Origin of the sequence: Citrobacter sp. MGH106, assembly GCF_001037495.1 — a bacterium.
GTDB classification, from domain to species: domain Bacteria; phylum Pseudomonadota; class Gammaproteobacteria; order Enterobacterales; family Enterobacteriaceae; genus Citrobacter; species Citrobacter murliniae.
The window spans coordinates 2,131,766-2,189,436 of the sequence record NZ_KQ089822.1 but is presented as its reverse complement, the minus strand read 5'-3'; the positions used below and the strand labels follow the sequence as shown (position 1 = coordinate 2,189,436).

Annotated in this window: 45 protein-coding genes (2 of these 45 running past the window's edge); 14 read left to right on the top strand and 31 right to left on the bottom strand. The window is 50.0% G+C overall.

The features are described from left to right. The 13 genes from SK36_RS10330 to cybB form a co-directional block, all read right to left on the bottom strand. Positions 1–162, bottom strand: the 5' portion of a protein-coding gene (locus tag SK36_RS10330) for a GFA family protein (protein WP_045442757.1). 216 nt of this gene lie to the left of the window's left edge; only the first 162 of its 378 coding nucleotides appear in the window; its start codon is at positions 160–162; its stop codon lies beyond the left edge, outside the window. 162 nt (positions 163–324) lie between these two features. Continuing rightward, entirely contained in the window at positions 325–1,083 is a 759-nt protein-coding gene (gene tam, locus SK36_RS10325; RefSeq protein WP_048221472.1) for a trans-aconitate 2-methyltransferase, read from the bottom strand. A gap of 145 nt (positions 1,084–1,228) precedes the next feature. Continuing rightward, entirely contained in the window at positions 1,229–1,501 is a 273-nt protein-coding gene (locus SK36_RS24365; RefSeq protein ID WP_045442764.1) for a hypothetical protein, read from the bottom strand. Between the two features lie 36 nt (positions 1,502–1,537). Continuing rightward, positions 1,538–1,714: a YnfU family zinc-binding protein gene (locus SK36_RS25240; protein WP_223306989.1), complete on the bottom strand. Its 177-nt coding sequence runs from the start codon at positions 1,712–1,714 to the stop codon at positions 1,538–1,540. A gap of 223 nt (positions 1,715–1,937) precedes the next feature. Then, positions 1,938–10,526: a glycoside hydrolase family 94 protein gene (locus SK36_RS10315; protein ID WP_048221471.1), complete on the bottom strand. Its 8,589-nt coding sequence runs from the start codon at positions 10,524–10,526 to the stop codon at positions 1,938–1,940. Between the two features lie 153 nt (positions 10,527–10,679). Beyond that, positions 10,680–10,844: a YnfU family zinc-binding protein gene (locus tag SK36_RS25025; RefSeq protein ID WP_223306990.1), complete on the bottom strand. Its 165-nt coding sequence runs from the start codon at positions 10,842–10,844 to the stop codon at positions 10,680–10,682. A gap of 432 nt (positions 10,845–11,276) precedes the next feature. Continuing rightward, on the bottom strand, positions 11,277–11,990 hold the full coding sequence (locus SK36_RS10310; protein WP_045442797.1) for a YnfC family lipoprotein: 714 nt from the start codon (positions 11,988–11,990) through the stop codon (positions 11,277–11,279). A gap of 146 nt (positions 11,991–12,136) precedes the next feature. Next, a complete protein-coding gene (locus SK36_RS10305; RefSeq protein WP_231593080.1) occupies positions 12,137–12,487 on the bottom strand; it encodes a hypothetical protein in 351 nt (116 codons plus the stop codon). After that, positions 12,487–13,722 carry a fimbrial protein gene (locus SK36_RS10300; RefSeq protein WP_156184443.1) on the bottom strand — a complete coding sequence of 412 codons (1,236 nt, stop codon included), beginning with the start codon at positions 13,720–13,722 and terminating at the stop codon, positions 12,487–12,489. The genes SK36_RS10305 and SK36_RS10300 overlap by 1 nt, the downstream gene beginning before the upstream one ends. Beyond that, positions 13,719–16,199 carry a fimbria/pilus outer membrane usher protein gene (locus tag SK36_RS10295; protein WP_048221470.1) on the bottom strand — a complete coding sequence of 827 codons (2,481 nt, stop codon included), beginning with the start codon at positions 16,197–16,199 and terminating at the stop codon, positions 13,719–13,721. Before SK36_RS10295 ends, SK36_RS10300 begins: the two co-directional genes overlap by 4 nt. Further along, the gene (locus tag SK36_RS10290; RefSeq protein WP_225760915.1) at positions 16,186–16,863 is read right to left on the bottom strand and encodes a fimbrial biogenesis chaperone; all 678 of its coding nucleotides are present in this window, start codon (positions 16,861–16,863) and stop codon (positions 16,186–16,188) included. Before SK36_RS10290 ends, SK36_RS10295 begins: the two co-directional genes overlap by 14 nt. Positions 16,864–16,913: 50 nt before the next feature. Then, the gene (locus tag SK36_RS10285; RefSeq protein ID WP_048221468.1) at positions 16,914–17,471 is read right to left on the bottom strand and encodes a fimbrial protein; all 558 of its coding nucleotides are present in this window, start codon (positions 17,469–17,471) and stop codon (positions 16,914–16,916) included. A 532-nt stretch (positions 17,472–18,003) separates the two neighbouring features. Then, complete coding sequence (gene cybB / locus SK36_RS10280) at positions 18,004–18,534, bottom strand: cytochrome b561 (protein ID WP_048221467.1); 531 nt, start codon at positions 18,532–18,534, stop codon at positions 18,004–18,006. A 189-nt stretch (positions 18,535–18,723) separates the two neighbouring features. Here cybB and gap point away from each other — a divergent pair, with 189 nt between their 5' ends. Beyond that, positions 18,724–19,725 carry a type I glyceraldehyde-3-phosphate dehydrogenase gene (gap, locus tag SK36_RS10275; RefSeq protein ID WP_045442819.1) on the top strand — a complete coding sequence of 334 codons (1,002 nt, stop codon included), beginning with the start codon at positions 18,724–18,726 and terminating at the stop codon, positions 19,723–19,725. Between the two features lie 47 nt (positions 19,726–19,772). Here gap and aldA read toward each other — a convergent pair whose 3' ends face one another. The 3 genes from aldA to hrpA form a co-directional block, all read right to left on the bottom strand. After that, positions 19,773–21,212 carry an aldehyde dehydrogenase gene (gene aldA / locus SK36_RS10270; protein ID WP_048221466.1) on the bottom strand — a complete coding sequence of 480 codons (1,440 nt, stop codon included), beginning with the start codon at positions 21,210–21,212 and terminating at the stop codon, positions 19,773–19,775. A 199-nt stretch (positions 21,213–21,411) separates the two neighbouring features. Next, positions 21,412–22,209, bottom strand: coding sequence for a YdcF family protein (locus SK36_RS10265; protein WP_167493959.1), 798 nt, complete (start codon positions 22,207–22,209; stop codon positions 21,412–21,414). Positions 22,210–22,272: 63 nt separating this feature from the next. Continuing rightward, positions 22,273–26,175: an ATP-dependent RNA helicase HrpA gene (hrpA, locus tag SK36_RS10260; protein ID WP_048221464.1), complete on the bottom strand. Its 3,903-nt coding sequence runs from the start codon at positions 26,173–26,175 to the stop codon at positions 22,273–22,275. Positions 26,176–26,376: 201 nt separating this feature from the next. Here hrpA and azoR point away from each other — a divergent pair, with 201 nt between their 5' ends. Continuing rightward, complete coding sequence (azoR, locus tag SK36_RS10255) at positions 26,377–26,982, top strand: FMN-dependent NADH-azoreductase (protein WP_045442827.1); 606 nt, start codon at positions 26,377–26,379, stop codon at positions 26,980–26,982. A 346-nt stretch (positions 26,983–27,328) separates the two neighbouring features. Here the strand turns inward: azoR and SK36_RS10245 are convergent, their stop codons facing one another. The 9 genes from SK36_RS10245 to SK36_RS10205 form a co-directional block, all read right to left on the bottom strand. Further along, on the bottom strand, positions 27,329–27,730 hold the full coding sequence (locus tag SK36_RS10245) for a hypothetical protein (RefSeq protein WP_045442831.1): 402 nt from the start codon (positions 27,728–27,730) through the stop codon (positions 27,329–27,331). After that, on the bottom strand, positions 27,706–29,010 hold the full coding sequence (locus tag SK36_RS10240; protein ID WP_048221463.1) for a phosphatase PAP2/dual specificity phosphatase family protein: 1,305 nt from the start codon (positions 29,008–29,010) through the stop codon (positions 27,706–27,708). The genes SK36_RS10245 and SK36_RS10240 overlap by 25 nt, the downstream gene beginning before the upstream one ends. Further along, positions 29,000–30,760, bottom strand: a complete 1,761-nt coding sequence (locus SK36_RS10235; RefSeq protein WP_048221462.1) for a bifunctional alpha/beta hydrolase/class I SAM-dependent methyltransferase — start codon at positions 30,758–30,760, stop codon at positions 29,000–29,002. Before SK36_RS10235 ends, SK36_RS10240 begins: the two co-directional genes overlap by 11 nt. Then, a complete protein-coding gene (locus SK36_RS10230) occupies positions 30,753–31,394 on the bottom strand; it encodes a lysophospholipid acyltransferase family protein (RefSeq protein WP_048221461.1) in 642 nt (213 codons plus the stop codon). The genes SK36_RS10235 and SK36_RS10230 overlap by 8 nt, the downstream gene beginning before the upstream one ends. Positions 31,395–31,397: 3 nt before the next feature. Continuing rightward, positions 31,398–32,315 (bottom strand): phosphatidate cytidylyltransferase, encoded by a 918-nt coding sequence (locus SK36_RS10225; protein ID WP_045442839.1) that lies wholly within the window; start codon positions 32,313–32,315, stop codon positions 31,398–31,400. Then, complete coding sequence (locus tag SK36_RS10220) at positions 32,312–32,917, bottom strand: CDP-alcohol phosphatidyltransferase family protein (protein ID WP_048221460.1); 606 nt, start codon at positions 32,915–32,917, stop codon at positions 32,312–32,314. Before SK36_RS10220 ends, SK36_RS10225 begins: the two co-directional genes overlap by 4 nt. A gap of 110 nt (positions 32,918–33,027) precedes the next feature. Further along, entirely contained in the window at positions 33,028–33,351 is a 324-nt protein-coding gene (locus SK36_RS10215) for a YdbL family probable chaperone protein (RefSeq protein WP_048221459.1), read from the bottom strand. Between the two features lie 7 nt (positions 33,352–33,358). Next, positions 33,359–33,550 (bottom strand): YnbE family lipoprotein, encoded by a 192-nt coding sequence (locus SK36_RS10210; RefSeq protein ID WP_045442846.1) that lies wholly within the window; start codon positions 33,548–33,550, stop codon positions 33,359–33,361. Continuing rightward, a complete protein-coding gene (locus SK36_RS10205) occupies positions 33,547–36,186 on the bottom strand; it encodes a YdbH family protein (RefSeq protein WP_048221458.1) in 2,640 nt (879 codons plus the stop codon). Before SK36_RS10205 ends, SK36_RS10210 begins: the two co-directional genes overlap by 4 nt. 496 nt (positions 36,187–36,682) lie before the next feature. Here SK36_RS10205 and SK36_RS10200 point away from each other — a divergent pair, with 496 nt between their 5' ends. Then, the gene (locus tag SK36_RS10200; protein WP_048221457.1) at positions 36,683–37,672 is read left to right on the top strand and encodes a 2-hydroxyacid dehydrogenase; all 990 of its coding nucleotides are present in this window, start codon (positions 36,683–36,685) and stop codon (positions 37,670–37,672) included. 112 nt (positions 37,673–37,784) lie between these two features. Beyond that, complete coding sequence (gene hslJ / locus SK36_RS10195) at positions 37,785–38,204, top strand: heat shock protein HslJ (RefSeq protein ID WP_045442852.1); 420 nt, start codon at positions 37,785–37,787, stop codon at positions 38,202–38,204. A 13-nt stretch (positions 38,205–38,217) separates the two neighbouring features. On the opposite strand, the gene SK36_RS10190 is transcribed toward hslJ, so the two are convergent. Then, positions 38,218–38,484 (bottom strand): putative hemolysin, encoded by a 267-nt coding sequence (locus tag SK36_RS10190; RefSeq protein ID WP_045442854.1) that lies wholly within the window; start codon positions 38,482–38,484, stop codon positions 38,218–38,220. Between the two features lie 274 nt (positions 38,485–38,758). Between SK36_RS10190 and nifJ the strand changes: the two genes are divergently transcribed. The 5 genes from nifJ to ttcA all read left to right on the top strand — a co-directional run bounded on the left by nifJ (position 38,759) and on the right by ttcA (position 45,771). Beyond that, positions 38,759–42,283, top strand: coding sequence for a pyruvate:ferredoxin (flavodoxin) oxidoreductase (gene nifJ, locus SK36_RS10185; protein ID WP_045442856.1), 3,525 nt, complete (start codon positions 38,759–38,761; stop codon positions 42,281–42,283). Between the two features lie 364 nt (positions 42,284–42,647). Further along, the gene (gene ompC / locus SK36_RS10180) at positions 42,648–43,763 is read left to right on the top strand and encodes a porin OmpC (protein ID WP_048221456.1); all 1,116 of its coding nucleotides are present in this window, start codon (positions 42,648–42,650) and stop codon (positions 43,761–43,763) included. Positions 43,764–43,907: 144 nt separating this feature from the next. Beyond that, on the top strand, positions 43,908–44,120 hold the full coding sequence (locus SK36_RS23610) for a KTSC domain-containing protein (protein ID WP_075261775.1): 213 nt from the start codon (positions 43,908–43,910) through the stop codon (positions 44,118–44,120). A gap of 81 nt (positions 44,121–44,201) precedes the next feature. Beyond that, positions 44,202–44,636, top strand: coding sequence for a universal stress protein UspF (uspF, locus tag SK36_RS10170; protein WP_048221454.1), 435 nt, complete (start codon positions 44,202–44,204; stop codon positions 44,634–44,636). 199 nt (positions 44,637–44,835) lie between these two features. Then, positions 44,836–45,771 carry a tRNA 2-thiocytidine(32) synthetase TtcA gene (gene ttcA, locus SK36_RS10165; protein WP_045442865.1) on the top strand — a complete coding sequence of 312 codons (936 nt, stop codon included), beginning with the start codon at positions 44,836–44,838 and terminating at the stop codon, positions 45,769–45,771. Positions 45,772–45,858: 87 nt separating this feature from the next. Here the strand turns inward: ttcA and dbpA are convergent, their stop codons facing one another. From dbpA to SK36_RS10150, 4 genes are all read right to left on the bottom strand, one after another. Further along, positions 45,859–47,232: an ATP-dependent RNA helicase DbpA gene (dbpA, locus tag SK36_RS10160; protein ID WP_045442869.1), complete on the bottom strand. Its 1,374-nt coding sequence runs from the start codon at positions 47,230–47,232 to the stop codon at positions 45,859–45,861. A 28-nt stretch (positions 47,233–47,260) separates the two neighbouring features. After that, the gene (ynaL, locus tag SK36_RS25135) at positions 47,261–47,443 is read right to left on the bottom strand and encodes a proline-rich small protein YnaL (protein WP_071828929.1); all 183 of its coding nucleotides are present in this window, start codon (positions 47,441–47,443) and stop codon (positions 47,261–47,263) included. Positions 47,444–47,718: 275 nt separating this feature from the next. Further along, positions 47,719–48,702, bottom strand: coding sequence for a zinc transporter ZntB (zntB, locus tag SK36_RS10155; RefSeq protein WP_048221453.1), 984 nt, complete (start codon positions 48,700–48,702; stop codon positions 47,719–47,721). A 149-nt stretch (positions 48,703–48,851) separates the two neighbouring features. Then, positions 48,852–50,018, bottom strand: a complete 1,167-nt coding sequence (locus SK36_RS10150; protein WP_048222680.1) for a methyl-accepting chemotaxis protein — start codon at positions 50,016–50,018, stop codon at positions 48,852–48,854. 406 nt (positions 50,019–50,424) lie between these two features. Here SK36_RS10150 and SK36_RS10145 point away from each other — a divergent pair, with 406 nt between their 5' ends. Together SK36_RS10145 and SK36_RS10140 are read left to right on the top strand one after the other, a co-directional pair. Beyond that, positions 50,425–52,539: a putative bifunctional diguanylate cyclase/phosphodiesterase gene (locus SK36_RS10145; RefSeq protein ID WP_048221452.1), complete on the top strand. Its 2,115-nt coding sequence runs from the start codon at positions 50,425–50,427 to the stop codon at positions 52,537–52,539. Positions 52,540–52,701: 162 nt separating this feature from the next. Beyond that, on the top strand, positions 52,702–53,934 hold the full coding sequence (locus SK36_RS10140) for a GGDEF domain-containing protein (RefSeq protein WP_048221451.1): 1,233 nt from the start codon (positions 52,702–52,704) through the stop codon (positions 53,932–53,934). Between the two features lie 11 nt (positions 53,935–53,945). Here SK36_RS10140 and smrA read toward each other — a convergent pair whose 3' ends face one another. Further along, complete coding sequence (gene smrA, locus SK36_RS10135) at positions 53,946–54,509, bottom strand: DNA endonuclease SmrA (protein ID WP_048221450.1); 564 nt, start codon at positions 54,507–54,509, stop codon at positions 53,946–53,948. Between the two features lie 200 nt (positions 54,510–54,709). On the opposite strand from smrA, the gene ogt reads away from it, so the two are divergent. From ogt to SK36_RS10120, 3 genes are all read left to right on the top strand, one after another. Beyond that, positions 54,710–55,225, top strand: a complete 516-nt coding sequence (gene ogt, locus SK36_RS10130) for a methylated-DNA--[protein]-cysteine S-methyltransferase (protein WP_045442884.1) — start codon at positions 54,710–54,712, stop codon at positions 55,223–55,225. 194 nt (positions 55,226–55,419) lie between these two features. Beyond that, entirely contained in the window at positions 55,420–56,172 is a 753-nt protein-coding gene (gene fnr, locus SK36_RS10125; protein ID WP_003020397.1) for a fumarate/nitrate reduction transcriptional regulator Fnr, read from the top strand. A gap of 625 nt (positions 56,173–56,797) precedes the next feature. Next, positions 56,798–57,671, top strand: partial view of a peroxidase family protein gene (locus SK36_RS10120; protein WP_048221449.1) — the start only. It continues 4,451 nt past the right edge of the window; 874 of the gene's 5,325 nt are visible here — the first part of the coding sequence; the start codon lies at positions 56,798–56,800; its stop codon lies beyond the right edge, outside the window.

Sequence of the window (57,671 nt, the reverse complement as noted above, 5' to 3'; positions counted from 1 at the left end):
TGTCCATTCCACATTCCCGGCATTAAACTCAATCCATACTACTGTGGGCGCACCCGTATGCTTGCGGCAAATGTCACAGGAGCAGGTATGTGAATTATTGGGGTTGGTGGCAGTAAAACGAATTGAACCGCACAGACAACCGCCAGTGTAGATTTTTGACATGACAACTCTCGCCAGTTAAACGTTTTCAGACACTAGCAGATGAAAGGCTTTACCACTAGATTCTGATCTTAAAAAGGCGAAGGCGCGCATAATCAATAATGAGATCTGGCCTTCTCTGTATTAGCCTCTGTAATAAAGAGGCCAATATCGAATTCAATGAGGTTAAAAATCGCGTCGGGCAACAATAAACAGGCGTGGAAATGCCAGCAGGATATTACCGTTTTCCTGAAGTGGATACTGTTCCTGTAGAAGTTCATGGTAGCGCGCCAGATAATTACGCTGTTCACTTTCACTCAGCTCCTGCAACCATGGGCGTAGCCCCGTCGAGCTGACCCAATCAATAATCGACTGATGTGACTCCATAATGTGGTAATAGGTTGTGCGCCAGATATCCACGTCGCATCCCGCTTCAGTCAAAATGTCATAATAGGCATGCACACCGGGGAGCGGCGTGCGTCCCCGATCGGGATAACCCTGCTCATAGGCCACTTCACGCATCAGGACATGTGTCGGTTCCTGCCAGTTATCTGGCATTTGCACGGCAAGTACTCCGTTGTAGTTCAACAGGGATACCAGTTGTGGGAACAATTCATAGTGGTCAGGAACCCACTGCAGGGAAGCATTCGCGTAAAGCAGATCAAATGACTGTTCCGGCCGAAACTTGCTGATATTGGCTTCAACAAAGTGGCAGTCTGGCAGCGCTTTACGCGCTTCATTAAGCATGTTAGGTGATGAATCCACCCCGATGATTCTGGCCGATGGCCAGCGCTGATGCAGCAACGTCGTGCTGTTTCCCGGACCACAGCCCAGATCGACGACTGTACGTGCATTTTCTAACGCCACTCTGCTCAGTAATTCTGCCGCAGGTCTTGTACGTTCGCTGGCGTATTGCAGATAGAGCGAGGGGTTCCAGTCGGCCATGTTTGATTCTCCTGTATGGGATGGAGTCGGTCTGAATCCAGAGCAGGCTGCTGCTCTTTAAGATTACGACATAATGGCCGATCATTACGTGTATTAACCGCAAATTTCTCGTAGAGCATCAATTATTCTTGTGCTAATGGATATATTAATAATATTCAAGCAATTGCCGTCCAGATTCGTCTTCTTCAAGATATTCAAAGGAGAGAAGACGAATTTTGGTATGGTTATAAAACCATTCGTTCTCGTTTCGTTGAATAATGTCCCCAGTTTTGAAACATATGCCGGATGCTGCCCGCACGATTGCATATTTCCCATTATTAAACATAACTCTGTGGATACAAAAGGGTTGGCTGGCTTCTCCTAACAGTCGGTTGGCAATGATATCACCTTCAATAAAAACAGCTTTTCTGGTTTTCATAAGCTTTACCTTTAACTTTCAGGATTGGAATGCCTGTTAACCACCAATGCACCAGCATTCTGACGGGCGAAATAGCAGCCCGCAGGCAGGGCACTCCAGAACAGCATCCTTGCGCATTTTCCCGGCTTTTTGATCTGCTATGTGGGCACATACCGGACAGGTTACGTGTACGGGTCTTTCTTTGAATTGTCTGAGTCCATCTGTGTAAGACATAAATTAATGCTCTGTAGAATGTATTATTAATTATACGCCTTTGTTTAATAATATTTGATTTATGTTGTGTATATTTAATCCAGTGCTTGAGTTTCTTCTGGCAATGCAATGCAATGCAAGCAAAAAAAGAAGAGAGGATAAATCGCGATGCAGACCGCGTTTGATGTTCTCAGAGATAGTCAGCGCATTAACGGCAGACGTTAATGCGCATATTTAACGAGCTTCAGTTTTGAAGGATATCAACAGTATGAGATTGTCCATCATCCCACAGCGAGATTCTGTCATCAGGTAGAAGAACGCCATCCAGTATGACCTGGTATTCGCCATCACCGCGCGAAACGGTGATGTAATACTCACTGTTGCCATGCTGGTAGGTCATGCTTAAAGATGGCCAACCATCCGGCAATTGAGAATGAATGGTCAAAACCGTACCGGAACGTTTTATCCCCAGCAGTTCCTCTGTTAGCAGGCGGTATGCCCAACCTGCAGAACCGGTATACCAACTCCATCCCGCACGCCCGGTATGGGGCGCGATGCTGTAAACATCCGCACTCATGACATACGGTTCGGCTTTATAGATTTCTACTCCGTTTGCACTCAACGTGTGGTTTATTGGATTTATCATTGACCACAACTGCCACGCACGCGATGTATTGCCCATTCGGGCAAATGCCATCACTGCCCAGATGGCACCATGTGTATACTGTCCACCGTTTTCTCGCACGCCTGGCAGATAACCCTGAATGTAACCCGGATTAGGCCCGTGACCATCGAAAGGGGGGGTTAACAGTTTAATCAACCCGGCATCGTTATCGACCAGGTGCTTATCCAGTGCCAGCATGGCCCGCGCACTATGGTCCGGGCTGGCTGCCCCGGACAATACGGACCAGCTTTGCGCAATCGCATCAATCCGGCAATCCTGAGAGGCTTTCGATCCCAGCGGAGTCCCATCGTCAAAATATCCTCGCCGGTACCATTCGCCATCCCAGGCTGAGGACTCGAGATTTTTTTGCAGGAGCAGGGCCTGCGTACGGCACATCGACGCGACAGTGGTATCCTGACGTTGTTCCGCCACTCCTGCGAAGCGCTGCAAAATATCGTACAGGAAGAATCCAAGCCAGACGCTTTCACCTTTGCCTTCAATGCCGACCCGGTTCATCCCGTCATTCCAGTCCCCGGCCCCGATGAGCGGCAGGCCATGCGGCCCAAACTGTAGCCCATGCTGAATGGCTTTTACGCAGTGTAACCACAGCGTTTCTTTTGTGTCACTGATGACAGGGGTATCGTAGACAGACTCTTCCCGGGGAGGGATCGGGCGGCCTTCCAGATACGGGATTGCCAGTTCCAGCACATTCATATCTCCCGTCGCTTCTACATAGTGGCAAACAGCGAGCGGGAGCCAGAGATAGTCATCCGAACAATGTGTACGCACACCATTGCCGTGAGGTGGATGCCACCAGTGTTGCACATCTCCCTCAGCAAACTGCCTTGAGGCACAAAGCACAATTTGTTCGCGCAGACGTTCTGGTTCAGCATGGCTCAGAGCCAGCGTATCCTGCAACTGGTCGCGAAAACCAAATGCGCCGCCGGACTGATAATAACCACTACGCGCCATCAGACGACAGGCGATTGTCTGGTATAGCAGCCAGCCATTTACCAGCAAGTTAACGGTGGTATCAGGTGTGTGAACCTCGATTTTGTCCAGCACGCTGTGCCAGTAACTGTGTACCTTGTTCAACTCCTGGCGGGCGACTTCTTCATCCAAATAACGGGCGATTGTCACCTGGGCCTGAGCCTGGGTTTCCTCTGCGCCAAGAACAAAAATAAAGGTTCGCTGGTCACCATCAATTAATGTGGTCGCAGACTGTACCGCGCCACATGGATCCAGCCCGGCACCTGTTTTTCCTGAGAGCCTGCGTAATTTTATGGCTGCCGGGTAATGCAGGGAACCATTGCGGCCAATAAACTCACGGCGATCGCCTGTCAGTGAACAATGAGGGCCGCTGACGGCGAAAAAGGCGGTACGTTCATTACCGTTGGCACCGTAAAAATTATTGGCCATCACGCCGCAGCCATCCGGGATATTCGCAGAATGCGTCACAATATGCAGGGCCGATCGGGTTCGCGATTCCCCCAAAGCCCATTCCACATAGCCGGTAACGGACAGTTTACGCGTGCGCCCCGAATTGTTGCTGAGCGTCAGGATCGCCAGTTTGACGGGCTCCAGTTCAGCGACAAGTATCGTCAACTCACTGTCTATACCACTTTCACGATGAGAAAATACGCTGTAGCCGAAGCCGTGACGGGTCAAATAATCACCCTGACCGCGTAGCGGTAACGTGGTCGGTGACCAGCAGGCACCGCTTTCTTCATCGCGCAGATAAAATGCTTCACCGCTGCGGTCGCTGACCTGATCGTTTTCCCACGGTGTTAACCGGTATTCATGCGCATTCTCATACCAGCTGTAGGCTTGTCCGGCTTCCGAGATTACGCTACCAAAACGGGCGTTTGCCAGTACGTTGGACCAGGGGGCTGGAGGGGGCGCATTTTCCCTGAGTACAATCTGATACTCACGACCGTCCTGAGAAAACCCGCCGTAACCGTTGAAGTGGCGTAACTGACTGGTATCCGGTGTCCAGTCACTGTGTTGATTGTTCCGAACCGTAGTGTGGGGAATCAGTGGCCTGGCCAGAATTTTGGTTGTATGGATCCGCTGGTTGAGCTGTTCACTAATTCCACCCGCGCGGTCATCAAGGTACAAACAGGCCACACTCATTAGAAGCTGTTTATCCTCGGCGCTCAGATGCTCACCATTACGCACAAAAATCCCGCCGGATTTATCTACCAGATTTGCTTCTGACCCGGCATAAATTAAATCCATGATCTTATTTTGCAGGGTCTGTTGGTAGCCTCCTGGGCTGTTATTCATAATAACCAGATCCACTTCCAGACCTTTCAGCCGCCAGTAGCGATGCGCCTGAATAAGCGTGGTCACCGTGTCGATACTCTCTTCGCTGACGATACTGAGCAGGACAATCGGCAGGTCGCCGGAAATCGCCCAACCCCACAGGCCAGACTGACCCCGACGGTTACGGCTGATTACCTGGCTGTCGGCGCGTAATTCCTGGCAGGGGTAAAGCACCGCACTGGCGAGGCGATTAAATAGCGAAGCATCATCTTCACTGGCGTTCATCTGGCGTAATACCACCAGGCTGTGAGACCAGGCGACTTCGAAGACGCGATCAGCGATGGGGCGATCGCGATATTTTTCCAGCAGGGCCAGGCTTTGCTGACGACTTGCGCTGATGCCATAGACGATATCAACTGTCACTGGTTGTCCAGGTTGTAACGTAATTGTATGGCGTATTGCCAGAATGGGATCCAGCACTGACCCTGAGGTATTACTGAGTGGTCCATTTAAGCCAGTGGCAAACGCATTGGCCGGATTTCTGCCGCGCCCAAGAAATTTCGCTCTGTCGGTTTCAAACGAAGCGCCTTTATGGTTATCACCACGCACGACCATCATGTGAAACAGGCAGGGACTCTGTTCGTCCGGCGAGCGCGGACGCCTGTGACAAAGGATGGCGTCACGGTCATTATCAAGCTCGGTCTGGATAAATAAATTACTGAATGCAGGATGCGCCAGATCGCTTGCATCAGGTGCCAGTACCACTTCGGCATAGGTGGTTAGTTCGAAGGTTCTTGGCTGGCGACCACGATGTACCAGCGTCAGTCTGCGAAGCTCAATATCATCCTCCGGAGAGACCACAACCTGTGTTCTGACGCTCACTGTGCCGAAATTGCGTCTGAATTCTGCGCCGGCATCGGTAAAAATAACTTCATCACGGCTATCACCATTACTGACAGTTGGCTGCCAGGTATTGCTCCATACTTCTTCGGTCTGCGGATCGCGGATATAGCAAAATGCCCCCCAGTTATCCCGGGTGCTATCGCTGCGCCAGCGGGTGAGGGCAATATCGTTCCAGCGACTGTACCCTCCGCCGCCAGCGGTTAACATCAGATGGTAATGGCTGTTAGACAACAGCTGGACCTCGGGTACCGGACTGTCCACGTCGGTGAAAACACGCGGTTCATAGCGAACCGGTTTAACTCTTCCTTCATGAGATTCAAAATGACGGCGCGGGCTATAGAGATCGACTGCATCCGGTACGCGCTCCTGTAACAGCAGGCTTGCTGACTGGAAAGCGGTACTCGACATGAACCGGTCTGCCATTGGAGCATTAAGCAACACGTGGGCCAGTGCCTGGAATGCCATTCCCTGATGGTGCGCCATCCAGGACTGCACGATGGCATACAGTTGTCCGGTGGCGAGGCGTGATGGCGTATAGTCCAGCGCTTCATAGAAACCGTATTCGCCGCGCGCACCGTTTTTTTCCAGTTCGAGCAGATTCTCACAGGCTTTCTGTGGCGCAATCATCAGAGCCAGTAATGTGGCATAGGGGGCAACGACCATATCGTCAGCCAGCCCGCGTCTCAGACCCAGGCCAGGTACGCCAAACGCCTGATACTGATAATTATGCTGAACATCAAAAGCATGATAACCCGACTCTGACACGCCCCATGGCACACCGCGCTCTTTACCCCAGTCTATCTGGCGCTTAACCGCAGACTGGCTCATCTCATCAAGCAGACAGCCGGGCCAGGCAGGCATAACCAGATTCGGCATAAGATATTCAAACATCGAGCCGCTCCATGACATCAATGCGGTTTCATTGTCGATGGTAGTAAACAGTCGTCCCAGGGCATACCAGCTTTTGAGCGGCAGTTGGTTAGTCGCAATGGCGAGAAAACTGGTCAGACGGATTTCAGAGGGCAGGAGGTCATAGTGACTTTTATCCAGCGTATTGGTATCGCCGTTGTAGCCGACGCTGAGCAGATTGGTTGTTTCACTATAAAGGAAGGTGAAATCCATTTGCGCATGGTCGTTCAGTCGTTGCTCCAGTTCAGTGATAATGTCCAGTCTCATGCGTGCCAGGGTGATAGCCGAAGCAGGAGGCGTGCCTTCCCCGGTATGCTTCGCACGGGCAATCCAGCTCAGTGTCGGCAGCGTAGTGGTGTCATACGATGGCGGTAACCAGCCGAGCAAATGTGACCATTCATGACATACCTGAACCAGTTGATGCTCCAGATGCTCTGCCCAGCGCACCACAAGATGACTCTCTTGCTGGCACTGAGCTGTCAGATGATTACACTGGGCGCGCATTTTTTTAAGTTCACTGAACAACTGTACCGGAGGCAATGACATCGCGCTGAGGCAATGTTTGCGCAGCAGTCGCATACCGGTTGGCGTATTCTGTCCCCAATGCATCTCCAGAATAGCCATTGTGTCGTTCAACCCGGCCAGTATCTGCTCGCAGTTTAAAACCGGCTGATGACGCATAGTGGTCAGACCTTCGCGCAGAGTCAGTAAATGGCCTGCCATATTGCCGCTGTCAACGCTGGAGATATAACGTGGGCTGAGAGGCGCCAGCGTTCGGGTGTCATACCAGTTGTACAAATGACCGCGGAAGTGCTCCATTTTATCCAGCGTATCGAGAGTGAGCGTCACACGTTGTAAGACTTCGCCACCAGGCAGATAACCAAAATCCCAGGCCGTCAGGTTGGCCAGCAGAGAAAGGCCAATGTTAGTGGGAGAAGTGCGATGCGCGATTGTCGGTTGCGGTATTTCCTGGTAATTATCAGGTGGAAGCCAGTTCTCCTGCTCTGTAGCAAACGTTTCAAAAAAGGCCCATATTTCGCGGCTCGTCTGGCGTAACAACTGTTTTTGTTCCTGATTCGGTGAGAATGTTTTACGTACAGGCTGTCGGCTTAACCAGCTTAACAGCAGGGGAGTCAGACACCACGCTACGCTGACGAGTAGCGCAACGGTCAGAAGCAGTGGAGCAAAATGTGCCGTCAGAGCTGCAAAGGTCACACCGCTTGCCACATTCATCCACATCGCCCGATAAAAACGAAAAACTGAGATATGGGATTGCTGATTATCCGGGCTGTGGCTGGTCCACTGGTTGAGATTTTGGTGACTGATACCGAGGCGCCAGAGCGTCACGCCAATCGCGTACAGCGAATATCCGGCTTCATGCGGTAATAACAAAAAGTTCAACCCGATGCTGGAAAGGCGCTTTAGTGCTCCGGCCGCGACCAGCAAGAGATGTTGTCTTAACGGACGGCGAAGAGGTTTATGCAGCAGATCGTAAGTGATGCTCAACATTGCAGGCAGCAGCCATACCAGTGCCAGCACGCCAAGCCAGTAAAACGGATTGGGTACCAAAAGCACGGAGGAAAACAGCAGTGCCAGCATAGAGGGGGCTACCAGGCTGCGACGCAAATTATCGAATAGTTTCCAGTATGATAGTGCGGATAACGGGTTTTTTCCCCGGCTTCCATCTGCCTTTCTGACGCGAAGTTTTAGCCAGTTCAGCAGTTGCCAGTCGCCACGGATCCAGCGGGTGCGGCGTGCAACGTCCGACAGATAGTTGTTCGGATACTGCTCATAGAGCAAAACCTCACTCAGTAGTCCGGAACGGGCATAGCATCCTTCCAGTAAATCATGGCTGAGGACCAGATTTTCCGGGCAGGTGTTGGTTGTGGCCTGGACAAAGGTATCGACATTATAAATGCCCTTGCCGACGAACGATCCTTCTCCAAAGAGATCCTGATAGATATCTGAAGACATCATTGAATAGGGGTTATTACCCGGAACGCTGCTGCGCATGGCGGCATAGCGTCCCTGGCCATTTCGTGGCATCTCTTCCGCCAGTCCGGGTTGTAAAATTCCGTATCCCTTAACGACTCTTTGACGCTGCGGATCATACTCTGGTCGATTCAGCGGGTGCGCCATCGTCGCGATCAGCTTATGTGCAGTATCGCGTGGCAGAACGGTATCGCTGTCCAGGGTAATGACATATTTAATGTGCCGTGGTAACAAATGGGCGGGCATGTCTGCCACGCTGGAAAATTGTGTTGTGGGATGGCGTAACCAGGAGTTCAGTGATGCCAGTTTGCCGCGCTTACGTTCATAACCCATCCACACACCTTGAGTGGGATTCCATTCAGGTTTTCGGTGCAGCAAATAAAAGCGCGGACGGCTGGCAGGATAGCGCTGGTTTAGCTCCTGCGTCTCTGCGATTGCCAGGTTTAACAGGTCGCTGTTACCTTCAGTATTTTCAAGTGTGGAGTCTGCAAAATCGGTAAGAAGGGCAAAGCAGAGGTTTTTATCCTGATTGCCGAGCCAGCACACTTCAAGACTGGTGAGCAGTTTGCTGATACTTTCATGGCGGGTCAGCATACAGGGAATAACCACCATTGTGGCGCAATCATCGGGGATCCCGGTTGAAAAATCCATCCGTGGCAGCGGGCGAGGGATTCGAAAACGTGTCGTCGCCTCGCTCAGCAGATCGCTCACTAACTGGCTGACAGCCACAATTAACGGCGATGCCATAGCGATTAGCAACCATCCCATTCCCTGCAGCGCCGTATCGTGCAATATAGCGGCTGTTGTTGCCGTGGTCAGCAGGCTCAGGCTACCCAGCCAGGACAGCAGGGGGATTTTATTGAAACTGTGCCGCAGGCGTATGAGTCCAGGTGTGTCAGCCGACAGTTGAATTTCCAGTTTCTGGCGTCCTTCACCTGCCAGATAATAGCCAATATGATGACCGGGCGTTTCGGGCTCCGCTTCCTGAGAAAGCAAGAGCACTCGGTTGGCCACTTCCAACTCACTGAAGTGACTGTCTCGCGCCAGAATTTCAATAACATGGCGGTAATGATCCCGTGTATCAAAGTGCATTCTGGAATAAATGGCAGCAGGATCAAGACGTAACGTCTGTTCAACCACGCTTATCGTCTCGACAAAATCTGCCCAGTTAGTTTCGCTCAGTAATCGTAAACCGGCGATGCTGTTACTGACAGAAAGCTGACTGGCAGCAAGCTGTTGATTGAAGCTATGAATTAGCTCATCGGTAGTGACACCCTGTTCAGCCAGGCGCTGCTCAACCCAGGTCAAAGGTAACGCCAGTGCATTACCATGTCCCTGCAGACGACGGACCAGTTCTGCGACAAATGCACTACTCAACGGTGGGCGTGAGCGCGCCATATCGGCAATCACCAGGATTAAATCTGCAGGGGCGTTCTCCGCACACTCGAAAATCCGTGTTATCCAGCTATCTGCCAGGCTACGTTCTTGCTGCGCCTTAACGACTTCCATACTGACGCGACGCAGGTTTTCAATCAGGGCCAGTCGCAACATACCCGGTAAAGCCCAGACTTCCCCTAATGTTAGCGGTGTCACCTGTTGGTAGGCTGAGATATAGCTGGTCATGCTGGCGGTATCCCAGCGTCCGTCGCCATGCGCAATTGCCTCTGACGCTACATCGTATATGCGCGGGCAATTATGGGGAGATGTCAGAGAAGGAAGGCCTTTGCCGAAGCTTTTCGGCAAGTGCTGGCGAACGATACGGATTTGTTCCTCAATCAGATAGTAGTTGTCCAGTAACCACTCTCCGGCGGGCATAATGCTGTTTTTTTTCCCTGCATTAAGCTCATAGCAGTTTTGCGTGATCACGGCTTCATTATCACCAAGACGTTTGAGCAAATAGTAAGGCAGTTTGTCCGGTGATAATTTATGTGTGCGTGCAAGCTTTTGACCGTATCGTTCCATCTGAGGCGTCGAAAACAGCTCTGAACGCAGGTTATTATTATTGTCAGCGGTAGGATCATTAGCCGGAAACGAAACATGTCCGGAGGTATTCGTCAGGATTCGGGAGCGGCTAAACCACGCCCTGGGGTTCATTTTCATAGCGTTGCTCTGATGCGACATAGCGCGCAAGAGCAGTTGCGAAATCAGTTCAGAAACGTTCTCTCAGGATGGGCGTAAGGCATCAGGGATTTAACAGCTGCTGGTGTATGTCTAAGTATAGAACATCGGGTTTGTGTTACCCGGTATCTGGAACTAGCGTTTGGGGACAAACAGAGCTTTACATCCAGGACAAAGCATTGCCTGTTTTAGACGGATTTTGGAGACAGGCTGAGATGATTTTAAGCCGCAAACAGGGCAGGTGATAGTGGTCGTCGATGCACCACTGAAGAACTTCATTGCGTAATCGATAAAGGACATGATGATTAACCTCTCAATGAATGTGTGTCACTCTACCACATCCGATTAAAATTTAATCTGTTTATTTCCCCATATGCACGTCATCATGCGTCATCATGGTTCGACAATACCTCCAGTTTTTCATCCATAAAAACGTCCATACGTTGTGAGCGTAGCGTTGCGGTTAGAAACACAGTAGATGCGGGTTCATATCAATTATCAGATGGCCAGTGTGATGGCATAAGTGCTGGAGAAAGCACTTTCAGATACTATTAGCGACTAGCACAATGATGACTACAAAACGGCGGATTCTGTCTGGTTACACATTGGTGCGCATAATGTATATTATGTTAAATGCAATATCACAGACCGCACGTATTAGTGCCTGCTCCAGTCCCTTGTCTTGTCTCTCCCGGAACAACTTATTTTTGGGCAAGTCAGATAAACTCTGGATCAGTAATATTCAGTCTGATGGTTCGTAAACATCACCGTGGCCCCGTCTCTATAGTCATCATCATATGCGGTGATGATTGAACAAAGCCGGGCATTTCCATCGGGCTGGTAGCTACAACTCTGTTTTAACCAGACGGTTGTTCCCCTAACCTTCAACGATGATTCAAAATCGAGAAACTGCGGATTTCCTGCTGGATAAGAGATAATTTTGTCGGTGTGCTTTTGATAATCGCGAATGCGTACCGGAAACTGACCATAACGGTATTCGAACCTTTTACTCACATCGCTGGTTTCCCGGTTAGTCATTGTCTCCAGTAATCCACGTGAATTGTAACTCAGCAAGAATTTGCCACGGTCATTCTCTAGCTCGGTGATCTGACAATCCTGGTTGACCTTGCCAGTGATTTGCTGACCATTGCGTGAGGTCAGGTTGCCATTATTGTTTTCGATATGAAACTCATTTCCACTTATCTTATCGACCATATTTACGCGAGTGAAACAACCATTACGGTCATACCAGACATCGGTCATGGCCTGTAACTCCCCTGCACTGTTTCTGATCCATTGCAGGCTGTGCTTGACCTTCCCGCTGCTCGGATCGTGACTAAATAACAGTGCGGCATTAAGCACTGCGGGATTGAATAACACCGGCGATGCCGCATATGCATTTATCGTCAGACAAAAGAACGTAGGGAATAGAAATTTTAATTTCATTGTTATCTGCTATGGAGGCTTAAGAAAGTGTGTTCACTCGTGCGTTTGTGATGGTTTAAAACCATGATGAATGTAGAAGTTTTCAACTTCATTAACAAGGGGTATGTATAGCAAATGTTATACATACCCAGCCCGAGATCATTACCTCACTTGCGACAAAAAACAGATGGTGAGCGGCTGGTATAAAAATGCCATGTGCTGTTATTGAGTCTTAATATGCTGAAATAAAAGGGTTCTTTTGGCTTGAGATAAAAATTAGGTAGCGTTCTTTCCAGCAATGGATGAATCGTTGTGCTGCCTGTGCTTGATGCTACATTTTCAGATTCAAGGAAATAATCGTCCTCTCTGCGGATGAAGTTGAACCAGACATTCTGATTCACTGCCAATATCTCCCCGTTATTATCGGTGATTTTTCCGCGTAAAATAGCAACGCCACGGGCGCCATTAAAAACGTATCTCACAGAAATATCACCACGAATATCGGGATACTCCATCATTAATTCCCCGGAACAATCGAAATTTGAGCGCTGCCAGTTCTGGAGCACATCCACCCACCTTCGGTGCCACTGCCTGCAGTTGTCACTGCCATAAAATTCACCGGATTACCTGCCCGGTAAACGCGTACACCAACACCTCTGGCACGTCCGGCGGCACCGTATTGCGTATCAAGCAACCAGGTTACCGTTTTGCCTGTGATCAAATTAAAGTTCCAGGCGCTATTGACGCTGCTTTCCGGCGCGAGCAGTCCCATCGCCACATTACTCTTTCCCTTTGCTATGCCCGAAACCACCGTTGATTCACAGGCAAAATCAATCTGGAATGGCGCAGAGGAATATTCCCCTCGTTTGAGCTGGGCCACGGAAATAACCGGCAGATGTACCACCGGAGTAAAGTCCGTCACCTGGCACATTGCCGCACGTTTAATTGTTATGCCGTTATTGTAAAGGCTTATAACCGATGGCCAGTCATAGGCCCAGCCCGCCCAGTTGCTGTTACGGTGAGGCTGCCCTATTTTAATACCCCAGGACGCTGTTCCTGGCCCCCGAAACACCACGTAAGCGTTGGGATTCACATAGCTGTCATAAGTCGCGGATTGCTGCTGATTGTAGAAGTAACGAATATCCAGAGTTTTAATTAGCTCCGCGCTTATCGTCGAGAAGTTTTTAGCTTTAATCAGGAAATTACCATTGGTGTCGAGATCCAAATTTTCCAGTGGGCGTTGTTGCCAGCTGTCGGTAAAGATGCTGCCGGTTGCGTCATGGGTCAGGCGCAGAGCCACATTTTTCATCAATGTTAAATAAGCACCCGGTACATCCGTCGCTTCATGCCACCCGCCGTAGTAATCATCGCCGTTAGTTGACCAGGCTTCATACAGCTGTCCGCCGGTATCCGGGGTACAGCGGAAAAAGACCTGTTCCGGATCGTACCCTCCCCCCTTGTGCGCATAGGTCGTAAACGGGATACCACCGCTTGATGTCAGGATCGTACCTGCAGGCTGAAAACCTGAATTGCTGGTGATATCAACAGACTTACTCAGGCCCGGTAGCAGGCCGTTCCAGGCATCGTTTCCGCCGCCAGATCGCCAGTCATTGGCGATACCATCCGTCGCGGCACTCAGGCGGTACGATCCAAGAGCACTGTTACTTCCTGATTTGTACGGGTAAATGATAGGTTCGCATGCGGCCTGCACTCCAGAGGAAAGCAGAGCTAACAGCAGGATAAATAGTTTCATAACTGTCCTTTTTCCTTGCAGGCCTGAGTTAATGCAATCAGCGGTTCGGTGCGCTGTTGCTCGTTAAGTATCCATGGCAGCGAGCAATCACTGCCTTCGATTGTCAGTAGTCCCTGTTCACCTTCCACACGGGCATACACCTGATTTCCCTGAGCCACCATACCCACGATGCGTCCCCGATCATCGGTCACGGATGCTCCCACCGGGAGTGTCTCTTTGCCGTTCACAGTAATGAGTAGTGGGTAACCAGAAAGCGTCGCAAAACGCAGTTTTACTGCCGCTCCGGCCATTGGAGCGATACGACGCTGGCTCTCCTGTAGCTCAACATGGTTATCCATTTCGCTACTGTCGATAGTCACATTGTTATAGCGGTAAGGTGTTAACGACGGCACCAGTGCGTAACCGCCACGATTGACTATCGCTCCCTGTCCTCCACCGACTCGGGCACCTGCCGCTCCCGGCGCTTCCACCAAAGCAAAGGTGTCGCCCACCCACGGCCCTGCGACGACGCCATGGCGATGCACGACTACCGCACCACGTACGCCAGCAGTCCACTGCTGATAGTTCTGTGCCTGTGAAACACTGCCATTCAGCGTGCCGAATGCGGTATTTTTTTGTAGCGATCCGCTCCAGTCGGTCACAGCGCTGGACTCATCTTTAGCCTGCTGCCAGCCCGTGGACAGCGCGTAATTGACCGTCTCCGCGCTATCGAGTGCACCGGACAGTGACACCTGCGCATTGCGCCCGGCCTGCTGACCCTGACTTGCGGACAATGCCACCGTGTGCTCGCGCTCTCCAAAGCTGAGTGGCATCGAGAATGTGAACGTTGCGACATTCTCTTTTTGCGCCTGTGTGCTGTCCCCGTTACGCCACCAGGTGTTTTGCCGACTGAAGGAGACGCCAAGCGCCACGCGCCCGAGGGTGGTGTTATACCCGGCCTGCAACTGAGTGCTGTTCCCTCGGTCGTCGTAGTAGTCCATCATCGATCCGGAACACCACAGATTTCCGTAACCACCCAGCGTCTGGTTTATGGTGGCGGTAAACTGGTTACGCTGGCGTAGTGTGTCCGAACGCCATGCTGTATCGCCTTCGGTAACGCTTCGTTCGCCCAGTACATCCCCGTAATCACGATAGCCTTCCGTGGAATAGCGATAACCTGCCAGCGCTACGTGCGTGCCCGTCGGACTAAATGTTTTGCTCCAGTTGGTTTGCAGACGCCAGCCGCTCAGGGACTGAGATGCCATGTGCGCCCGCGATCCAGTAATATCGACGCCAAAAGCGCCCATAGTGGTCGCCAGCACGCCGCCCATCAGCAACGCCTGATAATCATCACCGATACGCAAGGCAGCGTTCGCAGTCAGTAAATTGCTCATTCCACGTTCCAACGTAAAATCGGCAAACGGAGCGTCGGCTGTGCCGTAATCTCGGGTTTTGCCTGCTACCAGACCGTAGCGCCAGACTCCGGGCCGCAGCGACAAAGGCACACTGGCGTATGGTACGGTGTAGCCACTTTTTTTGCCGTCTGCGCCGGTGATTTCAACTTCTAAATCTCCATCCCAGGCCGTATTTGGCAAGTCGTCGAGCACAAATGGTCCCTGCGGCACGCTGGTTTCATAAAGCGTGCGACCATTTTGTTTGACTGCTACACGTGAAGGCGTCGATGCCGTACCGCGGATTTCTGGCGCGTAGCCGCGCCGCGACTGAGGCCACATCCGTTGATCGGTTTCCAGTTTGATTCCGGTAAACGCCATGCTGCCAAGTAAATTGCCTGACGTGTAGCTTTCACCTGCGGTAAGTACGCTTTCCAGTTTTGCGATCGGGTGCTGTAACCAGGTTTGCAGCGCATCCCAGCGTTGAGTTTCTCGATAGTCATCGCGCCGCCAGTTAGCGGAGGACTGCTGGCGAAACTGCCAGCTGCCAATATTGAAGCCACTGCTCAGTCCCAGCCAGCCGTAATCACTTTGCTGCCCGCCGCTTTTGTTGTGATAGACGTGCAGGTTATAGTTGCTGAACAACACACTTTCGCCACTCTGCCACTGCGAAGGAGGTACATAATCCAGCGGTGTTCGTTTAAGAGCTGCCTGTGGAACGCTGAGATTCAAACGCAGCAGGCCCTGGTCGAAATTCCACAGCCCACCGCTAATACGCGTTTCCGGCTCAAGACAAGCATCTGGCAATGCTTCCATCGACGCCGTAACGCCCTGCTCATCCCAGAATTTAACGGGTAAACAAGGCGCAATACGTCCTTCGGTGTTCGGGTGAAACAGCACATCATCCCGGCCTATGTACTTTCCGTTCAGCCAGATATCCACACTGTAACGCCCGGCGGCAACGGCATCCTGATCGTTGAACTGTGCCAGTCCTTTCTCGTAACCACTTCCGAGCAGTAGTGCCTCGTCGAAAGTGTAAACGTTCGCCAGAACGGGCGTGACGCCGGAAAGAAGCAGCCAACACCAATGTGGATTAATAGCGGACATTATCCGGATTCTCCACCGTCACACGTCCACTTAACGTTGCGCCCTGATCGTTAATCCAGCGCATCTGCGCCTCACTCAAAAGCGACACTTTCGCAGGCCATGATACGGTCGTCCACGGGGCTACCGTTTCGCTCTGAATACGCTGCTTTTTACCCGCCCCGTTGACGTCAAGCGAGGAAAGCGCAAGGTAATAACCACTGTTATTACGCAAAAACAGTTTGCCGTCCTGTAGCCAGACACGGCTAGTCATTGCCATCTCCAGCGGTGAGCCCACCAGCCCTTTTGGTCTCATCAGCACTTTTACGCGGCTGCGTACCAGTACCATCAGTTGATTGTCTGCTTGAGCGCCCTTTTCCGTTGGCGGGATCTGAATGAAGTTAAACCACCACAACGTCTCTCTGTCCTGTACCACCGGTTTTCCAACATATCGCAGTCGCACGGTTTGCCCAGCCTGAGCCGCCAGTCGGAAGACTGGCGGCGTGGTGATAAAAGGAGCATTGGCGGTTTGTGGGACTGATTGAGGGTTACCATCATCCAGCCAGACCTGTACCACGCTGGGGAAATCATCGCGGTTGGTCAGCTGTACGCTGGCTTCCCGGCTGTCAACCGGATAGATAATCCGACTGCCTGTCATGACGACGCTTGCCTGTGTGCTGGCGCACATCAGTATTCCGGCCAAAACTATAGCCAATCCTTTCATCACCCAGAGCTCTCTTACAGGTAAGAGACTGCGTACTGTACGGTACCGATGACCGTACCAGCGCTCGCATTGCCATTTGGGCTGTAATACTGCACGGCATAGTCGTGTTCACCGGTAGTATTACCTGCTGCAACGGTGATCCCGTCAACGGGTGTTGAATTTCGCAGATCAATGACCGCTGTACCCAAACTGTCGGTCATCAATTGCAGCTCAACACCTTGCGCTGTACCGGTATTGGCGAGGTTACCGTGCTGGGTCATATTATTGGCAACGAATACCGTCTTGATATTCAGTGCGTCGGTATCAGCGGTACACCCGGTCACTCCCAGAGTGAATGCTGTCAGACCCGCTACAGAGTCTAGGCTTGTCAGCTCGCTTTTAGCTACAGTAGGCAGTAACACCACCGGGCGTGCGTTCACACCGTTAACGGTGACTTCGCAAGTTTGCTCGGTCACTTCACCTTTAAAAGTGATGGTATTAGCTGAATCAGCATGAGCCGCCGTCTGAGCAAGTAACAATGCAAGGCTACCGGCAACAAATATATGGCTGGCATGGGAGGTATTGATTTTCATATTGTCTATCCTTAAATAAAAATACACTGACATCCTGACCATGCATGCAATATCCCCTGCAATTGAAAACAGGATATTTATTTGCGGCAGTAAAGAGGTCAGTAAGGTCTTATGGCACCATAGGAGTAGCCCTACGATAATTGGTAGTTTAAGAATTATCTTGGCAAATAAAACCTTTATTTTCTCAAATAACATAAAGAACGATCTTAAATAAGATATGTAATCTTAAAATTCATTGTAACGTATTGATTTTGTTTATTTAATCATGAAATCCTATCTCAAATATAATTTTTTCTTAAGGTTGTGATAAGTATATTAAATGCGTAATCGTCATAGATTTATAATGAAATGGATTATCGCGGATAGAGTGTGACTCTAAAAAATGCCTGGCCCCACTTCACTACGAGCATATGAAGCAAATTGGAGTGGTGTATGATTTTATTGATATATTTAGAATGAGAACAATAAAAGTATTTATATTGGCTGGTAGAAAGCAAACGTCCCGCATTATGCGGGACGAAGGAAATATGCGTTATGAGCGCTTACGCGGCATCATCCGCAATAGCGTGTTATCCTTCCAGAAATAGTGATGCATCAGGGCTGCTGCTGCATGCAGGCCTATAACAAAATAGCCCAACTTTGCCAGCGTCACGTGCCAGGACTTCAGCATATCGACCATATCGAAGTTGGCTTCTGCCGCATGCGGCATGACAATGCCGAACGCTATCCACGGATTCCCCCGGTTGTACATCATCACCAGACCAATAACTGGCAATACGATAAACAGCAAATAGATAATCAAATGTCCAAGATGCGCCATTCCGGTCATCATCGGTTTAGGCTTTGGCACAATTGGCGGTGCCGGGTACTTAAGCCTGACCAACAAACGCGCCACCATCAGCACTAAGATCGTGATACCACAGGAAACATGCACCATGTTGAACCAGGGACGATAGCTGCGAGGCACAAATCCACGCAGTTCCATCGCACAGTAGGTCGCGATCACCAACAAAAAGACCAGCCAGTGGATACCAATCTGTAGGCCAGAATACTTATTCCCCATAACACTTCCTGAGTAAAAACAATGATGCGTCAACATAACCAGCTTTTGTTAAAAATTCATTAACTTTTGTTCGCTCATTTTCAATCAGTTACGCTTAACCGCAAAAACAGGCATTGCCCCTGGTGGCTGACTGGTCTATGCCTGGTAGGGAAAATATGTGGTACCGCTTCACCCTGACAGGAGAAAACCATGAGTAAAATTGGCATTAACGGTTTTGGTCGTATCGGTCGTCTGGTATTGCGTCGGCTACTGGAAGTCAAAAGCAGCGTTGACGTCGTTGCCATTAACGATCTGACCTCACCGAAAATTCTCGCCTACCTGCTAAAACACGACTCAAACTACGGTCCGTTCCCCTGGAGCGTCGACTTTACTGAAGATGCGCTTATTGTAGATGGCAAAAAAATCGCCGTTTACGCAGAAAAAGAGGCCAAAAATATTCCGTGGAAAACCACAGGTGCGGAAATTGTCATCGAGTGTACTGGTTTTTATACTTCAACGGAAAAAGCCAACGCCCACCTGGATGCAGGTGCCAGGAAAGTATTGATCTCCGCCCCTGCTGGTGACATGAAGACTATTGTCTTTAACGTCAATGACGACACTCTGGATGCTAACGATCAGATTATCTCGGTCGCATCCTGTACCACTAACTGTCTGGCGCCTATGGCGAAAGCATTACACGATAACTTCGGTATTCAGCTTGGTACTATGACCACCATCCACGCGTATACGGGAACACAGTCGCTGGTTGACGGTCCGCGAGGCAAAGATTTACGCGCTTCACGGGCGGCGGCAGAGAACATCATTCCGCATACCACCGGTGCGGCGAAAGCGATTGGTCTGGTTATTCCAGCATTGAGCGGAAAATTGAAAGGACACGCCCAGCGCGTTCCGGTGAAGACCGGTTCTGTTACGGAGCTGGTTTCGGTGTTGGGCAAAAAAGTGACCACCGAAGATGTCAATAATGCGCTGAAGAAGGCGACGCTGAATAATGAGTCGTTCGGCTACACCGATGAAGAGATTGTCTCATCAGATGTCATTGGATCACATTTCGGTTCGGTATTTGATGCCACACAAACGGAGATTACTGAAGTTGGCGATCTGCAACTGGTCAAAACCGTCGCCTGGTACGACAACGAATACGGTTTTGTGACCCAACTGGTTCGCACGCTGGAAAAACTCATCAAGCTTTAATACGTTAGCAGATGCCGGGTGGCACCCCTGCTCACCCGGCATCGATATCAGGACTGCAGATAAACAACCTGAGTTTGCAGATATTCGTTCAGGCCATGTTTGCCGTCTGCCCCGCCAATTCCGGATTTGCGCCAGCCGGCATGGAAGCCCTGCATCGCCTCGAAGTTTTCACGATTAATATACGTCTCACCAAATTTCAGGCCTTTAATTGCCTTCATTGCCGTATTCAGATTTTGCGTATAAATCGATGAGGTCAGTCCGTAGTCGCTGTCGTTGGCCATCGTAAGCGCCTCTTCCAGCGAATTAAATGACACCACAGGCAATACCGGACCAAATGTCTCTTCGTGCATAATTGCCATCTCCTGGCGCACATCCAGCAGTAAGGTCGGCGGATAATAATATCCCTTTCCTGCCTCTGCTTTGCCACCAAGCACCACGCGTGCACCTTCTTGAACCGCGTGTGCAACTTTTTGTTCCACACGCGCCAGCGCCGCGGCGTTAATCAGCGGTCCCATGGCAATATCATTGCGCTCAGCAGGATTACCGTACTGAACCGCTTTCATCGCCTCACCCAGACGATTGACAAACTGGTCATAAACACCTTTTTGCACGTACACACGTTCAGCGCAGTTGCACACCTGTCCGGTGTTAATTACCCGTGAGTCAACAATGGCTTTCACCGCCAGTTCGAGATCGGCATCATCCATCACGATAGCCGGCGCCTTCCCGCCCAGCTCCAGACAAACTTTGGTAATGTTTTTCGCCGCCGCCGCCATGATTTTCTCACCAGCAACCACACTGCCGGTCATGCTCACCATTGCCACTTTCGGGTTTCCGGCAAGCTCCTGACCTACCGTTTCGCCACGTCCAAGTACCAGGTTAAATACCCCGCGTGGCAGGCCGATGTCATCCACGATTTTAGCGAATGCGATCGCATTATTTGGCGTAAACTCACTCGGTTTAATCACAATGGTATTACCCGTCAGCAATGCGGGTGCCAGCTTGCGAGCAATAAGGAAAAATGGGAAGTTCCACGGTAGGATGCCAGTCGTCACGCCGAGCGCACGCTTAAACAGCAGGATGTTTTCACCCGGGCGGTCACTTTGCAGGATCTCGCCTTCATAACGGCGCGCCCACTCCGCCATGTAATCGATATAGTCTGCGGTGAAAGAGACCTCAACATCAGCCAGTTGTTGGATTTTTCCGCCTTCAGCCACAATCAAAGCACTGATTTCGCTGGCACGCTCCCGAATACCGGCAGAAATTTTGCGTAACCAGTTTGCGCGTTCAATGGCAGGTAGCGCTTCCCATTCCGGCTGAGCGCGATGTGCGGCATCAATCGCTTTACGTGCATCTTCGGCACGACCATCGGGAATTCGGGAGATAACCTCTTCGGTTGCTGGATTGATAACATCAATCCAGGCGTCGTCGTGCCAGGTCACAAACTGCCCATCGATATACATAGGATGTTGTACGGGTACTGACATGCGTTTCTCCTGTGATTGATTTGTTTTTAACAAGTAAAACTATTGTTAATTAATATCAATCATGCATGGCACATTGCCGCTGTAATATTGGTTCTGTGAACCGCTTCATAAAAGTGTCAGGGAAAGTGGTCACGAAGAGAAAATACGGGCGGGATTTATGCCCGTTTGCGTAAAAGTTCCCACAAACGGGCAGCGGATATCACAGAGATCGACTCTCCAGTAAGTCAATCATAGCGGCGTCGTTTTGTAGATGTTGCCACGCGTCCTCAATATTCTGCGGAATTTCAACATGCTCAATAAAATCACGACCACGGGGACCATAGCCGGTTTCATCATCGCGCAGACGAGGAAGTTCACCGATAATCAGTGAAAGATAGCGTTCGACCGACCAGAGACCATCAGTGGCCTGAGCAAATCCCACACCACTCTCCTGCTGAGTCAATTCAGGCACAAAACCTGGAAAACTTAACCAGCTTGGTGCATGTGGATCATCTCGCGTTACACGATGAAACGTTGCCATTGTGCGGCGTTGCATGGTTGGGTCCTGTACTACGATGACAGAACGAACGGTTTCTGTGGCCTGACGCAGTAACGCACAGCTAAATCTGGCGTTCTCACCACTGTTTGTGGACTGGTCTTCTACCCAGATTTTTTCCCCCGGAATTTGCCAGAACTGGTGGGCGATATCGGCAAGAATTGCCGCTTCCGCGCGTCCGGTAGTGCGAATGATGTTGTAGCGTGGGTGTTGAATAATAGCGTTATACAAAAAAGTCGTGGAGTGTCCGATACCACCGCTGATCAGCAAGGGAACCTGCTGTTCTTTCGCTATACGACAAGCCGCGTCGATGGTTGGGATCACCGCGTTTCCCGCCAGAATTACGCAATCCGACTGAACAGCGATTGTTTCACCGAAATCATTCTGCGCCAGCCATTGTCCCACGGTGTTTATTGCCTTGAGGGTGGTAGCGGAAAGTGTCGGAAACTGTCTCATATTCATGGCTCCTGATCTTTGTTCCTGTAGGCCGGAGAAGACGCGTCAGCGTCGTCATCCGGCACTGCTTTAGCCTGTAATCTGATCCATGGCCTGCAGGATTCGTTTATCTGAAATTGGGTACGGCGTGCCAAGCTGCTGAGCAAAGTAGCTGACGCGCAACTCTTCAATCATCCAGCGGATCTCTTTGACATCATCATCTTCACGGCGCGCAGGTGGCAGTTTATTGAACCACTGCTGCCAGGCCTGCTGCACGCTGTCCACTTTCAGCATCTGCGCACGATCGCGGTGCGGATCGATGGCCAGTTTTTCCAGTCGTTTCTCTATTGCTTGTAAATAGCGCAGCGTATCGCCAAGACGTTTGAAGCCATTACCGGTGACAAATCCGCGATATACCAGTCCGCCCATTTGCGCTTTGATATCCGAAAGCCCCAACGCCATGGTCATATCCACGCGTCCTTTAAGACGTTTGTTGATATTGAAGACTGCTGTCAGGATCTGTTCGACCTGTTTGGCAATCTCCACCACGGTATCGTTCAGTTCAGCCCGCACTTTCTCATGCAGTGCTGTAAAGCCCTCTTCCGTCCACACCGGCCCGCCGTTGGCATCTATCAGTTTATCCACACCGCAGGAGATACAGTCATCTATCAAATCCAGTACTTTGCCGTACGGGTTAAAATACAGGCCCAGTTTGGCTTTGTTTGGTAGCTTCTCGTGCAGGTATTTGATTGGCGATGGAATATTCAGCAGCAACAGACGGCGTAAACCGCACCACATCGCCTGCTGTTGTTCCAGTGGATTATCAAACAGCTTAATAGCAACACTGTCCCGCTCGTCCACCAACGCCGGCCACGCTTTCACTTTGTAATTGCCGCGTTTTTGCTCGTAGCTTTCCGGGAGTTGACCGAAGCTCCAGATATGCAGCCCGCTCTGTTCGATACCATCATCTGCCACTGCGGACAGCGTTTCCTGAACTTTACCTTTCAGCGTATCTTTCAACGCCTGAAGCGAGCGCCCTTCCTGCAGTTTCTTGTTTTTATCATCCACCACGCGGAAGGTGATTTTCAGATGATCGGGGACCTGATCCCAGTGCCAGTCGTCACGGTCGACGGTGACGCCGGTCATCCGGCGCAGTTCACGTTCCAGTGAGTCCAGCAGTGGCAGTTCGAGCGGCGTGATGCGTCCTAAAAAAGCTTCAGCGTAATTTGGTGCAGGAACAAAATTACGGCGCACTGGTTTTGGCAACGATTTAATCAGTGCAATCACTAATTCACGGCGCAGCCCAGGGATTTGCCATTCAAAACCGCTTTCATCCACCTGGTTCAGCAACGGTAGCGGGATATGTACGGTCACACCGTCGGCGTCAGCTCCAGGTTCGAACTGATAGCTTAATCGCAGTTTGAGATTACCCTGATGCCAGAAATTCGGGTAATCCAGCTTGCTGATTTTTTCCGCCCCCTCTTTGATGAGCATGCTCTTTTCAAAGTTGAGCAGATCTGGCGTTTCACGGCTGACCTTTTTCCACCAGCTATCAAAATGACGGGCAGAAACCACATCATGGCTGATACGCTGGTCATAAAATTCAAACAGCGTTTCGTCATCGACCAGGATATCGCGGCGGCGCGATTTGTGTTCTAACTCTTCCACTTCTGCACGCAGTTTCAGGTTGTCCCTAAAAAACGCATGGCGTGTCTGCCAGTCACCTTCCACCAGCGCGTGACGGATAAACAGTTCACGCGACAGCGCGGGATCGATCTGGCTGTAGTTCACCTTACGGGCAGCAACAATTGGTAGGCCGTAAACGGTGACTTTTTCTGTCGCCATGACCGCACCCTGCGCGCGCTCCCAGTGTGGTTCACTGTACGAACGTTTGATCAGATGTTGAGCAACGGGTTCCACCCATTCCGGATCGATACGTGCGGCAATGCGTCCCCACAATCTGCTGGTTTCCACCAGCTCCGCCACCATTGTCCACTTCGGCGGCTTTTTAAATAAACCGGATCCAGGGAAGATTGAAAAACGGGCGTTACGCGCGCCAGTAAACTCTTGTTTATCGGCATCTTTCATCCCGATATGCGACAGTAACCCAGTCAACAATGCAACGTGGATCTCACGGTATTCTGCTGGCTCACTATTGACCGGGATCCCCAGCTCTTTCACCACCTGACGCAATTGAGTGTAAATATCCTGCCACTCGCGCACTCGCAGATAGTTAAGGAAATCAACCTTACACTGGCGACGGAACTGATTTGATGACAGCGCTTTTTGCTGCTCACCGATATAATTCCACAGATTCACAAAAGCGAGGAAATCGGACTCTTTATCGTGAAAGCGACGGTGTTTTTCGTCAGATGCCTGCTGTTTGTCCATCGGACGCTCTCGCGGATCCTGAATGGACAGCGCCGAGGTAATGATCATTGCTTCTCGCACGCAACCATGCTTCTGCGCTTCCAGCACCATACGTGCCAGACGCGGATCTACCGGTAGTTGTGATAACTGACGGCCTAAAGGCGTTAACTTGTAAGCAGTTTGCTGTTCATCGGTAGTGATCGCCCCCAGTTCTTCCAGCAGACGCACGCCGTCCTGAATATTGCGTTTATCCGGCGCTTCGACAAACGGGAATGCTGCAATATCACCAAGCCCAAGCGCAGTCATTTGCAGAATAACGGACGCCAGGTTAGTACGCAGAATTTCCGGGTCGGTAAATTCCGGGCGCGACAGGAAATCGTCTTCGGAATAGAGACGAATACAGATCCCTTCTGATACGCGACCACAGCGCCCTTTACGCTGGTTAGCAGAGGCCTGCGACACGGGTTCAATCGGCAAACGCTGGACTTTAGTACGGTAGCTATAGCGACTGATACGTGCGGTACCGGGATCTATAACATATTTAATCCCCGGAACGGTCAGCGAGGTCTCTGCCACGTTGGTTGCCAACACAATGCGACGTCCACTGTGCGACTGAAAAACACGGTTCTGTTCACTGTTAGACAAACGTGCATACAGCGGTAGCACCTCAGTATGGCGTAAATCCAGCTTATTCAGCGCATCAGCGGTGTCGCGAATTTCGCGCTCTCCGCTCATGAAGATCAAAATGTCGCCCTGACTTTCGCGTCCCAGTTCATCCACGGCGTCAAAAATCGCCTGCAGTTGATCGCGTTCTGTGTCATCCGCATCTTCCACAATCGGGCGATAGCGTACTTCCACCGGATATGTACGACCCGAAACTTCAATAATGGGCGCATTGTTAAAATGGCGTGAGAAGCGTTCAGGATCGATAGTCGCAGAAGTGATGATAATTTTCAGATCCGGACGACGTGGCAGCAACTCTTTCAGATAACCGAGTAGAAAGTCGATATTCAGGCTGCGTTCATGAGCTTCATCGATAATGATGGTGTCGTACTGCATCAGCATGCGGTCCTGCTGGATTTCCGCCAGCAGAATACCGTCCGTCATCAGCTTGACCATGGTGTTATCACTGACATGATCGCTGAAACGAACTTTATAGCCGATACAACCACCGGGCTCCGTCTGCAGTTCTTCTGCAATACGGTTAGCCACGGTACGCGCCGCCAGACGACGCGGTTGGGTATGACCGATCAACCCTTTAATTCCGCGTCCCAGTTCCATACAGATTTTCGGCAACTGAGTGGTTTTACCGGAACCCGTCTCCCCAGCAACAATCACCACCTGATGGTCGCGAATGGCTTCCAGGATATCCTGTTTTTTCTGGCTGACAGGCAGGTTTTCCGGGTAAGTAATATCCGGCCGTGCCGCTTCACGCAGCACAACCTTACCTGCTGCCAGCTCAATCTCTTTCGCCATCTCCTGGTAAATGGCCTGTTGTGCATCAGGATTTTTAACCTTCTTCACACCATGCAGACGGCGGGAAAAACGCTGTTTGTCACGCAGCATCAGTGGATCCAGCTGTTGCTGCAACATGTTGAAGGTTAATTTCTGTTGTTCTGTCATAGCATTGGAGGGCAGTGCTCTGCCGGGTTAAATCTCTTTTAGATGATAGGTATAGAGTACCACATCGGTGCTTTTCGTGTGTTGTTCAATAATTTCGAACATAGGATTCGATATATTGCGCTATCACTACGGCAGGATTGTGAATAAAGTGTCAACAAGCAACGGGGCACATCCCCTTCAAACACATATAAGGAATCACCCATGAGCAAGGTATTAGTTCTTAAATCCAGTATTCTGGCAGGGTACTCTCAGTCTGGTCAGTTGTCTGATTATTTTGTTGAACAGTGGCGTGAAAAACACCCTGCTGACGAGATCACGGTTCGTGACCTGGCTGCAAATCCTGTTCCGGTACTGGATGGCGAACTGGTGGGTGCTCTGCGCCCGAGCGATGCGCCGTTGACTCCACGTCAACAAGAAGCGCTGGCGCTGTCTGATGAGTTGATTGCTGAACTGAAAGCGCATGACGTCATTGTGATCGCCGCCCCGATGTATAACTTCAACATCCCGACGCAGTTGAAAAACTACTTCGACCTGATTGCCCGCGCCGGGGTAACTTTCCGTTATACCGAGAAAGGACCTGAAGGTCTGGTAACAGGTAAACGTGCTATCGTTCTGAGCAGCCGTGGCGGTATCCATAAAGATACACCAACCGATCTGATCACTCCGTACCTGAATGTTTTCCTGGGCTTTATCGGCATCACCGACGTGAACGTTGTCTTCGCTGAAGGTATTGCCTACGGCCCGGAAGTGGCATCGAAAGCACAATCTGATGCAAAAGCGGCGATTGATAGCGTGGTTGCCGCCTGATAATTTCCCCTCTCACCGTCCGGTGGGAGGGTTTTTAACCGGCACTCAGAGCCTGACGGGATAGACTCCTATCTCTTTGTCTGCTTTCCGTGAATACGATTGATGTCACGCCAGATGAGTGAGTAATCCCTGCACTTTGCCAGATTCTCTTCCCAGCAATGGAGTAAAAACTGCTCCGGCTCCGCAACATCCCTGCTTAAATGTTTGAATACCCAACGATTCCAGACATACCACTTGAAAAGCCACATAAGTTAACTCCAGGACGCAACCGGTGATGAAATATATCAGCATCAGTACAGTTCCGTTTGGCAACTATTGCGCTGTGGATGAATAGCTCCGGTGAAAACTAAATCAGTAGCATCAGCCAGAAAGCCCACAGAATGGCAACCATGTAAAACGTCTGGCGACACTGTTTTAGTGCGCCTGACTGACGTTCGGCCAGTGTGAGCGTCTTTAACCTTTCACGCCGCCATATAACACCAAGAACCTCTCCGGCCAGCTCGTTGTTCTGCGCATTAATGAGCGAAAAATAGCGACCATCAAGCCACACTCTCCAGCAACCAAACCAGACGATAGCGCACAACAGCGCAACGATGGCGCGAGAGATACCTGATGGAGCCGTGAAGATGACCCACACCATCGGCGGGAGGGAAAAAAGCAGGATAAAACGCCAGCTTGCCAGAGTGTGCCCCAGCAAATCACGCTGAATACCGTCGCTTTGTGTTACGTTGTCACTTTCTGTTGCCATTGTTCCAGCATCTCCAGATGTTTATCTGTCAGTACCACCTGTGGACGACGCTGACGAATATGTGCTACCGCCTGCTCTACTGTCGCCTGATGACCATAATGCAAAAGCCACGCCGCGACGGTCATCGCACTGCGCGACAGTCCCAATGCACAGTGAACCAGTACAGTCCCCTGCTCCTGACGCAGTATCTCCAGTCGTTCCACAGCCTGTTGCAGGTCTGCTTTGTTGGGAATAACCAGATCCAACATCGGTACACAAGCATAGGCTCGTGACGCGGTGGCGCGTCCACGCGGAAACTCAAAGGTCATGTCCAGCACTGCGTTTTGCGCGGGGATCCGGCGTGGAAAGCTGCCGAGATAGACCCCCTCAGCAATACAGCTCACCGCTGGCAGGCGGCGGGTAAACCAGCGCATCGACAGCCACATCCCTACGCGCCAAGGAAGTAACAGCCAGTACACGGGTGGCGACAGCCGTCCCAGTTGATCTTTACCTGCGGCTGCTGCGCCAAATCCGCCATAGCCATACCCGACTATCAACAACGATAATGCTGGCCACAGTAGCCAGGGCGTTATCAGCGCTCCGGCGATAAAACATATGGCTGTCCCCAACAAATAACGACGCATCAGCTTCAAACGCACCGTATCCGGTTTTTGCCAGCGCCAGCGGCGTTGTTCCGGCACCATCCAGTCAATTAGCATTCCTGCCGCCAGTCCGGTAATGATATCGATAAAATGGTGCTGCCAGGTGGTCAGTACGGAAATGGCAATCAGCAAAAACCAGCCGTCGCACAGCCTGCGCCAACCACCAGAAAGGTAGCGACTGAAATGCCGCCACAGCAGCCAGCAGAGGATAATGTGCAACGATGGAGACTGGTTGTAGGGCAAGTCGAACTGCTCGAGCTGAGAAAATAACCACCCTGCTGCACCGCTAACCTCGGGGCGGGTAAAGCTAAACTGGAGCGGAAACAGCAAAAAACCGCCGCAGGCGATAACCGATGCCAGTACCAGACGTAGTACCAGCCTTCGTTGTTCGAAACGTGTAGTACAGACAAACAGCGATAACCCGTAGAACAGATCCAGGCTCCAGTAAGGAAGAATAGTCCACGGAATAAAGGGAATAGCGGACTCCCAGCTAAACACGACACTTCCGACGTTATGGTACTGAGCATCCTGCCAGGCGGTAAACTGATTAACCTTACCGTAAGTGAGGAAGAAAAAAGGAGCCAGTAGCAATAACCAGCCTATCGCCTGGACTATAACCTTACGACGTTCAGGTACCACGGCGCACCGCCATGGAAACGGTGAAAATTCCCCACTCATCAATCAACTGCGCGCACTTATCAAACCCCGCATCACGCACCAGCGCATCCATTTCACCCTGTGTGCGCACGCGCATCACCCATGCTTTGCCATCTTTATGGCTGGTGAGTGACCAGGCGATGGTTTTTAGCTGTGGATGCCAGGGCTGTCCGGTGTAAATCAGTACGCCACCCGGCGCTATTGCATCAGCCAGTCCGGCCAGAGAATTCTGTACCAGCGAATTTTCGGGGAAAAGCTCGTACAGGCCAGAGACGATCCCCAGCGTAGGTCGGGGTTCGAGAGACGCCAGCTGTTGGCGATTGAAGGCATCGCCTTGCTCGAAACGGGCGATGTCAGCCATTCCTCTGCTGGCGATCATTTCCCTTCCTTTATTCACATTCAGATCGCTGTAATCACGCAATAAGATCGCGTTCACCGCCGTTTCACCTTCGAGCGCATCAAGTACATAGCGCCCGTGTCCGGCAGCGATATCGACCACATTAACGGGTGTGCCCTGCTCTGCGAGCCGCGCAACAGCCTGACGAATCAGCATCTGCAAATGGATCTTACGCTGGCGTATCCCTTTCCAGCCGACGCTATTCAGGTAGTTCTTATCAATTAAACGCCCCAGCGCACTGCTGCCCTGAGGCTGGTTACGATAGACATAATCAAGCGTACTGCCCGAGTCAAAACCGGTTTCAAATCCAAGGCGAACACCTGTCGATTGTGTTCCCAGTAGTTTCATCCCGTAGCGCAAACCACGATAGGCAATATCATCGAGAGAATAAGGAGCCGGTCCCCCGTTTAACATCCGCCAGCTATCGGCCCCAGGACTCCAGCGATCCTCATTGCTGTAATCAAAACGCTGGGGTGGTTTCGCGTATAACGTATCAATAAAATTACGTATTTTGTCGAACGCCAGATGTCGGTCTTTCTCCCCCAGCGTATCGTGATAAAACCCCGGCAACACGTGCAGTTCCTTAAGTGGGTTCCGCAGACGCTGGTAAAAATCGATCTGTGGCTGACGATGCACAACAAAATCGTCCCCTGAAACCAGCAACTGCACCGGTAACGTAATGGCGGCGGCATCGCTGACTATTCGCTCTGCCGTCCTGTAGAGATCCAGCAGAATGTTCACCGCGATTGCCCGGGTGATTTGCGTATCCTGATTGAAGCTTGCCACGCGTTCGGGATCGTGCGTCAGATACTTCCCTTTAACGTAGGAGTTAACAAAAAACAGGCCACGCAGGCGATGCATTAACGCCAGCCCTGGGCGGGCAAATGGCACATACAATTTGACTTTAAACGCCGGAGACGCCAATACCAGTCCACGAATGTCTGGCGCATAGTCATGAACCCAGGTTGCGGCTAATACCGCGCCAACGCTTTGTGCTACCACCACCACATCTTCCATTGCGGCCTGACTGTCCGCAGCGGCAAAACGCACGAACTCTTCGACATCCTGCACCGAACGTGCCAGCGACGGGCTATAGCCACGCTGTCCCGGAGAGTGTCCGTGACCTCGTGCGTCCCAGGCATAGAATGCGGTATCCGGCATCGCCAGCTCATCAACGATGTGCTGCAGACGCCCGGAATGTTCGTGTCCACGGTGAAACAGAACAATTACTTTTGAAACAGGGCCTGCCGATAATCCCGGCCAGTGGCGATAAAACAACCCGGTGTTGTCACTGGTCAAAAACCATCGTTCGTCTGGCGCTCGCATGTCAGTCATGAGGAGGCTTTCCTGTCGTTTGTTGCTGTAGCTGCAAAAGCTGCTGTTTGAGATCATCCATGAAGACGCGTTTGTCGCTCTGAAAGCGCAACGTCTCACCAATATTGACGTCAATAAATAGCGGCAGAGGAATGCGATTCCCCTTCGCCATGATGTGCTCCGTACCGCGCAGCCAGACGGGAGTAATTGGGACTTCCGGCGCACGCTGACTCAGATGCCACAACCCTGATTTTAGCGGTGAAAGCTTTCCTGGTTCGCCACGCGTACCTTCTGGAAAAAGGATCAGGATCTTACCTTCACGTAATGCCTGTTCGCACTGTGCCAGCGGGTTAGCTTCACCGCCCTTACGTGAAATGGGAATAATGTTGAGAATATTGAGAGCGAACCAGGCCATCGCTTTATTACGCAAAAAATAATCAGCGGCGGCCACCGGATGAACAGATGCCTGGCGGCGGAGCGGAAATAGTGAAAGCAGCGCGAAAACATCCATATGGCTGTTGTGATTTGCTACCACGATAGCCGGGCCACGAGTTGGCAAGCGCTCCCGGTGTCTGACGCGCAGCCCAAGCCATAGCCAAATAACCGGCCAGACGATACACAATGTAAACAGCGTTCGCAGAAATGAGCTCATCATAAGTTAGTAGCAAAAATAGCGAATGAAATGGAAAAACACGGGGGCGGTGAAGATCAGGGAATCGAGCCTGTCGAGGATGCCGCCGTGACCGGGTAACAGCGTGCCGCTGTCTTTCACCCCGATATCCCGCTTAATAGCCGACATCACAACGTCCCCACAAAAACCAGTGACACCGATAATGCACCCCGCCAGCAGCGATAAAGGCACGCTTAGCGGCGTCATTAACGGACCCAGTAGAGCTGCCGCGAGCGTAGTGGTTGCTACACCACCGATCAGTCCCGCCAGGGTTTTATTAGGGCTGACTTTAGGCATCACTTTGATGCGGCCAATCGATTTTCCCCACAGGTACTGCGCAATGTCGTTGAATTCCGTTAAGCCCACGAGGAAAAGCACCAGCAGTGCTCCTGTTTGCATACCGTCAGCGGGCAGCACCAGCAGGAACGCAACGTGACTGAATGCAAACACGGTAGTCATCAGGCACCAGTGATGCTGTGAGGCAAAACGCAGAAATCCCTGGGTGTCGCCAGCAATCACCATCCGTACGGGTAAGAATAAAAAAGCATACACCGGGATAAACACCACAAACATGCCGTACCAGTTGATGCCTATCAGCCAGTAGTTAACAGGGATAGCAATAAACATCCACAACAGCGGCATGCGATCGGTATGGCGCGATGGTGCCAGTGTTAAAAATTCCTTTAACGCCATAAAGCTTACCAGCGCAAAAAAAGTCAACGCCAGCCAGTGGGGGCTTAAGATAGCCAGCGAAAACAGAATAATGATCACCCACCAGGTGCGAATACGCAGCGTCAGTTCCCGCCAGTCTTTACCTGGACGTAGCCATACAAGTAATCCGTTGATCAGTGTCGCAATAAGTAGCAGAGAAAAAATAACGGCAAGCGACTTTTCCAGCAGCATCATTCCACCACCTCATCGCGTAATGCACTCTTACAGCGGTTGATCACCGTCCATAACAGCAACAGCGTTGCAACACCCCAGACGTCGTTATTCCACTGTACAAGTTGAGGCCATAGCGTCAACGCCAGTCCCCATGCGCCGAACACCAGCGCTCTGTCGCTTTTGCCCAGCGGCCCGGCATAGCTGCGCACTCCATTGATAGTTTGTGCCAGCACGCCGCAAAATTCCGTCATCACTGCGCAGAACAGCATCATTATCACCAACAGTGCATTGCTGGCCGGGAGCAACATAAAGGGTAGATAAAGCGCAAGGTCGGAAAGAACATCCCCGGTCTCATTGAGAATGGCGCCCAGACGTGACTTTTGATTGCACTCACGTGCCAGCATCCCGTCCAGCGCATTGAGCGCCATCCGCACAAACAGCACGATCGGCAGGAGAGCAAATAATTCAGGTTGAGGGAAAAGAAACAGTACCGCTCCTGTCACAAAAGAAAGCGCCATCGCTGCAAGTGTGACGTGATTAGCAGTAACGTTTTTTTTGTATAGCCAGAACATTACCGGGCGTAAAAGCGCCTGAAAGGCAGGCTTTATCTGATAAAGCGTCATCATCACTCCTTGATAATTTGTCGGTTTGATTATAGTGGAGCAATGGATCATTGCCCGTCAAATACGCTTGTTGGTTAAAGTAAAACCGGATCCTCTGAACAGACGGGCGATTATTTTTTCAACCATTTACCGTTAATGCCCTGCACGTATTCGCCCGGTTTGGCACGAGCAACCAGTTTCTGTCCAGCCATCTTTGCCACTTCATCAACCGGGATGTTGTTATTTTCAGCAAGTTGCTGATAGCTGGCATTGCGAGCTTTATTCACTTCACTCACCAGCGTCTGGGTTTCAGCATCGGTTTTCAATGCCACGAGATAGCCGTTAAGCGTTTCGCCAACCCGCCCCTGAGTTCGGGCTTCACCCAGCGTTAATGCAAACGCGTTGGCACTCAGCAAACTCAAAATAAGAATGAATGCGTTAAGTGATCTTTTCATCTTCACCTCAGAACAAGTCACTGCGTGATTTCAGCAAACTCTCGACATCTTTATCGACTTTGATATGGATTTCATGCTCGATTTTGACGTTCATATTGATGGTGATGGGTTCTTTGGGGGCCGCCACTTCAATACGCGGAGTACACCCCGCCAGCAGAGATGACGCCAGAAGTCCCAGCATGGCAGCTATTGTTTTCATGGTTGTTCCTCACATTCCTTGCCTTCCGGGCAATGGGTTTCTGGCAGCGTTGCATTTTGCTCGAGCCATGCCTGTAAATTGTCGCCAAAACGCAAGCTGCGCCATAACGTAAATACGTTTTCTTCGTGGGTGTAATTCAAATTCACCGTTCCCACTTTGCCATCCACCCGACTATTGCCAGTGACGGTTGCCTGCATCGTTAATACACCCAGGTTATCCAGATTTATTTTCGTCCAGGAATGGGTTATTTCCATATAGCGCAGCCAGTTAATCGCCGCTCCAGCCGCCATGTTATCTTTAACGACGGCATCCGCAGTATCTTTGTCGATACGCAACGTCATTGGTCCAGGATTGGTAAGCCAGCCGTCTTTGATAATCCATTTTTCATTATTCAGCCACAGAGGCAACGCGCCGCTGACCGGTCCAGACATGGCAAACTGTTTGGGATTAACCGCGCTGATAAGTTCGCTGGAAGAGATATTTTGCACTCGGACTAAGGCCGGATCGTGCTGAGGCATACGCAATTGCTGCATGATGACTTTACCTCCTAACAACTCGGCGCTGACATTGCTGAGCAGTAAAGGATTATCTTCGCTCCAGGGATATCCTCCCTGCAGGTCGGCGGTAATATTTTTCGCTGTAACCTGATTCACGACTTCCGCAATACGTAGTGAAATCGGTCCGCGTGTGCCCAGTTGCCACGCTCCTTCACTAAAACGAAACGGCAGCACAAAATCGACACCATTGATCTGGTTATCGGGCATCCAGGCGCTACCGCCTTTTAATACCCCATGACCGCCCGCCTCAAAGCCCTGTTCCGGGGCGGCGGAGAAAGCAACCTGCGCATACAGTTCCCCTTCGCGCAGGTTCATTTTCCAGTCAGGAGGAACCAGCGGCTGGAAAACAGTGAGTGATTGTTTTGGCCACCAGGCCTGTCCACGCAGGCGGACACCATCCCAGCGCCCGTTTAACTGTACAGGACCAATTGCCCCTGCATGAAGCTGCCCTTTGAACTGGAATACCGTCGGATCGGTCCCATCAACACTGAATTTCAGGGTTGATGGTGGCAGAACGCTTCCGCCCGTAAAGGTGGTTTTTCCAGCATCCAGTGACAACGCGCCGCTGAATGTTGGTTTTGCCGGGTCCCGCACCCACACAATCGGTTGATCCATGATCAGACGTGGCGTTTCCACTTTCATCGTGCCGTATTGCAGTTGGTCGAACCCGGTAGAAAGGTCAAAAAGTTTGAGGGTGTTATCGTGCCATTCACCCTTGCCCGCCACGTCCCAGCGGGCGTGCATCGGCGTAAATCCCCCTGTACCCCAGTAACGCCACTGCCAGCGGCCAGCGTCAGGGAGGAAATCATTGGCCAGACCATCAAGATGCAGTTCAAATCCCCCCATCTTGTTTTCGTGGGCACGTAAAATGGCCTGCAATCGACCATCAACACCGCGCTGAGTGACCTTCACTCCCGCCAGTGGCCAGCGAATTTCGTCAATATCCAGAGAGTCAATAACGCGTCCGCGGGAACGCAGCAATGCCCCAGGTTCAAAAATCAGTTGCGGATCATTGAGGCTTCCACTGAGCCGTGCGGGTAGCACCGCATAAAAAATAAGATCGCCCTGTTTTGCTTCGCCGGTTAACTGTAATGGCATCTCGCTATTATCCATGGCGAGTTTGCCAGGGCCGATGGTCAGGACAGCGTTACCTTTACCTGCATCACCTTGTGTCAGTACATTTAATCGCCCGCTCACCACCGCGTTTTCCAGGCCAGCCTGCCAGTTTTCAACTTTCACACCCAGCCGACCGCTTAACGGAAATCCCTGATAAGGCCAGTTCCAGCGACCGTCGCTGATAGTCAGTTGCTGGCGGGTGATTTCCCACGGAAGATCGAGCAGAGGATCGGCATTGCCTCGTCCCATTACGATCAGTTGTCCACGATTTTCCTGCCATTCCAGCTCCGCATCCACCAGAGAGGGTTCCTGCGGCAGGCTGAGAGTGGCGACCACATGCCCGCTGATCGGCAGGCCGTCAGGAACCAGTGGCATCGTGAATTCACCCACCAGTTTCACCGGCGGCTGATCTTCAAATGCGGCAACATCAAGTTCATTGACCGTCAGGTTTTGACCGTGGAGATGCCCCTGAAATTTGACTTTGTCACCCTGGTAGCGAAGCTGTTGGCTGGTGGGCGTCAACGACAGTGACAGCTTGCCCTGCCACTCCTGCCACGGAGAAAGGATGAGTTTGTCGATATTAATCCAGGTATTGGGCAACATGGATTGCCACTCCGCCAGCGTTTTAGGTGCGGCGGGAGAAGGTTCCGTTTGCGGCAGTTTGGCCAGACAGGCTGAATCCAGTTCAATAGCCCCGACGTTCAGCAACCAGCGGCTGGGATGTGACAGATCCGCCTGCGTAATTTTCGCCAGCGGGCAGTCATCGACCAGATAACGGAGTTGTGGAATATGTAGCCCATGCCGGGTTAGCCGTGGGCTCTCATCCAGTGCGATGCGCGTACCGACGGGCAACCAAATGCCTGCCAGCGTCGGAACCCACAGGCCAAGCGTCATCAACAACGTCAGCGGCATGAGGATCAATAATAAGAGTAGTGCCAGAGCGGCTTTATATTTACCCTTCATGGGTAGTTAATGTCCTGATTTCGCGAAAATTTAAGCCGGTTTAGGCCAGTATTGTGGCATGTTTAGCTACATATGCCCACCTTAAGAATAGATGCTCCTTAAATATACGTAATATTTATAGAACTGGCATGAGTCAAAGAATTATTGACTAATCATATGCTTAATCATAAAACCGCATGGCGAGTATGACCATGTACCATCTGCGCCTGTCCCTTATTCCACTGCTCAATGTATCAATTGCTCATTGGTAAAAGTGTTGTGCTATCTATCTAACAGAAAACCAGGCAGCGATGGACGAGCAAAGTAAACAGAGCGCAGATTGTCAGGCACTGGGAAGATAAAAATTAGTCAGTTGTTGAAATTGACTAACATGCCCACACTAACAAGAGATGCTCTGGAATTATTCACTATATCTATGACTATCAATTATTTTTTGGATTTTGTAAAATAATTTGAATTGGATTAATGTGATTTTAAAATCACTGGAGAAAGTCTTATGAAACTCGCCATCTATAGTACAAAACAGTACGACAAGAAGTACCTGCAGCAGGTTAACGAGGCTTTTGGTTTTGAACTTGAATTCTTTGACTTTCTGCTTACGGAAAAGACGGCCAAAACAGCCCATGGCTGCGAAGCCGTATGTATCTTCGTTAACGACGATGGCAGCCGCCCGGTTCTGGAAGAATTGAAAAACCATGGTGTGAAGTACATCGCCCTGCGCTGCGCCGGATTTAACAACGTCGATCTGGATGCGGCCAAAGAGCTGGGTCTGCAGGTTGTGCGTGTGCCGGCGTATTCACCTGAAGCGGTCGCAGAACATGCGATCGGCATGATGATGACATTAAACCGCCGAATTCATCGTGCTTATCAGCGTACCCGTGATGCCAACTTTTCTCTTGAAGGGCTGACCGGCTTCACTATGTACGGCAAAACGGCTGGGGTGATCGGTACAGGTAAAATTGGTATTGCCGCACTGAGGATCCTGAAAGGCTTTGGTATGCGTCTGCTGGCCTTTGATCCATATCCAAGTGCCTCAGCCCTGGAATTAGGCGTTGAATATGTCGATCTCAAAACACTGTTTGCGGAGTCGGATGTCATTTCCCTGCACTGCCCGTTAACGCCGGAAAATTATCATCTGCTCAACCACGAAGCCTTTGAACAAATGAAGAATGGCGTGATGATTGTCAACACCAGTCGTGGTGCGCTGATCGACTCACAGGCGGCTATTGATGCTCTGAAAAACCAGAAAATTGGTTCTCTGGGTATGGATGTGTATGAAAATGAACGCGATCTCTTCTTTGAAGATAAATCTAACGATGTCATTCAGGATGATGTGTTCCGCCGCTTGTCTGCCTGCCACAACGTGCTGTTTACCGGGCATCAGGCGTTCCTGACGGCCGAAGCGTTGATCAGTATCTCTGAAACAACGTTGCAGAACCTGGCACAAATTTCCAAAGGCGAAACCTGCCCGAACGCCCTCTTCTGACCGCTTTGCTCCCCTGATAGCAGGGGAGCATTTTCAGATAACCCCTGATGATATATCCGGCGATATCATTATTATACTGATTGTATTCACATCACGAATGTAGAGAAATTCAATGAAGAAAGTTGTCACGTTGATTGCGCTTAGCATGCTTATGGCTGGCTGTGCGAGCAATGGAAAGGTTTCCGTCAATCGCGAACAGTTACAGCACCACCGTTTCGTTCTGGAAAGTGTGAATGGCAAACCGATAACCGTTGCAAAGAATCAACCCGAATTAAGTTTTGGCGAAAACATGACGGTGTCAGGCAAAATGTGTAACCAATTTACCGGTCAGGGCAAACTGTCCGACGGCGAACTGAAGGTGAAAAACCTGGCAATGACCCGCATGATGTGCGCCGATCCACAGCTGAACGCGCTCGATGGCATTGTCAGCAAGATGTTTGAGCAAGGCGCACAGGTCGATTTGACGGCTAACCAGCTAACACTGGCGACAGCCGAACAAACTCTGACGTATAAACTGGCTGATTTAATGTAGTCAATACGGAAACTCAGTAGTTTCCACAGCTTCCTGCGGCAAGCGACTGCTCACTACAGCGTTTGCCGTTGGGTAATGCACACATCCCGATGGCTGAACCATCCAGTTGACGGGCAACAGAAAGTGAACCACCAATCATAGCGCAGTTAGCTTCTCCGGAACTGGACATTGCTGCTCTCATACCTGGTGCGACGTGTGCGGCCGTTGCCTGCTGAACGGGTTCACTGCTGCAGGCCGATAATAATAACGCGGCACACCCTACCCAAAACGCTGCGCGCATTTCACTCCCCCTCTGAATATTAACCAAACGACACAGCCATAAATAATAGGCAGCAGAAACACTGACGTCGAGAGGCAAGATGCGCATTTATGCGTATCATTTACATTTTCTGCCAATTTTTTGGCTACTCCTTTGATCAAACCATTCATTCTCTTTATTCCAGGGACACAAAAGCGAAAATGTGTCCGGATGGCATTTGCTAAAATAGAAAGATAATTACAGGGCTCGCAACTGTTTCGCGAGTCCCCTTTTTGCGCAATGTAAGGGTGTCAGTATGATCACAATTGACGGTAATGGTGCGGTTGCTTCGGTCGCATTTCGTACCAGCGAGGTTATCGCCATCTACCCGATTACGCCCAGTTCGACGATGGCAGAACAGGCTGATGCCTGGGCCGGGAACGGGCTTAAAAATGTCTGGGGGGATACCCCACGCGTAGTGGAAATGCAGTCTGAAGGCGGTGCTATTGCAACTGTTCACGGTGCATTGCAGACCGGTGCGCTCTCTACGTCGTTTACCTCATCGCAAGGTCTGTTGCTGATGATCCCGACGTTGTACAAACTGGCCGGTCAGCTGACGCCATTTGTGCTGCACGTTGCTGCCCGCACCATTGCCACTCATGCACTGTCTATCTTTGGCGACCATTCGGACGTAATGGCCGTTCGGCAGACGGGCTGCGCCATGCTGTGCGCCAGCAGCGTACAGGAAGCTCAGGATTTTGCGCTGATTTCGCAAATTGCTACGCTGAAAAGCCGAGTTCCTTTTATTCATTTCTTTGATGGTTTCCGCACATCGCATGAAATCAATAAGATTGTACCGCTGGCCGATGACACGATCCTCGGACTGATGCCGCAGGCGGAGATTGATGCCCATCGTTCCCGTGCACTTAATCCGGAACATCCGGTTATTCGCGGAACATCGGCTAACCCGGATACCTATTTCCAGTCTCGTGAAGCCACTAACCCGTGGTACAACGCGGTCTATGATCACGTCGAGCAGGCGATGAACGATTTCGCCGCCGCGACGGGCCGCCAATACCAGCCGTTTGAATACTTTGGTCATCCACAGGCAGAACGCGTCATTATTTTGATGGGTTCTGCGATTGGAACCTGCGAAGAAGTCGTGGAAGAGTTACTTACTCGCGGCGAAAAAGTCGGCGTGCTCAAAGTGCGTCTGTTCCGCCCATTCTCTGCCAGACATTTACTGCAGGCCCTCCCAGAAACGGCACGCAGTGTCGCTGTACTGGATCGCACAAAAGAGCCTGGCGCACAGGCTGAACCGTTGTATCTGGATGTCATGACAGCGCTTGCCGAAGCGTTTAACTGCGGTGAGCGAGAAACGTTGCCGCGCGTTATTGGTGGTCGCTATGGTCTTTCTTCGAAAGAGTTTGGCCCGGATTGTGTAATGGCGGTGTTTAATGAGTTGAACAACGCTAAACCGAAACCACGCTTTACGGTCGGCATCTATGATGATGTAACGAATCTGTCGCTCCCTCTGCCGGAAAACACCCTCCCCGGTACCGCTAAACTCGAAGCCCTGTTTTATGGACTGGGCAGCGACGGCAGTGTGTCTGCCACCAAAAATAACATCAAAATTATCGGCAACTCTACGCCGTGGTATGCACAGGGTTACTTCGTCTACGACTCGAAAAAAGCGGGTGGTCTGACAGTTTCCCATTTACGCGTCAGCGAGCAACCTATTCGTTCAGCCTATCTGGTTTCGCAGGCAGATTTCGTTGGCTGCCATCAACTGCAGTTTATTGATAAGTATCAAATGGCGGAGCGACTGAAGCCTGGCGGTATTTTCCTGCTCAATACGCCATACAGTGTCGATGAAGTCTGGGCGCGCCTGCCGCAGGAAGTTCAGGCAGTACTTAATCAGAAGAAAGCACGTTTTTACGTGATTAATGCGGCTAAAATCGCTCGCGAGTGTGGCCTGGCGGCGCGAATCAACACCGTCATGCAAATGGCATTCTTCCATTTGACGCAAATTTTACCTGGCGACAGCGCACTGGCGGAACTGCAGGGCGCGATCGCGAAAAGCTACAGCAGCAAAGGTCAGGACCTGGTTGAACGTAACTGGCAGGCGCTGGCGCTGGCACGTGAATCCGTCGCCGAAGTGGCGTTGCAGCCGGTAGACCCTCACAGCGCCAATCGCCCTCCGGTTGTTTCTGATGCGGCCCCTGACTTTGTTAAAACCGTGACCGCCGCTATGCTCGCCGGTCTGGGAGATGCCCTGCCCGTATCAGCACTTCCGCCGGACGGCACCTGGCCGATGGGTACCACGCGCTGGGAAAAACGCAATATCGCCGAAGAGATCCCTATCTGGAAAGAAGAACTGTGCACCCAGTGCAACCACTGTGTTGCCGCCTGTCCGCACTCGGCAATCCGTGCCAAGGTGGTTTCGCCGGAAGCGCTGGAAAATGCCCCTGCCAGTCTGCATTCACTGGATGTAAAATCACGCGATATGCGCGGTCAGAAGTATGTACTGCAAGTCGCGCCAGAAGACTGTACCGGCTGTAATCTTTGCGTTGAAGTTTGCCCGGCAAAAGATCGTCAGAATCCGGAGATCAAGGCCATCAATATGATGTCCCGCCTTGAGCATGTTGAAGAAGAAAAAGTGAACTATGACTTCTTCCTCAATCTTCCTGAGATTGACCGCAGCAAGCTGGAACGTATCGATATTCGTACTTCTCAGTTGATTACCCCACTGTTTGAATATTCCGGAGCCTGTTCTGGCTGCGGTGAAACACCGTATATTAAATTGCTTACGCAGTTGTACGGCGATCGCATGCTGATCGCTAACGCGACCGGCTGTTCATCGATTTATGGCGGTAACCTGCCCTCAACGCCATATACCACCGATGCCAATGGTCGGGGACCGGCGTGGGCTAACTCACTGTTTGAAGATAATGCCGAATTTGGTCTGGGTTTCCGTTTAACGGTGGATCAGCATCGTGTGCGTGTAATGCGTTTACTGGAGCAGTTTGCTGATAAAATCCCGGCGGAGCTGAATGAGGCCCTGCACGCTGAAGCTACACCTGAGGTTCGTCGTGAACAGGTTGCAGCGTTGCGCCAGCATCTACAAGGTGTTGACGGTGCACAGCAATTGTTAACCGACGCCGACGCACTGGTTGAGAAATCAATCTGGCTGATTGGTGGTGATGGCTGGGCTTATGACATTGGCTTTGGCGGCCTGGATCACGTCTTAAGCCTGACCGAAAACGTTAATATCCTGGTGCTGGATACCCAGTGCTACTCCAATACGGGTGGGCAAGCGTCAAAAGCTACGCCTCTTGGTGCCGTCACCAAATTTGGCGAACATGGTAAGCGTAAAGCCCGTAAAGATCTCGGCGTAAGTATGATGATGTACGGTCATGTTTATGTCGCACAGATCTCTTTAGGCGCGCAGTTGAATCAAACGGTGAAAGCTATTCAGGAAGCTGAATCATACCCTGGCCCGTCGCTGATTATTGCGTATAGTCCTTGTGAAGAGCACGGTTACGATCTTGCGCTGAGCCACGATCAAATGCGTCAGCTCACAGCGACCGGATTCTGGCCACTGTACCGCTTTGATCCGCGTCGTGCTGATGAAGGGAAACTGCCGCTGGCTCTTGACTCTCGTCCTCCGTCAGACGCACTGGCTGAGACGCTGATGAATGAGCAGCGTTTCCGCCGTCTTAACGCTCAGCAGCCTGAAGTTGCTGAACAACTGTGGAAGGATGCTACGGCTGATTTACAAAAACGCTATGACTTCCTCGCGCAACTGGCAGGAAAAGCAGAAAAGAGCAGTACCGATTAAAACGTTTAGGTCAGTAGTAGCCTGAAGTCAAAAAAAAGCCCGAACAGTTGTTCGGGCTTGTCAATTTATTCGCTGGCTAATCAATATTTCTACTAATTCCCCAACGAAAAATAAAACGTGACAATAAAGGCATATAACCTGCGCAGAATATCCCAACAAAATTGACTTGTATAATTTTAATTTTATATATTTAACTTCAATACATTCACGATAATTATCATCATTTCTGTAGTATTATTTGCTTAAGGTTTTACTTAAGGCGTAACAATTCATATTTATCTCTTTACGGAACTTCTCCTTTAGCATGCTTTTACTCCCTATATGGGTAGTCACAGGTAAATAAAAAAACTAAAGGATTATTTCAATGAACAGAAAAGTATTGGCTCTCGTAATTCCTGCCCTGTTAGCTGCTGGCGCTGCTCACGCTGCTGAAGTTTATAATAAAGACGGCAATAAATTAGATCTCTACGGTAAAGTAGATGGTCTGCACTATTTCTCTGATGACGCTAACAATGATGGCGATCAGACTTATATGCGTCTGGGTTTCAAAGGTGAAACTCAGATCAACGACCAACTGGTTGGTTTCGGTCAGTGGGAATATCAGGTTAACGCTAACACGACTGAAAGCGACCATGGCAACAGCTTCACTCGTCTGGCATTTGCTGGTCTGAAATTTGGCGACTACGGTTCATTCGACTACGGTCGTAACTACGGCGTACTGTACGACGTAGAAGGCTGGACCGATATGCTGCCAGAATTCGGTGGCGACTCTTACACCAAAGCTGACAACTTCATGACCGGTCGTGCGAATGGCGTTGCAACCTACCGCAACACTGATTTCTTCGGTCTGGTAAACGGCCTGAACATGGCACTGCAGTACCAGGGCGCTAACGAAAACCAGTCCCCGGAGCAGGAAGGTACGGGTAATGGCGGCGACCGTAACATGAAGAACTCCAATGGTGACGGCTTCGGTATCTCCTCAACCTACGATCTGGGTATGGGCGTAAGCTTCGGTGCGGCATACACCTCTTCTGACCGTACGAATGAACAGGTTAATCACTCTACCGCTGGTGGCGACAAAGCTGACGCATGGACTGCTGGTCTGAAATATGATGCCAACAACATCTACCTGGCAACCATGTACTCTGAAACCCGTAACATGACTCCGTACGGTGACGCTGGCAACACCATCGCTAACAAAACTCAGAACTTTGAAGTCACTGCACAGTACCAGTTCGACTTTGGTCTGCGTCCGGCAGTTTCTTTCCTGATGTCTAAAGGTCAGGATCTGAACGCAACTGACGGTGACAAAGATCTGGTTAAATACGCTGACGTAGGCGCGACTTACTACTTCAATAAAAATATGTCCACCTACGTTGATTATAAAATCAACCTGCTGGACGAAGATGACAGCTTCTATGCAAACAACGGTATCACCACTGATGACGTTGTAGCACTGGGTCTGGTTTATCAGTTCTAAGTTTGTCAGCCCGCTGGAAACAGCGGGCCATTCTTTTTATGGTAATTCTGTTTTATCTGGATCAAAACATTATATCTGTTGCGTTAAAACGTTTCTTTGATAGATGATATATTGCATTAAGTGCTGTCGTAGAGGATGCCCGCAATGAATCATCACCCCGTCAAATCATCTCGTATTGCATCCGTCGGTTATGACGAATCCTCCTTCACGCTTGAAATTAGGTTTCACCATATGGGTACGCTGCAATATCAGCATGTCCCAGTCCGTGTTTTTCGCGATTTCCTGAAAGTAGTGTCTAAAGGCCGGTTTTACGATGGAGTAATAAAAGGCAAATTTCCTGAAATCAAAATAAAGTGATGCCAAAATGTGACCTCTGTCATTGTACATAAAGTGCCATTACGCGGTAAGCTTTAGATGGATACTTAAACAGGAGGTTTTATGAACAGAACGATTCTTGTACCCATCGATATTTCAGACTCAGAATTAACTCAACGCGTTATTGCCTATGTTGAAGCTGAGGCAAAAATTGACGATGCGCAGGTTCATTTTTTGACCGTCATTCCGTCATTGCCCTATTATGCTTCTCTGGGACTGGCCTACTCGGCAGAGTTACCGGCCATGGACGATCTGAAAGCCGAAGCAAAATCTCAACTGGAAGAGATTATCAAGAAGTTCAATATCCCGACTGACAGAGTACAGGTGCATGTTGCTGAAGGTGCACCAAAAGACAAAATTCTGGAGATAGCAAAAAAATTACCGGCAGATATGGTGATTATTGCCTCTCACCGCCCGGACATCACCACTTACCTGCTGGGTTCTAACGCTGCTGCCGTAGTACGTCATGCGGAGTGTTCGGTTCTGGTTGTTCGCTAAGCTGTTTGGCCCGCACATCGCTGCGGGCTTTTCATTTCTCACCCTTTTACCCCACGATTCCTGACCTAAATGTGCTGACATTTTTCCCGCTTATCCGTACCATACACGCCACAGTTTTTATATCAGACTTCTTTTTGCCGGACTATCCGGCGCGATGCATACGCTTCTGATGCCACACTATGAATTGAGCCTCTACTAAATGTCGCAAAATCAAGATTTTAGCAAGAAAGAACAATACAACCTGAACAAATTACAAAAGCGTCTGCGCCGTAACGTGGGCGAAGCTATTGCCGACTTCAATATGATAGAAGATGGCGATCGTATTATGGTTTGCCTTTCCGGTGGGAAAGACAGCTACACCATGCTGGAAATTCTGCGTAACTTACAGCAGAGCGCACCAATCAGTTTTTCTCTGGTTGCTGTTAACCTTGATCAGAAACAGCCTGGATTCCCGGAGCATGTTTTGCCGGAGTATCTGGAACAGCTTGGCGTTGAATATAAAATCGTCGAAGAGAATACCTACGGTATCGTCAAAGATAAAATTCCTGAAGGTAAAACCACCTGTTCTCTTTGCTCCCGCCTGCGCCGCGGTATCCTGTACCGCACTGCAACAGAATTAGGCGCCACGAAAATTGCGTTGGGGCACCATCGCGATGATATTCTGCAAACGCTGTTTTTGAACATGTTTTATGGCGGGAAAATGAAAGGCATGCCGCCGAAACTGATGAGCGATGATGGTAAGCACATCGTGATCCGCCCGTTAGCCTACTGCCGAGAAAAAGACATCGAGCGTTTCGCAGAAGCCAAGGGCTACCCGATTATTCCGTGTAACCTTTGCGGTTCACAGCCTAACCTGCAGCGCCAGGTGATCGCCGATATGCTGCGCGACTGGGACAAACGTTATCCAGGGCGTATTGAAACCATGTTTAGCGCGATGCAAAACGTTGTGCCTTCACACCTTAGCGATATCAATCTTTTCGATTTCAAAGGCATTAAACATGGTTCAGAAGTCGTGGACGGTGGCGACCTGGCTTTTGATCGTGAAGATATCCCGCTGCAACCCGCCGGCTGGCAGCCAGAAGAAGATGACAATCAGCTGGATGAGTTACGACTGAACGTTGTGGAAGTGAAGTAATTTACGACTCGTTTTATCAGGCCTACAAAGCGCGTGAGCGTCTGTAGGCCTTCAGGCTGTGCGCCATCAGGCGCTCCGGCACGACATTTATTTCAGTAGACGAACCCGGCAAGTTTTGCCTTTGATTTTACCGCCTTGCAATTGCTTCCATGCTTTATGCGCTACGGCCTGGCGAACGGCGACATAAACATGCGCCGGATGAACGGCAATCTTGCCTATATCAGCGCCATCCAGACCGATATCTCCGGTCAGTGCCCCTAAAACATCTCCTGGACGCATTTTTGCCTTTTTACCACCGTCAATACACAGCGTTGCCATTTCGGCTTCAAGCGGCACGATTGCGCTATTGCCTGGTGCAGGCAGCCAGTTCAGCTTCAGCTGTAACATTTCGGAAAGAATATTGGCACGTTGAGCCTCTTCCGGCGCACAGAAACTGATAGCCAGCCCGCTGTTACCGGCACGCGCCGTACGTCCGATACGGTGTACATGGACTTCCGGATCCCATGCCAGTTCGAAGTTAACTACCAGCTCAAGTGATTTAATATCGAGGCCTCGCGCAGCAACATCGGTTGCAACCAGTACGCGAGCGCTTCCGTTCGCAAAACGAACCAGAGTTTGATCACGATCGCGCTGTTCAAGATCGCCATGTAACGACAGCGCACTTTGTCCTGCCGCGTTCAGCGCATCGCAAACTGACTGACAATCTTTTTTGGTATTGCAAAAAACAACGCATGATGCCGGCTGATGCTGACTAAGCAATTTTTGCAGTAACGCAATTTTGCCGTGCGCAGAAGTTTCAAAAAATTGCTGTTCGATGGCGGGTAACGCATCAACTGTATCAATCTCGATCGTTAACGGATTTTGCTGCACCCTACCACTGATAGCGGCAATCGCTTCCGGCCAGGTTGCTGAAAACAACAGCGTCTGACGTGAAGGTGGTGCAAAGCGGATCACATCATCGATCGCATCGCTAAAGCCCATATCCAGCATACGATCGGCTTCATCCATGACCAGCGTATTCAGGGCATCCAGAGAGACTGTTCCCTTTTGCAGGTGGTCAAGTAAACGGCCTGGCGTAGCGACAATGATGTGCGGCGCATGTTGAAGTGAATCGCGCTGCGCACCAAAGGGTTGTCCACCGCACAAGGTTAAGATCTTGGTATTGGGCAGAAAACGCGCTAAACGACGAAGCTCACCAGCCACCTGGTCAGCGAGTTCCCGCGTCGGGCACAAGACCAGTGATTGCGTCTGGAAAAGAGAGGCATCAATATGCTGTAAAAGCCCAAGACCAAACGCGGCCGTTTTGCCACTGCCGGTTTTTGCCTGCACGCGAACATCTTTTCCGGCCAGGATCGCCGGCAGCGCAGCGGCCTGAACAGGCGTCATTTCAAGATAACCCAGCTCATTGAGATTCTCGAGTTGGGCGGCAGGCAAAACATTCAGGGTAGAAAAAGCGGTCACAATTTTATCTCGCGGTAAAAACTCACATTCAGCAGGCGCGTATCCTCGCAGATCTCCGCCTGTGATGCGACAATTTAATCGGTTCTTGATCCGGTGGTGGGTCCGGCATCGGTTGCGGACGGGGTATCGGATCGGGTACAGGGACCGGGTCGGTAGGTAACGACTCGGCGTTTGGGACTTGTAGCTGCAGTAATGCAATCAGGCAGGTCATATTATCCTCCAGTCAATCAGGCTGACTCTTTTAGGGTAGACGCTGATTTCCTGCAGGCAAAAAAAAGCCGACTAATCTAAGTCGGCGTCGTACGAATCAATTGTGCTATGCAGTAATTCAAAAAAGGAAGTAAGACAATATGGAGCGCAACGCCCATCGCTTGACGTTGCATTCACCTGCGAGAGAGATATTGCCCCGAATAGGTAGATGGTTTATTGACTTCGCTCAAAAGAATGGGCGTTTTCATCTGCGAAAGGCTCTAAAAAACGTTGTTGTTACAACCATTTACTACGATGCAACCATAAAGTAACACCACCAATCAGGACAACTAACAGAATACAAAACAACGAGAAGCCAAATTGCCAGCCTCCACCAGGAATGCCTCCGAGGTTAACGCCGAATAATCCGGTTAAAAATGTGCTGGGCAGAAAGACCATTGCCATCAATGACATGGTATAGGTTCTGCGAGCCAGCGATTCCTGCATAACCTGCGCAATTTCATCCGCCATAATGCCGGTTCGGGCGATACAAGCGTCTATCTCATCCAGACCTCTTCCCAGTCTGTCGGAAATATCCTGCATCCGGCGGCGCTGGTCGTCGGTCATCCACGGTAAACGGTCACTCGCTAAACGCGAGTAAACATCGCGTTGAGGAGCCATGTAGCGACGCATGACAATCAGTTGCTTACGCAGTAATGCCAGAAAGCCTCGTGGCGGGATTTGCTGATCAAGCAAATTGTCTTCCAGGTCGATGATTTTATCATGCAGTTGCTCGATAAATTCGCTGGCATGATCGGTCAAGGCATCGCACACATCGACCAACCAGCCTCCGCAATCATTCGGTCCCGTCCTTTCCTCTAGCTCGCTGACCACATCATCCAGCGCCAAAACTTTACGCTGGCGTGTAGAAACAATCAGACGCTCATCCATATACACACGCATCGCGACAAGCTGGTCTGGACGTTCATCGGTGCTGCCATTAATACAGCGCAACGTGATCAACGTGCCTTCGCCCATTCGGCTTACGCGCGGGCGCATGCTTTCTCCTGCCAGCGCATCACGCACATTGTTAGGAAGTAACGGCGTTGTCGCCAGCCATTGCGCGCTATCCGGATGGGTATAATTAAGATGCAACCAACAGGGATGCTGACTGTCGATAACATCGTTATCATCAAGCGGTTTCACCCCACCTTGGCCATCCAGCAGCCAGGCAAATACGGCATCCGGCACATTAACTTCAGATCCCCTAATGGCTTCCACAGCACCTCCACATACACTCAGCTTTTTCGTTAGTCTAGCCTTCAGAATATGTTAAGCAATATCTCATTGTCCCATTGTGCTGAAATGATTCAGAAAAATGTTCAGATAAAGTAAAAAGCGCCGACGATGTCAGCGCTTTTACAGCAGGATTAGAATGAATGACCATATCTATCCCGTAGACTTTTTCCTGTTACAACAGAACTGCTTCGGGATTGTGTGAGTGGATCAGCCACTGAGATAGTACTCAAGCGAAATTTATGTGTTCGGGACTGGAGGTCATCCACCTGACTTTTCAGAATACCTGAAGAGTCAGATAATTCATCGACCATGATGGCATTGCTTTGGGTCACATTTTCCAGTTCAGCCAGGGCCTGGGTTATCTTCGTGATCCCTTTTTCCTGCTCCTGCGTTGTCGTCAGTATTTCACCCATCAACTGGTTTAATTGGCCGGCACCATCGACAATGTCCTGCATATTTTTTTCTGCTTCGCGCACAACAGCTGCACCCTGCTGAACATTGTAATGTGTCTCATCAATTAGCCGTTTAATATTTTTTGCCGCCTCTGCGCTACGATGTGCAAGTATTCTCACTTCACCTGCAACCACGGAAAATCCTTTACCATGCTCACCTGCCCTTGCTGCCTCCACTGCGGCATTCAGTGCCAGGATGTTCGTCTGAAATGCAATGCCATCTATCAGCGTAATAATTTCCGTCATCTGTTCCGCACATTCAGTAATAGAGCGCATATTTGACGCTACCTGCACCATTAATTCGCCGCCCTGACGCGCGGATTGCGTCGCGATATTAGCCTGAGCGCTGGCCATCTGCGTGTTATCCGCATTATTTCGTGTGCTGACTGCGATTTCATCCATGTTTGCGGTTGTTTGCATTAATGCCCCTGATTGCTGTTCCGTTTTAACTGACAGCTCAGCACTGCGCTCGGCGAGTTGTTCTGAGAGCGTCATCGCAGTTCTTGAGGACGTTCTTATCTCACTGACTAAGGATGAAATATTGTTCGACAAGCTATTAATACCGGGAATGAGCCGACCCGCACAGTTATTTCCGAATTCTGGAATGCTGATTGCCAGATTCCCAGATGTAACCTCTTCGATACTCCTTTTTACGGTATTGATCGGCACCACCAGGTATTTTGTCATGTACCACCACAGACATAATATAGAAATAGCATTTACAATATTAGCGTAAATAATTACATCCAGTCTGGCAGATAATATGAATTCAACGACATTGACGATAACAAGAGTGAACACCAGAAATAAAATAATAAACGTCCTGACACTGATGTTATTTAACATATGATCCTGCTTATCAAGGAATAATGCGGGTATTATTTTTATAGCATCTGCGATGTAGATTGCCATTACTCCATAACGAAACCTGAACATTCAATTAGAGCATGCCGCATTTTCACTTAAGTCACAGTATTACGCCATCAGTTTATGCTAGCTTGGTATTTTATCCTGATAACGATGAAAATCTGGCGGGCTGTCGATGTTTTGTAATGCCAGCCGGGTTAAGCCCTCCCTTCTAAACCTATAAATTTAATTAATGCTTATATAAGTAAACTATGGGTATTGGCTTGCTATGCATGCTTCAACTAATACTGCGGGTAAAAAAATAAGAGCGCTCCTGGTTTTACCAGGTTAACTGGACAAAACCTGCTAAATTTATCATCACGGCTTTTTTTCGATGGGTAGTATGATGTTGCACGTTTCGTGGGACCCTGTATTGATTGGGATTTCCTTTGTTGTCGCTTTTATCGCCTCTTTTATTGCTCTCGATAGTGCGGGCAAAGTTGCTATATCCAGTCGACGAGAATCTACCTTCTGGCGACTATCTGGTGGAGCAACGTTGGGCATGGGGATCTGGTCAATGCACTTTATCGGCATGCTGGCCATGAAAATGAACATGCCCATAAACTATCACGTTCCCCTCACCGCCTTTTCTTTCTTTATCGCGCTTGCCAGCGCAACCCTCGCTATTAATATTGCGATCTCTGGCAAGACGTTATCGATAAAACGGCTTGCCATCGCGACAAGCGTATTGAGCACCGGCGTGGTGACTATGCATTACGTCGGCATGGCCGCCATTATCGAGCATGCCGCCATTACATGGGATTACTCGCTTATACTGCTCTCGGTAATCATTGCTGTTGGCGCATCGGGAGTCGGTTTATGGCTTGCTTTTCATTTACGACAAAATACCCGACGCGTATTGATTAACCGACTTATTGCCGCGCTGATTATGGCGCTGGCAATCGCCTCCATGCATTATACCGGGATGGGGGCGGCGACCTTCACGCACGCAGGGCACGGTCAGAACGACGGGATCGGTACGCTTGAATTGTCCATCTGGGTGTCAGCCATTACTCTGGTAATTCTGGGTATTATGCTGGTTATCTCGATGGTGGACTCTCAACTGCGTACATCCCGGTTGGCTGACAATCTGCATCAGCTAAACTGCCAGCTTGAGCATCAGGTACACTTCGATTCTTTGACCGGCCTGGCTAATCGTGCGCAATTCGACGCCTGTTTGCAGGCCTGCCTGCGGCATTCCAAACTCCATCAACAACGCTTTGCGCTGGTCTTTATCGACCTCGATCGGTTCAAAGTCGTCAATGATACCTGGGGGCATCACATTGGCGATCAGCTACTGATTGCCAGTACTCAACGGATCTATACATGCCTTGATGACACCATGACACTCGCAAGACTGGGGGGCGATGAGTTTATTCTTCTGGTGCCCGACAGTAACAAAGATGCTATCTCCGCCCTGCTTACCCGAATTGCCAGTGTCATTAAAGAACCTTTTACACTGTTCGGACGCACTATCAGGGTCTCATTAAGTGCAGGAAGCAGTATTTATCCTGAGCACGGTTCAACGCTGCATGAGCTCAAAGTGAAGGCAGACATGGCGATGTACCATGTCAAACAGGCTGGCAGAAACGGCTGGGCGCTTTATTCACCGGAAATGGAGACTATTGCCGCTACGCCTCCCACCTTTTTACAGGAACTGTCGCAAGCGCTTGAGCGGAATCAATTTGAGTTGTGGTATCAGCCGAAATATACCGCAGGCGATCATTCGCTGGCAGGTTTTGAAGCGTTACTGCGTTGGCATCACCCTGAGCGCGGTGTGCTGTTGCCTGCTGAGTTTCTGCCTGCACTTGAGGAAACAGGTCTGATACTTCCTGTTGGTACCTGGGTTCTCCAGCAGGCCTGCTTCCAGTTGCATCAGTGGAAATCTCAGGGTCATGGAGAGTGGACTCTCGCGGTGAATCTCTCACCCGCGCAGTTTGAACAACATGATATCGTCGATATTGTCTGCAATGCCCTGGCACAATATCAACTTTCACCTGCGCAATTAACACTGGAACTCACTGAGAGTACCGCGCTTAAAAATCTCAAACGCAGTGTGGAAGTATTGAATGCCTTTTCTGCTCTTGGGATCATCGTTTCTATTGATGATTTCGGCACTGGTTATTCAAATATATTGATGTTGAAATCTCTCCCGGCCCGGGAATTAAAAATCGACAGAATATTTGTTAAAGATATTAGCGAAAACAACAAGAACACAAAAATCGTGTCTACTATTATTGACATAGCCCAATCCATGAATATGTGCGTTGTTGCTGAGGGAATAGAGACTCCGGAACAGGAAGCGTTGCTAACCCAAATGGGGTGCGGAGTATTACAAGGTTTCCTGTTTGCTAAACCGCTGCCAGCGCACAGAATCCATGAGTTGCTGCAAACAGAAAGTACCGTTAAAACTAAACCAGTCTTACAGCCATTATCTCACCGTCAATCAATAACATTGTGAGCATGAACAATAAGAATTAGAGCCTGGCCCAGTAGGCGTACATTATTGCAGCCAATTTAGAACTCTGTCGGGGCCAAAATGGCAAATAAAATAACCTAATGGGACAGGCTCTTATTCGCCCTTAAACCGGCAACACAGCATATAAAGATAACGGGATTATCGATGAGCACAACTGAACTGCATTCACTGGATTTATTAACCATTCCGGTCTGGATCGTTTTGCCCCACACCGAAGAGCTGGTGTTCGCCAATGCCGTTGCGCGGGAAATAATGCCTGAGCCGAACTTTTCCCGACTCAGGAGGGGAATATTCTCGACCCATGCCCAGGCGGATTTGCCGATGTATCTCGGTGATTTGAGAAATCATCACGACATTGTAGAAATTATCACCGTTTATAGGGATGGCGCGGAAATAGCACTGTCCTGCCGCCTGTCTATAAGAACTCTCGCCAACGTTGGTGATGTTATCCTTTTTGAAGGTATTGAGACCCCCAGCGCACAGGGGCTGAAAGCCAGTCGTTCCGCTACCTATCAGCGTAAGAAACAAGGGTTTTACGCGCGTTTTTTTCTGACAAACTCAGCGCCGATGTTGCTCATCGACCCCTCACGCGATGGGCTTATTGTCGATGCGAATTTGAGCGCGCTAACTTTCTATGGCTACAGCCATGACGTGATGTGCCAGAAACACACCTGGGAAATAAATATGCTGGGCCGCCATATACTACCGGTAATGCACAAAATAGCGCATTTGCCTGGTGGCCATAAGCCCTTACATTTTGTTCATAAACTTGCTGATGGCAGCACCCGTCACGTACAAACCTACGCCGGTCCCATTGAGATTTACGGCAACAAACTCATGTTGTGCATCATTCATGATATTACTGAACAAAAGCGCCTGGAACAGGAGCTGGAACGGGCAGCCCTTCATGACGCATTAACCGGGTTACTTAACCGCAGACATTTTTATCAAATTACCGAGCCCGAACAGACACACGCTATATCATTAACTCAGGATTACAGCCTGCTGCTGATCGACACCGATCGGTTTAAGAGCATTAACGATCTCTTCGGTCATTTAAAAGGAGATGAAGTGCTTTGCGCTCTGGCTCGCACGCTGGAATCTTGCGCGAGAAAAGACGATTTGATTTTTCGCTGGGGTGGTGAAGAGTTTGTCTTGCTGCTGCCTCGTACGTCTCTGGATGTCGCCATTAATCTTGCTGAGGTGATACGCGCGACGGTAGCCAGGGTCACTCTTCCTGGTCTGCCCCGCTTTACCGTGAGTATCGGCGTGGCACGTCACGAAGCTAACGAAAGCATTGATGAGTTATTCAAGCGCGTGGACGACGCGCTATATAAAGCCAAGAATGAAGGCAGGAACAGAGTGCTGGCAGCCTGAGGTTGAATCAGTTAGCGGCAACGTTTCGCGTGACGTTCCCAGTTATCCTGTTTTGCCTGCGCCGTTTTACGTAACGCAACATAGCACGCTCCACTGCCACCATGATGCGGCAGTGCGGTGCAATAGGCCTGCACATCTTCAAACTCCGTCAGCCAGCGCGCCACGTAGCTGCGTACAATATTGGCATGGGAATTATCGTCACGTCCCTTGCCATGAATAACCAGTACGTTACGCAAACCATCCTGTTGTGCCTGAAGAATAAAGCTAAATAGCATCTGACGGCATTTTTCGATGGGCTGACGCAGAAGGTTGAGGCTCGCCTGCTGAGGATATTTTCCGGTACGCAACTTGTCGATAACGCCATGCTGCAAACCTTCGCGACGAAACTCCAGTGGTACGCTTAGAGGTACGATATCGAGGAAGCCTGTCGAGAGGTAATTATCTAATTGCAGTGTATCGATACGTGCCGGAGTACGCAGGTTACGTACAGGTTGCCAGTGAACATCAGCGCAGCCTTTCAGAGGTTCAACATCCCCCATTGCCTCAAGAAACAGCGATGCATCATCAAGGTTCATGTTTCATCCTCCAGCGTTTTTGCGACGGCCATTATCATAACCGCGCAGTATTACACGGACAACGGTTTACGGTAATTTCCAATAATTCGCATAGATAACGAGGAGTTCAATAGTGGATCTAAGGGGGTATAGCTGTGTATATCAATGGCGTGATATTGTGTGATCCCGCTGAATTGCCGCGCCTGTAATGAGAGAAACGGATGCTGAATTTACTTGAAGACACTATCGCAACGCCACTGGGGCCACTGTGGGTTATTTGTGACGAGCAGTTTCGCCTGCGCGCCGTGGAATGGGACCAGCACCGTGATCGCATGGAACAACTACTGGATATTCATTATCGTACTGAGGGTTATCGGCGTAGTGCCGTCAAAAATCCCGGCGGGTTGAGCGACAAGCTGTCAGACTATTTTGCAGGAAACCTTAGCATCATTGACTCGCTTGAAACCGCGACCGCGGGAACACCTTTCCAGCGGGAAGTATGGCAAGCACTACGCACAATCCCGTGCGGACAGGTGATGCATTATGGACAACTGGCAGAGAAGTTGGGGCGTCCTGGCGCAGCCAGAGCCGTTGGTGCCGCGAATGGTTCTAATCCGGTGAGTATCGTTGTCCCCTGCCATCGCGTTATTGGACGTAACGGCACAATGACAGGATATGCTGGTGGTGTGCAGCGAAAAGAGTGGTTGTTGCGCCACGAAGGCTATTTGCTTCTCTAGGATCCAGGCAATAAATGCCTTATTCATCACACTTCCACATATAACACCCTCAAATAAAATGCGGTTAATCAGATAGATACAAACATTCAACCAGCTTATGCCTGAATTATTCTCTATTGGGAGTAGCTCAGGCTTACGTGCTCACCAAAAAGATGTTAAAATTGACAAATATCAATTACGGCTTGAGCAGACCTATGATCCCGGAAAAGCGAATTATACGGCGCATTCAGTCTGGCGGTTGTGCTATCCATTGCCAGGATTGCAGCATCAGCCAGCTTTGCATCCCGTTCACACTTAACGAGCATGAGCTTGACCAGCTCGACAACATCATCGAGCGCAAAAAGCCTATCCAAAAAGGACAGACGCTTTTTAAAGCAGGTGATGAGCTTAAATCACTCTATGCGATCCGCTCCGGTACGATAAAAAGTTATACCATTACCGAACAGGGCGATGAGCAAATTACCGGCTTTCATCTGGCTGGCGACCTGGTTGGTTTCGATGCCATTGGCAGCGGCCATCACCCAAGTTTTGCCCAGGCGCTTGAAACCTCAATGGTATGCGAAATTCCGTTCGAAACTCTGGACGATCTGTCCGGTAAGATGCCTAACCTGCGTCAGCAGATGATGCGTCTGATGAGCGGCGAGATCAAAGGCGATCAGGACATGATCCTGTTGTTGTCAAAGAAAAATGCGGAAGAGCGTTTGGCGGCCTTTATCTACAATCTGTCCCGTCGTTTCGCACAACGTGGCTTCTCACCTCGCGAATTCCGTCTGACAATGACTCGTGGCGATATTGGTAATTACCTTGGATTGACGGTCGAAACTATCAGTCGTCTGTTGGGTCGATTCCAGAAAAGTGGCATGTTGGCGGTAAAAGGCAAATATATCACTATCGAGAACAGCGATGCGCTGGCGGTCCTTGCCGGCCACACACGAAACGTTGCTTAATCTTTCAGGTTAACCTTCTGTCAAATCGTTAAATTTCCCGATTTATTGATTTGGCAGGAGGTTCTCTCCTTTTTCACATAATCCCTTCCCTTTTAAAAAAAACCTTCAACAGCACAGACGTTTATTACAGTCTGCTGTTTCATTTTTTATTTTCTTTTTAAGCCCGATTCAGTGTAAAAATAATTTGACATTAATTGAAATGTAAAGAAATGAAAATTTAATCTTATTCATAATAAAGTATGAGTGAAGTCGGTCCAGGAAAATCCATAGTTATGATCATAACAAAAATGTAATGTGAGATAAAAACCCCAACAAATTTAAACATTGCAAGACATCGTCTTCTTCACCCCCTGTGCCTTGAATATGCCTGCAGATTCAATGGTTCAGGGCTGCCTGCAACTCGCTGAAACTGAATTCATAAGTGAGGTGAATGTATTATTGCGACCGGTATAAAGCTCAGGAGAATACCTCTAATTACGTAGTTAATATTTTTAGTCATTAAATAAATGGACTTAAAAGACGTAATAACAATTAAGCATCAAATACGACTCATTCTCATGTCAATTTGTAAACAGAAGAATTGAGTGATGATAGCTAAATTAAGGTAAAGATAGGGGTAATTATTATGGCCTCACAATATGACTTTACTGTCACACTGCACGATCTCGCTTTTATTCTCAAGCAGATCAAAATATCAGAAGCCGCAACTAACCCTGACGGCACCATCAATGGTGATGAACTTCGTGAGTTAGTCTCCAGCCCATTGTTACCGTATGGGCTACGCACTGTTGATGGTTCATGGAATAACCTACTGCCGGGTCAGGAGCTATACGGTTCAGCCGATCAGACTATGCCGCGGTTAACAGCACTGAACTGGCAGGACGCAGATCAAATGACCAGTTACACCCAAATCGGTGGGACGGTTATTGATGCTGACCCTCGGGTTATCAGTAATTTAATATCTGACCAAACGGCATCTAACCCGGCTGCGTTGGAAGTTTACAACTCATTAAAAAATGCTCCCGGAGGAGGAACCACTTCGGAAAATGGCAGTTTGTCCATTCCAAACCAGTCTCCAGATATTGGTCTCTCCCCTGCTTTTAATGGCTGGATGACCTTTTTTGGTCAGTTTTTTGACCATGGGCTGGACTTAATACCAAAAGGGGGAAATGGCATTGTCTTCATTCCGTTGCAACCCGACGATCCTTTATACGTAAAAGGATCGCCGACAAATTTCATGGTATTAACTCGGGCACAAGTTGATGAAAACCATGAAACTGTAAACCTCACCACTCCATTCATTGATCAAAACCAAACCTATACCTCCCACCCTTCGCATCAGATTTTTATCCGTGAGTACGTATTAATCGACGGTAAACCGGAACCTACTGGTAATTTATTAGGCGGAGTTAATGGCGGACTGGCAACCTGGGCTGATGTTAAAAACCAGGCCGAAAGTTTGCTGGGAATTAAACTCACCGATCAAGATGTTTTTAATG

Excerpts from the sequence above, each read along its gene's own strand:
- SK36_RS10245 (WP_045442831.1), bottom strand. The coding sequence starts at position 27,730 with ATGGCAACAGAAAGTGACAACGTAACACAAAGCGACGGTATTCAGCGT.
- SK36_RS10305 (WP_231593080.1), bottom strand. The coding sequence starts at position 12,487 with ATGATGGAGTATCCCGATATTCGTGGTGATATTTCTGTGAGATACGTT.
- SK36_RS10225 (WP_045442839.1), bottom strand. The coding sequence starts at position 32,315 with ATGATGCTGCTGGAAAAGTCGCTTGCCGTTATTTTTTCTCTGCTACTT.
- SK36_RS10210 (WP_045442846.1), bottom strand. The coding sequence starts at position 33,550 with ATGAAAACAATAGCTGCCATGCTGGGACTTCTGGCGTCATCTCTGCTG.
- aldA (WP_048221466.1), bottom strand. The coding sequence starts at position 21,212 with ATGTCAGTACCCGTACAACATCCTATGTATATCGATGGGCAGTTTGTG.
- SK36_RS10200 (WP_048221457.1), top strand. The coding sequence starts at position 36,683 with ATGAAACTCGCCATCTATAGTACAAAACAGTACGACAAGAAGTACCTG.
- ogt (WP_045442884.1), top strand. The coding sequence starts at position 54,710 with ATGCTGAATTTACTTGAAGACACTATCGCAACGCCACTGGGGCCACTG.
- SK36_RS10230 (WP_048221461.1), bottom strand. The coding sequence starts at position 31,394 with ATGATGAGCTCATTTCTGCGAACGCTGTTTACATTGTGTATCGTCTGG.
- SK36_RS10235 (WP_048221462.1), bottom strand. The coding sequence starts at position 30,760 with ATGACTGACATGCGAGCGCCAGACGAACGATGGTTTTTGACCAGTGAC.
- nifJ (WP_045442856.1), top strand. The coding sequence starts at position 38,759 with ATGATCACAATTGACGGTAATGGTGCGGTTGCTTCGGTCGCATTTCGT.
- SK36_RS10220 (WP_048221460.1), bottom strand. The coding sequence starts at position 32,917 with ATGACGCTTTATCAGATAAAGCCTGCCTTTCAGGCGCTTTTACGCCCG.
- ynaL (WP_071828929.1), bottom strand. The coding sequence starts at position 47,443 with ATGACCTGCCTGATTGCATTACTGCAGCTACAAGTCCCAAACGCCGAG.
- SK36_RS24365 (WP_045442764.1), bottom strand. The coding sequence starts at position 1,501 with ATGAAAACCAGAAAAGCTGTTTTTATTGAAGGTGATATCATTGCCAAC.
- uspF (WP_048221454.1), top strand. The coding sequence starts at position 44,202 with ATGAACAGAACGATTCTTGTACCCATCGATATTTCAGACTCAGAATTA.
- fnr (WP_003020397.1), top strand. The coding sequence starts at position 55,420 with ATGATCCCGGAAAAGCGAATTATACGGCGCATTCAGTCTGGCGGTTGT.
- SK36_RS10285 (WP_048221468.1), bottom strand. The coding sequence starts at position 17,471 with ATGAAAATCAATACCTCCCATGCCAGCCATATATTTGTTGCCGGTAGC.
- SK36_RS10315 (WP_048221471.1), bottom strand. The coding sequence starts at position 10,526 with ATGAAAATGAACCCCAGGGCGTGGTTTAGCCGCTCCCGAATCCTGACG.
- SK36_RS23610 (WP_075261775.1), top strand. The coding sequence starts at position 43,908 with ATGAATCATCACCCCGTCAAATCATCTCGTATTGCATCCGTCGGTTAT.
- tam (WP_048221472.1), bottom strand. The coding sequence starts at position 1,083 with ATGGCCGACTGGAACCCCTCGCTCTATCTGCAATACGCCAGCGAACGT.
- ttcA (WP_045442865.1), top strand. The coding sequence starts at position 44,836 with ATGTCGCAAAATCAAGATTTTAGCAAGAAAGAACAATACAACCTGAAC.
- SK36_RS10205 (WP_048221458.1), bottom strand. The coding sequence starts at position 36,186 with ATGAAGGGTAAATATAAAGCCGCTCTGGCACTACTCTTATTATTGATC.
- SK36_RS10310 (WP_045442797.1), bottom strand. The coding sequence starts at position 11,990 with ATGAAATTAAAATTTCTATTCCCTACGTTCTTTTGTCTGACGATAAAT.
- SK36_RS10290 (WP_225760915.1), bottom strand. The coding sequence starts at position 16,863 with ATGTGCGCCAGCACACAGGCAAGCGTCGTCATGACAGGCAGTCGGATT.
- SK36_RS10300 (WP_156184443.1), bottom strand. The coding sequence starts at position 13,722 with ATGAAACTATTTATCCTGCTGTTAGCTCTGCTTTCCTCTGGAGTGCAG.
- hrpA (WP_048221464.1), bottom strand. The coding sequence starts at position 26,175 with ATGACAGAACAACAGAAATTAACCTTCAACATGTTGCAGCAACAGCTG.
- SK36_RS25025 (WP_223306990.1), bottom strand. The coding sequence starts at position 10,844 with ATGTCCTTTATCGATTACGCAATGAAGTTCTTCAGTGGTGCATCGACG.
- ompC (WP_048221456.1), top strand. The coding sequence starts at position 42,648 with ATGAACAGAAAAGTATTGGCTCTCGTAATTCCTGCCCTGTTAGCTGCT.
- SK36_RS10145 (WP_048221452.1), top strand. The coding sequence starts at position 50,425 with ATGTTGCACGTTTCGTGGGACCCTGTATTGATTGGGATTTCCTTTGTT.
- SK36_RS10150 (WP_048222680.1), bottom strand. The coding sequence starts at position 50,018 with ATGTTAAATAACATCAGTGTCAGGACGTTTATTATTTTATTTCTGGTG.
- SK36_RS10215 (WP_048221459.1), bottom strand. The coding sequence starts at position 33,351 with ATGAAAAGATCACTTAACGCATTCATTCTTATTTTGAGTTTGCTGAGT.
- gap (WP_045442819.1), top strand. The coding sequence starts at position 18,724 with ATGAGTAAAATTGGCATTAACGGTTTTGGTCGTATCGGTCGTCTGGTA.
- SK36_RS10295 (WP_048221470.1), bottom strand. The coding sequence starts at position 16,199 with ATGTCCGCTATTAATCCACATTGGTGTTGGCTGCTTCTTTCCGGCGTC.
- azoR (WP_045442827.1), top strand. The coding sequence starts at position 26,377 with ATGAGCAAGGTATTAGTTCTTAAATCCAGTATTCTGGCAGGGTACTCT.
- cybB (WP_048221467.1), bottom strand. The coding sequence starts at position 18,534 with ATGGGGAATAAGTATTCTGGCCTACAGATTGGTATCCACTGGCTGGTC.
- smrA (WP_048221450.1), bottom strand. The coding sequence starts at position 54,509 with ATGAACCTTGATGATGCATCGCTGTTTCTTGAGGCAATGGGGGATGTT.
- hslJ (WP_045442852.1), top strand. The coding sequence starts at position 37,785 with ATGAAGAAAGTTGTCACGTTGATTGCGCTTAGCATGCTTATGGCTGGC.
- SK36_RS10190 (WP_045442854.1), bottom strand. The coding sequence starts at position 38,484 with ATGCGCGCAGCGTTTTGGGTAGGGTGTGCCGCGTTATTATTATCGGCC.
- SK36_RS10265 (WP_167493959.1), bottom strand. The coding sequence starts at position 22,209 with ATGAATATGAGACAGTTTCCGACACTTTCCGCTACCACCCTCAAGGCA.
- SK36_RS25240 (WP_223306989.1), bottom strand. The coding sequence starts at position 1,714 with ATGTCTTACACAGATGGACTCAGACAATTCAAAGAAAGACCCGTACAC.
- SK36_RS10140 (WP_048221451.1), top strand. The coding sequence starts at position 52,702 with ATGAGCACAACTGAACTGCATTCACTGGATTTATTAACCATTCCGGTC.